The organism is Kaistella rhinocerotis (assembly GCF_030243905.1).
Lineage (GTDB): Bacteria > Bacteroidota > Bacteroidia > Flavobacteriales > Weeksellaceae > Kaistella > Kaistella rhinocerotis.
Window position 1 is genome coordinate 230,686 of record NZ_JASSYY010000002.1, and the last position, 57,671, is coordinate 288,356.

The 57,671-nt window shown below is 43.5% G+C and carries 56 protein-coding genes (1 of these 56 running past the window's edge); 25 read left to right on the forward strand and 31 right to left on the reverse strand.

All coding sequences use genetic code 11. The features are described 5' to 3' along the window. The first annotated feature begins 12 nt into the window (after nucleotides 1-12). On the forward strand, nucleotides 13-570 hold the full coding sequence (locus tag QEP06_RS06260) for a DNA-3-methyladenine glycosylase I (RefSeq protein WP_285269547.1): 558 nt from the start codon (nucleotides 13-15) through the stop codon (nucleotides 568-570). A 27-nt stretch (nucleotides 571-597) separates the two neighbouring features. On the opposite strand, the gene QEP06_RS06265 is transcribed toward QEP06_RS06260, so the two are convergent. From QEP06_RS06265 to QEP06_RS06275, 3 genes are all read right to left on the reverse strand, one after another. Further along, nucleotides 598-1,059 carry a hypothetical protein gene (locus QEP06_RS06265; protein ID WP_285269548.1) on the reverse strand — a complete coding sequence of 154 codons (462 nt, stop codon included), beginning with the start codon at nucleotides 1,057-1,059 and terminating at the stop codon, nucleotides 598-600. A gap of 216 nt (nucleotides 1,060-1,275) precedes the next feature. Then, the gene (locus QEP06_RS06270; protein ID WP_285269549.1) at nucleotides 1,276-2,130 is read right to left on the reverse strand and encodes a nucleoside phosphorylase; all 855 of its coding nucleotides are present in this window, start codon (nucleotides 2,128-2,130) and stop codon (nucleotides 1,276-1,278) included. 88 nt (nucleotides 2,131-2,218) lie between these two features. Next, nucleotides 2,219-2,548: a translation initiation factor gene (locus QEP06_RS06275; protein WP_285270070.1), complete on the reverse strand. Its 330-nt coding sequence runs from the start codon at nucleotides 2,546-2,548 to the stop codon at nucleotides 2,219-2,221. Between the two features lie 114 nt (nucleotides 2,549-2,662). On the opposite strand from QEP06_RS06275, the gene QEP06_RS06280 reads away from it, so the two are divergent. The 4 genes from QEP06_RS06280 to QEP06_RS06295 are packed head-to-tail and all read left to right on the forward strand — an operon-like array spanning nucleotide 2,663 to nucleotide 8,950. Further along, the gene (locus QEP06_RS06280) at nucleotides 2,663-3,118 is read left to right on the forward strand and encodes a transcriptional regulator (RefSeq protein ID WP_251832710.1); all 456 of its coding nucleotides are present in this window, start codon (nucleotides 2,663-2,665) and stop codon (nucleotides 3,116-3,118) included. A gap of 2 nt (nucleotides 3,119-3,120) precedes the next feature. Further along, a complete protein-coding gene (locus QEP06_RS06285; RefSeq protein ID WP_251832709.1) occupies nucleotides 3,121-4,350 on the forward strand; it encodes an efflux RND transporter periplasmic adaptor subunit in 1,230 nt (409 codons plus the stop codon). Next, nucleotides 4,350-7,499 (forward strand): efflux RND transporter permease subunit, encoded by a 3,150-nt coding sequence (locus QEP06_RS06290; protein ID WP_285269550.1) that lies wholly within the window; start codon nucleotides 4,350-4,352, stop codon nucleotides 7,497-7,499. Before QEP06_RS06285 ends, QEP06_RS06290 begins: the two co-directional genes overlap by 1 nt. A 35-nt stretch (nucleotides 7,500-7,534) precedes the next feature. Then, nucleotides 7,535-8,950 carry an efflux transporter outer membrane subunit gene (locus tag QEP06_RS06295; RefSeq protein ID WP_285269551.1) on the forward strand — a complete coding sequence of 472 codons (1,416 nt, stop codon included), beginning with the start codon at nucleotides 7,535-7,537 and terminating at the stop codon, nucleotides 8,948-8,950. Between the two features lie 65 nt (nucleotides 8,951-9,015). On the opposite strand, the gene ypfJ is transcribed toward QEP06_RS06295, so the two are convergent. The 13 genes from ypfJ to QEP06_RS06360 all read right to left on the reverse strand — a co-directional run bounded on the left by ypfJ (nucleotide 9,016) and on the right by QEP06_RS06360 (nucleotide 23,785). Continuing rightward, nucleotides 9,016-9,867, reverse strand: coding sequence for a KPN_02809 family neutral zinc metallopeptidase (gene ypfJ / locus QEP06_RS06300; protein ID WP_285269552.1), 852 nt, complete (start codon nucleotides 9,865-9,867; stop codon nucleotides 9,016-9,018). Nucleotides 9,868-9,958: 91 nt separating this feature from the next. Beyond that, on the reverse strand, nucleotides 9,959-11,347 hold the full coding sequence (locus QEP06_RS06305; RefSeq protein WP_285269553.1) for an ArnT family glycosyltransferase: 1,389 nt from the start codon (nucleotides 11,345-11,347) through the stop codon (nucleotides 9,959-9,961). After that, nucleotides 11,334-12,068 (reverse strand): glycosyltransferase, encoded by a 735-nt coding sequence (locus QEP06_RS06310; protein ID WP_285269554.1) that lies wholly within the window; start codon nucleotides 12,066-12,068, stop codon nucleotides 11,334-11,336. The genes QEP06_RS06305 and QEP06_RS06310 overlap by 14 nt, the downstream gene beginning before the upstream one ends. 12 nt (nucleotides 12,069-12,080) lie before the next feature. Continuing rightward, nucleotides 12,081-12,596 (reverse strand): 6,7-dimethyl-8-ribityllumazine synthase, encoded by a 516-nt coding sequence (gene ribH / locus QEP06_RS06315; protein WP_285269555.1) that lies wholly within the window; start codon nucleotides 12,594-12,596, stop codon nucleotides 12,081-12,083. Nucleotides 12,597-12,609: 13 nt separating this feature from the next. Continuing rightward, complete coding sequence (locus tag QEP06_RS06320) at nucleotides 12,610-13,320, reverse strand: YfgM family protein (RefSeq protein WP_285269556.1); 711 nt, start codon at nucleotides 13,318-13,320, stop codon at nucleotides 12,610-12,612. Between the two features lie 123 nt (nucleotides 13,321-13,443). Next, the gene (locus QEP06_RS06325; protein WP_285269557.1) at nucleotides 13,444-13,980 is read right to left on the reverse strand and encodes an adenine phosphoribosyltransferase; all 537 of its coding nucleotides are present in this window, start codon (nucleotides 13,978-13,980) and stop codon (nucleotides 13,444-13,446) included. Between the two features lies 1 nt (nucleotide 13,981). Next, complete coding sequence (locus QEP06_RS06330) at nucleotides 13,982-15,136, reverse strand: hypothetical protein (protein WP_285269558.1); 1,155 nt, start codon at nucleotides 15,134-15,136, stop codon at nucleotides 13,982-13,984. Nucleotides 15,137-15,214: 78 nt separating this feature from the next. After that, nucleotides 15,215-16,546 carry a quinol:cytochrome C oxidoreductase gene (locus tag QEP06_RS06335; protein ID WP_285269559.1) on the reverse strand — a complete coding sequence of 444 codons (1,332 nt, stop codon included), beginning with the start codon at nucleotides 16,544-16,546 and terminating at the stop codon, nucleotides 15,215-15,217. Between the two features lie 11 nt (nucleotides 16,547-16,557). Further along, nucleotides 16,558-17,328: a c-type cytochrome gene (locus QEP06_RS06340; RefSeq protein WP_285269560.1), complete on the reverse strand. Its 771-nt coding sequence runs from the start codon at nucleotides 17,326-17,328 to the stop codon at nucleotides 16,558-16,560. Between the two features lie 50 nt (nucleotides 17,329-17,378). Beyond that, nucleotides 17,379-17,900, reverse strand: coding sequence for a DUF3341 domain-containing protein (locus tag QEP06_RS06345; RefSeq protein WP_285269561.1), 522 nt, complete (start codon nucleotides 17,898-17,900; stop codon nucleotides 17,379-17,381). Beyond that, nucleotides 17,887-19,287 (reverse strand): NrfD/PsrC family molybdoenzyme membrane anchor subunit, encoded by a 1,401-nt coding sequence (gene nrfD, locus QEP06_RS06350; protein WP_251832696.1) that lies wholly within the window; start codon nucleotides 19,285-19,287, stop codon nucleotides 17,887-17,889. Before nrfD ends, QEP06_RS06345 begins: the two co-directional genes overlap by 14 nt. A gap of 19 nt (nucleotides 19,288-19,306) precedes the next feature. Further along, nucleotides 19,307-22,402, reverse strand: a complete 3,096-nt coding sequence (locus QEP06_RS06355; protein ID WP_285269562.1) for a TAT-variant-translocated molybdopterin oxidoreductase — start codon at nucleotides 22,400-22,402, stop codon at nucleotides 19,307-19,309. A 21-nt stretch (nucleotides 22,403-22,423) separates the two neighbouring features. Continuing rightward, a complete protein-coding gene (locus QEP06_RS06360) occupies nucleotides 22,424-23,785 on the reverse strand; it encodes a c-type cytochrome (RefSeq protein WP_285269563.1) in 1,362 nt (453 codons plus the stop codon). Nucleotides 23,786-23,969: 184 nt separating this feature from the next. On the opposite strand from QEP06_RS06360, the gene QEP06_RS06365 reads away from it, so the two are divergent. Beyond that, nucleotides 23,970-24,491: an SPOR domain-containing protein gene (locus QEP06_RS06365; protein ID WP_285269564.1), complete on the forward strand. Its 522-nt coding sequence runs from the start codon at nucleotides 23,970-23,972 to the stop codon at nucleotides 24,489-24,491. 60 nt (nucleotides 24,492-24,551) lie between these two features. Here the strand turns inward: QEP06_RS06365 and QEP06_RS06370 are convergent, their stop codons facing one another. Then, complete coding sequence (locus QEP06_RS06370; protein ID WP_251832692.1) at nucleotides 24,552-25,238, reverse strand: response regulator transcription factor; 687 nt, start codon at nucleotides 25,236-25,238, stop codon at nucleotides 24,552-24,554. A 43-nt stretch (nucleotides 25,239-25,281) separates the two neighbouring features. Beyond that, nucleotides 25,282-26,829, reverse strand: coding sequence for a sensor histidine kinase (locus tag QEP06_RS06375; protein ID WP_285269565.1), 1,548 nt, complete (start codon nucleotides 26,827-26,829; stop codon nucleotides 25,282-25,284). Nucleotides 26,830-27,015: 186 nt separating this feature from the next. Here QEP06_RS06375 and QEP06_RS06380 point away from each other — a divergent pair, with 186 nt between their 5' ends. Continuing rightward, complete coding sequence (locus tag QEP06_RS06380; protein WP_285269566.1) at nucleotides 27,016-27,519, forward strand: SRPBCC family protein; 504 nt, start codon at nucleotides 27,016-27,018, stop codon at nucleotides 27,517-27,519. Here QEP06_RS06380 and QEP06_RS06385 read toward each other — a convergent pair. From QEP06_RS06385 to QEP06_RS06400, 4 genes are all read right to left on the reverse strand, one after another. After that, nucleotides 27,473-27,847 (reverse strand): hypothetical protein, encoded by a 375-nt coding sequence (locus tag QEP06_RS06385; RefSeq protein WP_285269567.1) that lies wholly within the window; start codon nucleotides 27,845-27,847, stop codon nucleotides 27,473-27,475. The two genes, QEP06_RS06380 and QEP06_RS06385, sit on opposite strands and share 47 nt — an antisense overlap. Next, nucleotides 27,837-29,891, reverse strand: a complete 2,055-nt coding sequence (locus QEP06_RS06390; protein WP_285269568.1) for a S9 family peptidase — start codon at nucleotides 29,889-29,891, stop codon at nucleotides 27,837-27,839. Before QEP06_RS06390 ends, QEP06_RS06385 begins: the two co-directional genes overlap by 11 nt. 103 nt (nucleotides 29,892-29,994) lie before the next feature. Next, nucleotides 29,995-30,735 (reverse strand): uroporphyrinogen-III synthase, encoded by a 741-nt coding sequence (locus QEP06_RS06395; RefSeq protein WP_251832915.1) that lies wholly within the window; start codon nucleotides 30,733-30,735, stop codon nucleotides 29,995-29,997. Nucleotides 30,736-30,748: 13 nt separating this feature from the next. Further along, nucleotides 30,749-31,390: a DUF4271 domain-containing protein gene (locus QEP06_RS06400; protein WP_285269569.1), complete on the reverse strand. Its 642-nt coding sequence runs from the start codon at nucleotides 31,388-31,390 to the stop codon at nucleotides 30,749-30,751. 132 nt (nucleotides 31,391-31,522) lie between these two features. On the opposite strand from QEP06_RS06400, the gene QEP06_RS06405 reads away from it, so the two are divergent. Genes QEP06_RS06405 through QEP06_RS06420 form a run of 4 tightly spaced genes read left to right on the forward strand, consistent with a single transcriptional unit; the run spans nucleotide 31,523 to nucleotide 34,847 of the window. Continuing rightward, complete coding sequence (locus QEP06_RS06405; RefSeq protein ID WP_251832686.1) at nucleotides 31,523-32,239, forward strand: polyprenol monophosphomannose synthase; 717 nt, start codon at nucleotides 31,523-31,525, stop codon at nucleotides 32,237-32,239. 2 nt (nucleotides 32,240-32,241) lie between these two features. Then, on the forward strand, nucleotides 32,242-32,604 hold the full coding sequence (locus tag QEP06_RS06410) for a DUF4296 domain-containing protein (RefSeq protein ID WP_285269570.1): 363 nt from the start codon (nucleotides 32,242-32,244) through the stop codon (nucleotides 32,602-32,604). A 1-nt stretch (nucleotide 32,605) separates the two neighbouring features. Next, nucleotides 32,606-33,742: a tRNA guanosine(34) transglycosylase Tgt gene (gene tgt / locus QEP06_RS06415; RefSeq protein ID WP_285269571.1), complete on the forward strand. Its 1,137-nt coding sequence runs from the start codon at nucleotides 32,606-32,608 to the stop codon at nucleotides 33,740-33,742. 10 nt (nucleotides 33,743-33,752) lie between these two features. After that, on the forward strand, nucleotides 33,753-34,847 hold the full coding sequence (locus QEP06_RS06420; RefSeq protein ID WP_251832683.1) for an LptF/LptG family permease: 1,095 nt from the start codon (nucleotides 33,753-33,755) through the stop codon (nucleotides 34,845-34,847). Here QEP06_RS06420 and QEP06_RS06425 read toward each other — a convergent pair. Next, complete coding sequence (locus tag QEP06_RS06425; protein WP_285269572.1) at nucleotides 34,841-35,557, reverse strand: biotin--[acetyl-CoA-carboxylase] ligase; 717 nt, start codon at nucleotides 35,555-35,557, stop codon at nucleotides 34,841-34,843. The two genes, QEP06_RS06420 and QEP06_RS06425, sit on opposite strands and share 7 nt — an antisense overlap. Before the next feature lie 87 nt (nucleotides 35,558-35,644). On the opposite strand from QEP06_RS06425, the gene rsfS reads away from it, so the two are divergent. The 7 genes from rsfS to QEP06_RS06460 all read left to right on the forward strand — a co-directional run bounded on the left by rsfS (nucleotide 35,645) and on the right by QEP06_RS06460 (nucleotide 43,097). Further along, a complete protein-coding gene (rsfS, locus tag QEP06_RS06430; protein ID WP_251832681.1) occupies nucleotides 35,645-36,010 on the forward strand; it encodes a ribosome silencing factor in 366 nt (121 codons plus the stop codon). A gap of 46 nt (nucleotides 36,011-36,056) precedes the next feature. Continuing rightward, nucleotides 36,057-38,051, forward strand: coding sequence for an ATP-dependent zinc metalloprotease FtsH (ftsH, locus tag QEP06_RS06435; RefSeq protein WP_285269573.1), 1,995 nt, complete (start codon nucleotides 36,057-36,059; stop codon nucleotides 38,049-38,051). A gap of 119 nt (nucleotides 38,052-38,170) precedes the next feature. Beyond that, nucleotides 38,171-38,758 (forward strand): LUD domain-containing protein, encoded by a 588-nt coding sequence (locus tag QEP06_RS06440; RefSeq protein WP_285269574.1) that lies wholly within the window; start codon nucleotides 38,171-38,173, stop codon nucleotides 38,756-38,758. 44 nt (nucleotides 38,759-38,802) lie between these two features. Then, entirely contained in the window at nucleotides 38,803-39,672 is an 870-nt protein-coding gene (locus tag QEP06_RS06445; RefSeq protein WP_285269575.1) for a phosphatidate cytidylyltransferase, read from the forward strand. A gap of 7 nt (nucleotides 39,673-39,679) precedes the next feature. Next, nucleotides 39,680-40,333 (forward strand): phosphatidylserine decarboxylase family protein, encoded by a 654-nt coding sequence (locus QEP06_RS06450; RefSeq protein WP_285269576.1) that lies wholly within the window; start codon nucleotides 39,680-39,682, stop codon nucleotides 40,331-40,333. Nucleotides 40,334-40,424: 91 nt separating this feature from the next. Then, the gene (locus tag QEP06_RS06455) at nucleotides 40,425-40,976 is read left to right on the forward strand and encodes a hypothetical protein (protein WP_251832676.1); all 552 of its coding nucleotides are present in this window, start codon (nucleotides 40,425-40,427) and stop codon (nucleotides 40,974-40,976) included. 3 nt (nucleotides 40,977-40,979) lie between these two features. After that, nucleotides 40,980-43,097, forward strand: coding sequence for a cation:proton antiporter (locus QEP06_RS06460; protein ID WP_285269577.1), 2,118 nt, complete (start codon nucleotides 40,980-40,982; stop codon nucleotides 43,095-43,097). 55 nt (nucleotides 43,098-43,152) lie between these two features. Here QEP06_RS06460 and QEP06_RS06465 read toward each other — a convergent pair whose 3' ends face one another. Then, a complete protein-coding gene (locus QEP06_RS06465; protein WP_251832674.1) occupies nucleotides 43,153-43,476 on the reverse strand; it encodes a bacteriophage spanin2 family protein in 324 nt (107 codons plus the stop codon). A gap of 59 nt (nucleotides 43,477-43,535) precedes the next feature. Next, a complete protein-coding gene (locus QEP06_RS06470; protein WP_285270071.1) occupies nucleotides 43,536-44,741 on the reverse strand; it encodes a BaiN/RdsA family NAD(P)/FAD-dependent oxidoreductase in 1,206 nt (401 codons plus the stop codon). 236 nt (nucleotides 44,742-44,977) lie between these two features. Between QEP06_RS06470 and QEP06_RS06475 the strand changes: the two genes are divergently transcribed. Both QEP06_RS06475 and thiL read left to right on the forward strand, forming a co-directional pair. Continuing rightward, nucleotides 44,978-45,505 (forward strand): acyl-CoA thioesterase, encoded by a 528-nt coding sequence (locus QEP06_RS06475; protein WP_251832672.1) that lies wholly within the window; start codon nucleotides 44,978-44,980, stop codon nucleotides 45,503-45,505. Between the two features lie 11 nt (nucleotides 45,506-45,516). Beyond that, entirely contained in the window at nucleotides 45,517-46,569 is a 1,053-nt protein-coding gene (thiL, locus tag QEP06_RS06480) for a thiamine-phosphate kinase (protein ID WP_285269578.1), read from the forward strand. 87 nt (nucleotides 46,570-46,656) lie between these two features. Here thiL and rpmA read toward each other — a convergent pair whose 3' ends face one another. Both rpmA and rplU read right to left on the reverse strand, forming a co-directional pair. Further along, the gene (rpmA, locus tag QEP06_RS06485; RefSeq protein ID WP_251832670.1) at nucleotides 46,657-46,914 is read right to left on the reverse strand and encodes a 50S ribosomal protein L27; all 258 of its coding nucleotides are present in this window, start codon (nucleotides 46,912-46,914) and stop codon (nucleotides 46,657-46,659) included. Nucleotides 46,915-46,941: 27 nt separating this feature from the next. Continuing rightward, a complete protein-coding gene (gene rplU, locus QEP06_RS06490) occupies nucleotides 46,942-47,352 on the reverse strand; it encodes a 50S ribosomal protein L21 (RefSeq protein ID WP_251832669.1) in 411 nt (136 codons plus the stop codon). Nucleotides 47,353-47,532: 180 nt separating this feature from the next. On the opposite strand from rplU, the gene QEP06_RS06495 reads away from it, so the two are divergent. Next, a complete protein-coding gene (locus tag QEP06_RS06495) occupies nucleotides 47,533-48,627 on the forward strand; it encodes an acyltransferase family protein (protein ID WP_285269579.1) in 1,095 nt (364 codons plus the stop codon). Nucleotides 48,628-48,650: 23 nt separating this feature from the next. Here the strand turns inward: QEP06_RS06495 and QEP06_RS06500 are convergent, their stop codons facing one another. Further along, nucleotides 48,651-48,896 carry a hypothetical protein gene (locus QEP06_RS06500; protein ID WP_251832667.1) on the reverse strand — a complete coding sequence of 82 codons (246 nt, stop codon included), beginning with the start codon at nucleotides 48,894-48,896 and terminating at the stop codon, nucleotides 48,651-48,653. Nucleotides 48,897-49,046: 150 nt separating this feature from the next. On the opposite strand from QEP06_RS06500, the gene QEP06_RS06505 reads away from it, so the two are divergent. The 4 genes from QEP06_RS06505 (at nucleotide 49,047) to QEP06_RS06520 (ending at nucleotide 52,767) form a co-directional block, all read left to right on the forward strand. After that, on the forward strand, nucleotides 49,047-49,628 hold the full coding sequence (locus QEP06_RS06505; RefSeq protein ID WP_285269580.1) for a MiaE family protein: 582 nt from the start codon (nucleotides 49,047-49,049) through the stop codon (nucleotides 49,626-49,628). A 63-nt stretch (nucleotides 49,629-49,691) separates the two neighbouring features. Further along, the gene (locus tag QEP06_RS06510; RefSeq protein WP_251832665.1) at nucleotides 49,692-50,312 is read left to right on the forward strand and encodes a DUF502 domain-containing protein; all 621 of its coding nucleotides are present in this window, start codon (nucleotides 49,692-49,694) and stop codon (nucleotides 50,310-50,312) included. A gap of 79 nt (nucleotides 50,313-50,391) precedes the next feature. Then, the gene (gene tnaA, locus QEP06_RS06515; protein ID WP_285269581.1) at nucleotides 50,392-51,768 is read left to right on the forward strand and encodes a tryptophanase TnaA; all 1,377 of its coding nucleotides are present in this window, start codon (nucleotides 50,392-50,394) and stop codon (nucleotides 51,766-51,768) included. Between the two features lie 135 nt (nucleotides 51,769-51,903). Next, entirely contained in the window at nucleotides 51,904-52,767 is an 864-nt protein-coding gene (locus QEP06_RS06520; protein WP_285269582.1) for a hypothetical protein, read from the forward strand. A 664-nt stretch (nucleotides 52,768-53,431) separates the two neighbouring features. On the opposite strand, the gene QEP06_RS06525 is transcribed toward QEP06_RS06520, so the two are convergent. The 3 genes from QEP06_RS06525 to QEP06_RS06535 form a co-directional block, all read right to left on the reverse strand. Then, nucleotides 53,432-55,555, reverse strand: a complete 2,124-nt coding sequence (locus tag QEP06_RS06525) for an elongation factor G (protein WP_285269583.1) — start codon at nucleotides 55,553-55,555, stop codon at nucleotides 53,432-53,434. Nucleotides 55,556-55,929: 374 nt separating this feature from the next. Then, nucleotides 55,930-56,892: a YpdA family putative bacillithiol disulfide reductase gene (locus QEP06_RS06530; protein ID WP_285269584.1), complete on the reverse strand. Its 963-nt coding sequence runs from the start codon at nucleotides 56,890-56,892 to the stop codon at nucleotides 55,930-55,932. A 94-nt stretch (nucleotides 56,893-56,986) separates the two neighbouring features. Continuing rightward, nucleotides 56,987-57,671: the 3' portion of an isopenicillin N synthase family dioxygenase gene (locus tag QEP06_RS06535; protein ID WP_251832658.1), read on the reverse strand. Its footprint extends 263 nt past the window's final position; only the last 685 of its 948 coding nucleotides appear in the window; its start codon lies off the right edge, out of view — the gene reads right to left on this strand; the stop codon is at nucleotides 56,987-56,989.

Below are 57,671 nucleotides of genomic sequence, written 5' to 3' on the forward strand. Positions count from 1 at the left end.
GAATAAAAAAGAATGGAAAAAATTCGCTGCGCGTGGTGCGAAAAAGATGATCTCTACAGAAAATATCATGACGAGGAATGGGGCGTACCCGTCTTTAATGATCAGACAATTTTTGAATTTTTGGTGCTCGAAAGCTTTCAGGCCGGACTTTCATGGCACACGATACTCAAAAAACGTGAAAATTTTAGAAGTGTATTTGATGATTTTAACTATAAAAAGATCGCGCACTATTCTGAGGAAAAAGTTGAAGAACTGATGCAGGATGCCGGCATCATCCGGAACCGCCTGAAAATTTTAGCAGCAATAAATAATGCGCAGCGCTTCGTGGAAGTACAGCAGGAATTCGGTACTTTTTCTAAATACATCTGGAATTTTGTGGACGGAAAACCCGTAATTAACCATCCTCAGATTTTAAAAGATGTGCCTGCAACAAGTACGATTTCCGACAGATTAGCCAAAGACCTGAAAAAACGCGGCTTTAAATTTCTAGGCTCGACGGTGATGTACGCGCACATGCAGGCGACGGGAATGGTGAACGATCATGTGGCGGATTGCCATTGCCGAAACTGACATTTGAACAGTCGGCAGCTTTCCCAATCAGTATCTATCCTTTAAGACTCTCTCCGAGTATTCTTTGCCAATTATTTTAGCGTCCACCAATTTTATTACGTAAAGCAGAAATGACGGAGTTTGCTTTAGCGGCCTGGGTACTTTATGAAGAGAGTGACTGTAAATATTTATCTTGCCATCAAGCAGTAATGCGGCAAACTGTTCATTTAATTTCTTTAAATCAATCTCAGAAAGTATTTGGAATTCAAAATTGAAAGTTCGGCTGTCGATACATTTAATGCGTACAAAATTATTTTTCCCGATATAGTTCCATGGGCCAAAAAAACTGGAAGCGCCCGGATATCGCTGTTGACCCTTGAAAAAATTAGTCTCAATCATCATCGAGCGTATTTCCGGGTATAAAATTTTCACTACACCTATCTGTACCTGATCTTTTTCGAGAGAAAATACGCCGGCTATTTCTGCATTCAACTTTTCATAGTCAAACATCGAATAAATTATCAAAGCAAAAAGAGAAACGCAGAAAAGAAGCATTGTGATTTCAACCAGTTTGCCTGTAGCGAACTGTATGGCGGAGAATAAAGCAATAAAAAGAAGAAGACTAATAAACTGGGCATTTGTAATTGACCCTAATATATTCTTCTTCCTCTTGATTATACTAAATTTCATCATAAAAATGCCGAAGGAAATCTTCAGCAATTAGGTTCATTTAATGATTCGCTCCAGCACCCACTCGATCATATTTTTCTCCGAAGCCTGATGATCTGCCGAAAACTCGCCGCGGCGACGATTGGCTATAACCGCATTTACAGTCAAAGCTTTATGTCCCAACAATTTAGAAAGTCCGTAAATTGCTGAAGTTTCCATCTCGAAATTTGTAATTCCCAGATCATTCAAAGTTTCCAGGAACTTATCGTCGAGTGCTTTCAGACGGAGCTGTCGGCCCTGCGGCGCGTAAAAACCTGGAAATGTAGCGGTGTTTCCATGGTATTTCGCGTCTTTATAATAATCTGAAATATCTTCAGCCCAATCAGCAAAATAAAGCATTGGTTTTATTTTTTCGTAGGGGAATTTGTCAAGAAAATTCCGTGAAAACTCATTTTCAAACTGGTAATCCTGATAAAAATGCAGCAAACCGTCAAGACCGACCACATTTTTAGTGACCAGCATATTGTCAACTTCTACATCTGGATTTACACTTCCGCATGTGCCTAACCTAAACAGCTGCAATGCTTTATGTTCAGATTTGAACTCTTTTTCCTTAAGGTCGATATTTACCAAAGCATCGAGTTCGTTCATCACGATATCGATATTTTCGGTCCCGATTCCGGTTGACATCACAGTGATTCTTTCACCACGCAAGGTGCCGGTATGCGTATAAAATTCACGTTTGTTTTTTTTGATTTCTACCTTGTCAAAATATTTCGAAACCTTCGGAACGCGGTCAGGATCTCCAACCAGGATTATTTTATCTGCGATATCTTCGGGTAGAAGGTTAAGGTGATACACACTGCCATCCGGATTCAAGACAAGTTCGGAGGCGGCCAGTTTGTTAAGCATAATTTGTTGATTTAATTAAAAAAATCCTTTCAGAAAAAAGGATAATAAAGGTAAGAAATATTTCGGTGAAAAAGTGTGCTTCCCGCGTCTATCCGCCTACCCGTTTGGTTTTATAACCCATGTCATTGAGTATTTTCATGATCTTGTCGCGGTTATCACCCTGAATTACAATCACTCCGTCTTTCGCGGATCCACCGATGCCGAGCGTGGTTTTTATTTTCTTTGAAATATGTTTTAAATCATCATCAGAACCTTCGAAACCTTCGATGAGGGTTACCGGTTTTCCGTGGCGGCCTTTTTTCTCGAATTTGCAGATGAGCGGTTCCTTCTGCACGGAGATTTCTTTCTCTTCCTCAAGTTCGAAATCTTGCTCTTCATGCGTCGGAAAGAGCTTTTTCAGTTGATCACGTAAATCCATAGGCAAATTTAGTAAAATAAGATTTCCGCCAAATCTTAAAGTTTTCATAAACACAAATTATGGTTCGCTTGGTTCCGAACTAAACATTTATATTTGCGGGTTATTTAATTAAAAATGCCATCAACGCTACATATTGACGAAGAAATTTTCCAGGATATGGTGAGATTTTATGGTGAGACATTCAATCTTCCACCGCTTTCTGCCAAGATTTATTCGTATCTCATTTTCGATTTTGAGCGCAAAGGAATTTGTTTCGATGACTTCATCCAAATATTTTCCGCGAGTAAAAGTTCGGTTTCGGCAAATCTGAATTTATTGCTGAATGCAGAACTTATCCGCGATTTCAACACGATCAACGGTCGGAAACGGCTTTTCATGATCAACGATAATTATATCAACATCCGCTTTTCCGCGATTATAAATAAAATGAAGCAGGAATTACTAATTTTGGATAACCTGCAGAAATTCCGTGGCTGCGCGAATGAGACTGACGTCAACCGCTTCCTCATTTACAGACAGTTACTGAATAAAAACATTGAAACCATAGAAGAAACCCTCGATAAAATCTAAATATGAAAAATACAATATTTATACTTTCCTTTTCGCTGCTCAGCGTCCTTTCCTGTAAAAAGACCGACGAAAAACCACCGGAAGGACCGAAAGAGTTGCCTGTGGTTCAGGTACAGGTAAGAAATGTCACCGGCTATCAGTCGTTCCCGGCATCTATTCAGGGTCGCGTAAACAACGATGTGCGTGCTAAGATCCAGGGCTATATCACTCAGGTTTTGGTCGATGAAGGACAATATGTTACGAAAGGGCAACCTCTTTTCCGTCTGGAAACCAATACACTTACGCAGTCTGCCGGCGCGGCCAGAGCAGGTGTAGGTGCGGCGCGATCGGGTGTTTCTGCAGCAAGAGCCAACATCAATGCTGCGCAGGCAGAAGTAAACGCTTCGCAAGTGGAGGTTAACAAACTCATTCCATTGGTGCAAAAAAATATCATCAGCAACGTTCAGCTTGAAACAGCGAAAGCAAATCTGGCAAGTTCACAGGCAAAACTGGCGCAAGCGCGCGCGGCAGAACAGCAGGCAGCTGCAGGCGTTTCTGAAGCTACCGCCAATTATCAGGGTGTACAGGCCAATATCGATTATTCTGTAATCCGTGCGCCGATTTCCGGCGTCATTGGGAAACTGCCGTTACGCGTTGGAAGCCTTGTAGGTCCGAATGACCCTACACCTCTGACCACGGTTTCAGACACGAGCGGTATTTACGCATACTTTTCAATGAACGAGCGAGAATATCTGGACTTTCTCGAAGATTCAGTGGGAGCCACAGTTCCTGAAAAACTAAAAAATTTACCTATGGTTGAATTGGTATTGGCGAACGGCAGTACTTATTCCGAAAAAGGAAAAATTGAGGCGGTGACGGGTCAGATAGATCCGCAAACCGGTACTATTCAGTTCAGAGTTTCATTTAAAAATGCCGATAAATTGCTGACCAACGGCAACAGCGGCACCATCCGCGTTCCAAAACTTTATGATCAGGCCCTCGTGGTTCCTGAAAGTGCCACATTCGAGCAGCAGGGTCTCGTTTACGTTTACCGGGTTGAAAAAGATACCGCGAAAAACATCCTCATTGGCGTCACAGACCGTGTAAACAATATGGTTGTAGTGAAAGACGGCGTGAAAAAAGGCGATCCAATCGTAGCGCAGGGTGTTGGGACTTTGAAACCCGGCACGGCAGTGAAATCCAAGCCCGCCGATTTTGATGAAATAGTAAACGCTATAAAACCAATATTCTAATGGTAAAGCAGTTTATAAACAGGCCGGTTGCGGCCAGTGTAGTTTCGATATTGATAATCATTCTCGGAGTTTTGGGCTTGCAGGCACTTCCTGTCACCCAATATCCGGATATTGCGCCACCAACCGTCAGTATTAATGCAAATTATACCGGTGCGAGTGCCGAAACGGTGATGAATAGCGTAATTATTCCGATTGAGGAGCAGGTAAATGGTGTTGAAGGCATGGATTATATTACCTCCTCGGCTAGTAATAATGGTTCGGCAAACATCCAGGTGTTTTTTAAACAAGGCGTTAATCCCGATATTGCAGCTGTAGAAGTTCAGAATAAAGTTCAGCGTGCTTTACCACTTGTGCCTGCTGATGTAACACGATCGGGTGTTACTGTGCAGAAACAGCGTACAAGTGCGCTGATGTTCCTCTCATTTTATACTGACAATAAGGACCTTGACGAAGTTTGGCTTCAGAATTATTTGAATATCAACATCATACCGGAACTTAAAAGGGTAAACGGTGTGGGTGATGCGCAGGCATTTGGCGGGAAGAACTTTTCAATGCGTGTTTGGCTTGATCCTGCCAAGATGGCGGCTTATTCACTTGAACCTTCCGATGTTACCGCAGCAATCAACGAACAGTCACGCGAAGCGGCTGCCGGACAGCTCGGGCAGAACAGCGGAAATGCGTTCGAGTACGTGATTACCTACAAAGGTAAATTCGATGAATCGAAAGAATACGGTGATATCATATTAAAATCCCTCGGAAATGGCCAGTTTCTGACGCTTAAAGATGTCGCGGAAATCAAACTTGATGCGCAGTCTTACAGCTCAATCGGTGAAAACAACGGGCGCCGCTCCGTGAGTATGGGTATTTTCCAGACGCCGGGTTCCAATGCACAGGATATCATTAAAGACATAAAAGTTTTCCTCGAAGAAAACCAGAAAACAATGCCTGAAGGCGTTGGTTATACCATCAACTTTGATACAAACGACTTCCTGGAAGCATCGATTGGTAAGGTTGTAACCACGCTACTTGAAGCTTTCCTTCTCGTATTTTTGGTGGTATATATTTTCCTTCAGGATTTACGTTCCACACTTATTCCGGCGATCGCAGTACCTGTTTCCATTGTAGGTTCATTCTTCTTCCTGAACCTTTTGGGATATTCATTAAATCTGCTCACGCTTTTCGCGCTGGTTTTGGCCATCGGTATCGTTGTAGATGACGCCATCGTAGTTGTAGAAGCCGTTCACGCCAAGATGGAAAACGGTTTTGCCGATGCAAAGAAAGCCACTGTGAGCGCGATGGACGAAATTACCGGCGCTATTATTTCCATTACACTGGTAATGGCTGCGGTTTTCATTCCGGTAACCTTTATCACAGGACCTACCGGTGTATTTTATCAGCAGTTTGGTATTACATTGATTGTTGCGATCCTTATTTCCGCGGTGAATGCATTGACTTTAAGTCCGATGCTTTGTGCCCTGTTCTTAAAACCGAATGCCGCACATCATAAGGAATATTCTCAAATGAACTGGCTGCAGAAATTCTTCTTTAAATTTAATGTGGCCTTTAAATCAGCCACAGACAGATACGGACGCTCATTTGTATTTCTCCTTCGACACAAGTGGGCTACACTGGTGATCTTTGCGGTTGGCGGACTCTTTTTCTGGTGGGCGAATGCGAATATGCCGTCAGGATTTGTACCGAAAGAAGACCGGGGAATTATTTTCACAGATGTTTCACTACCGCCAGGAGCCTCGATGGAAAGGACATATAACGTACTGAAAGATCTTCAGGATGAAGCAAGAAAGATTCCGGGCGTGGCAAACGTTACCTTCACCGCAAGCCGCGGATTCATGTCGGGCAGCGGTTCGAATGCGGGACAGGCTTTCATCAGGCTAAAATCTTTTGATGAGCGTGCAAAAGAAGATGATCAATCTGTAGAGGCCATTACAAAAAGACTTTTCGGTTTGGCCGGGAAATATCCTGATGCGAAAATCGTATTCTTCTCGCCGCCAAGTATTCCGGGTTTTGGTAGCAGTGATGGCTTTTCAGCGGTTCTTTTAGATAAATCAGGCGGAAACCTGAAACAACTTGACGATGCGGCCCGAAACTACTTGGGTGCTTTGATGCAGAGACCTGAGATTCAGTTTGCGCAGACTTCATTCAACACCAACTATCCGCAATATGAAATGGTGATTGATGTGCCAAGGGCTAAGGAAACCGGCGTTTCTGTGTCGGATATCCTAAGCACAATGCAGGGTTATGTGGGAGGCGTATATGCCGCGGATTTTACCAAATATGGAAAGCAGTTCCGGGTAATGGTACAGGCATTCCCCGATGCTAGGAATGAACCTTCTGATCTGAGCAGTATTTTCGTAAAAACCGCTTCGGGCCAGATGGCGCCTATTTCCCAGTTTGTAACGATGGAAAAAACTTTCGGACCGAAATCTGTAGAACGATATAACCTGTTTACGTCCGTATCGATGTCCGGGTCGAACAATCCTGGTTACTCCACCGGTGATGCGATCCGAGCCGTGCAGGAAGTAGCTGCCGAACATTTGCCCGCTGATTATGTAGTGGAATTCACAGGCCTTTCAAAAGAGGAATTAAGCGCCGGATCCCAGACAGCGGTCATATTCCTGCTGAGTTTGGTTTTTGTGTACTTTATTCTGGCGGCACAGTACGAAAGTTTCCTGTTGCCTTTGGCCGTAATCATTTCGCTGCCACTTGGTGTTTTCGGTGCTTATTTCGGACAGAAAGTTGCCGGGCTGGAGAATAACATTTACTTCCAAATCGCTTTGATTATGCTTGTCGGACTTTTAGCTAAAAACGCAATTCTGATTGTTGAATTCGCTGTTCAACGGCGTCATCACGGTGAAAGCCTTTCGATGGCGGCGATAAATGCGGCAAAAGCACGTCTGCGTCCGATTTTGATGACTTCATTCGCGTTTATTTTCGGGATGTTACCACTGGTCTTTGCTTCCGGAATTGGTTCGGTAGGTAACAGATCAATCGGGACTGGTGCTGCGGCGGGACTTCTGATCGGTACTTTCTTCGGATTACTGGCAATTCCGGTGCTGTTTGTGATTTTCCAGTGGTTACAGGAAAAAGTGAAACCCATCAAGGCGAAGGAAATCAATTTAGCTGAATAACCCTAAGACTCGCGTCATTAATTAAAAACAAAAAAATGAAAGATAAGTTGCGTACAAAAAACATACTTTGGCTCGTGGGCGCATTGGTTTTGCTGTCCTCGTGCACAGCGCGGCAAAAGTATGAACGCCCCGCGGACGCAGTGAATGGGGACCTGTTCCGAACTGATAAGCTGATATTGGATTCTTCAAGCCTTGCCACGGTTTCATGGCGCGAAATCTTCACCGATCCGGTACTACAGCGCCATATTCAGCAGGGACTGGAAAACAACCTCGACATACGACTCGCACTGCAGAATATCACGCGTGCCGAGGCCTATTTAAAACAAAGTAAAGCAGCCTACCAACCTACAGTGGCTGTTGGTCCTTCCTATACATTCCAAACACAGTCGCTGAACACGCAGCTAGGCCAATTGGGTGGCGGTACGCGAAGGTACAATGATATATTTGACCTTAGCGGCGACGTCTCATTGGACCTCGATATCTGGGGCAGAATGAAAGCTGAGGAAAGAGCCCGTACGGCAGAATATTTCGGTTCTGTAGCTACACATCAAGCGGTGAAAAGCGATTTGGTGGCGGCTATTGCGTCCGCATATTATCAGCTACTCACATTCGATGAGCAAAAACGGATAATTGGTGAGACCATTTCCCTGCGTCGCAAAAACCTTGAAACCACGCGCGCACTGAAAGAAGCCGGAACGCTGACCGAAGTTGCCGTACAGCAGAGCGAAGCATTGGTTTACAATGCAGAATCTATGCTAATAGACACCAATACCCAAATAGAACTTCTTGAAAACGCGATGAGCTACCTTCTCGCGGTTCCTTCGCAAAGAATTGAAAGAACTACGCTCGCCCAGCAAAAGATGCCGGCAAACTACAAACTTGGCTTCCCTGCAAACTTGCTTGCAAACCGCCCGGACGTTCGTGCGTCAGAGTATAATTTAATGTCAGCCTTTGAACTTACAAATGCGGCAAAAGCACAGTTTTATCCCACACTTCGGATCACGGGAAGCGGCGGCCTTCAAAGCCTGGCGATAGATAACCTATTCAGTGCAAATTCATTGTTTGCGAATGTGATTGGTGGACTTACACAGCCTATTTTGAATAAAAGGCAGATCCGAACGAACTATGAAGTAAGCTTGGCAAACCGTGAAAGTGCTTATCTGAATTTCCGCAAGACTGTATTGCAGGCCGGACGAGAAGTTTCTGATGCTTTAAAAGTTTACGAGGCGCAGGATCAATTTATTGATTTAAAGAGAAAAGAACTCGCGGCTTACCGGAATTCTGTGGAATATTCTCAGGAACTCGTCAATTATGGTATGGCCAATTATCTTGAGGTTTTAAATTCGTCGGTGAATTCACTGAATGCAGAACTGAACATCTCTAATGCTGAGTACAACAAAATGCGCGCTGGCGTAGAACTGTATCAGGCTCTAGGCGGCGGATGGCGCTAAACTGAAAATAATATGAATTAAAAAAGCTGGAAATATTTTCCAGCTTTTTTAATCTAAACTATTTTTTACTTAAGTAATGCGTTAAAAGTATCACCCTGGCGAATATCGCCGGTGTTATAACCTTTCATAAACCATTCTTTTCGCTGAGCCGAACTGCCATGCGTGAAACCTTCCTGGTTTACGTACCCTTGAGAACGCTTCTGAATATTATCATCACCTACGGCTTCTGCTGCAGAAATAGCTGCCTCAAGATCGCCTGGCTCTAAAATTTTCTCGCGGTTGTCTGTGTATTTGGCCCAAAGTCCGGCATAGAAATCTGCCTGAAGTTCAGTAGCAACAGATACACGGTTCATTTCACTTTCAGAATATTGGCCACTGCGACGCAACTGATCGGTTTTCTGTAAGGTGCCGAGCAGATTTTGCACGTGATGCCCCATTTCGTGAGCCATCACATAAGCTACTGAAAACTCGGTAACCTGTGCGCCGAATCGCTGCTGCAGTTCTTTGAAAAAACTCATATCCATATACACCGTTTGGTCTGCCGGACAGTAGAAAGGACCCATCGCCGCCTGCGCGGTGCCACACCCCGACTGCGTCATCTGCTCAAACATCACCACTTTGGCAGGTTCATACTGCATCCCGTTTTCCTGAAAGATTTGATTCCAACTACGTTCGTTTTCAAAGGTGATCATCTGTACAAATTCACGAACTTTAAGTTCATCCGCAGTGAGGTCGCGCTGTTCCGTTTGTGGACCCATACTGCCGCCACCGGATAATATTGCGGATGGATCGCCTCCAAGGAAGAATACGATAGCCGCAATGATCATTGTGCCAAGACCACCACCTACAAGCATTCCGCCACCACCTGAGCCGCGTCTGTCATCTACATTTCCACTCCGGTTATTTGTCCATTTCATAATAGTTTATTTTTTGAATATTAAATGTACAAAAAATATACCCCGAATGTAAAACACGGCGCGTAACGCTAAGTTGAGTTTTAAAAAATGATTAATGAAACCTGTACAGAAGGCTTTTTTTGCTTTCGCCAACTTTCACCAAATCAGGCGAAGCCGGGAGTGAGGCCTTATCGCGTTTACGAACGAGCAGAAGAAAATCCTGGTTATTTGTCTTGAGACTGTCGAGCTTTTCGGCGGGAATGGTTTTCACACGGCCCCGGCTGTAAAACTGGCTAGAATATGTCTTTTCAGAGAGATAAAACAGGTTTTCACCTTTATAATCTCTCAGGATATACTTGTCTGTGTTTGTGTTATTTTCAAACACACCGGGAACAAATGCAAGCAGAATAATTAAAACCGAAAGCGCCGGCAGAACCAATGCCGAATAGATGTAGGTTTTCTTATTTTTAATATTTTCAAAGTATGTTGCCACAAAAAGCGCGAGCGGGAAACAGCACGGAAGGATATAGGTGTGAATGAGGCTTTTGGATGAAGTGAAGAATACAGGTGTCCAGAGGATCCAAAGGGCAAGGAAAAGCAGCCAACGGTCTTTCAGGATCACTTTAGGTTGACGCACTATTTTATTTGCAAAAAACAAGATCCACGGCAGTGCAAGTGAGAAAAGGAAGACCCAAATAATACCAAACGGCTGAATTTTCGGGAAACCATACTTGTCACCTGTCCAGGAAGCATCAAAAAAACGTTTGTAATGTTCGCCGACAAAAAAGTATTCGAGGAAGCCGGGAGTAGTTTTTTCCGCCAGCCAATACCATGGAAATGCAACGGCAAATACTATTAAAATGCCAATAAGCCACGGGAACGAAAAAAGCACTTTTCTAAAAGATTTAAACCAAACTGTCCAGGCAAAGAGCGGTGGACCCGTAAGTAAAAGGATGATGGGTCCTTTCGCCAAGAATCCTAAACCAATAGCCATAAAGAACAGATAGCGCCAGATTCGTTTTCCGTCATTCACCGTTTCCCAGAACGAAACCATCATCAGTGTAATCGACAAAAGCAAAGTCATGTCTGTGGAAACTACACCTACGTGCAGCAGGAATTCAGGAAGGGTAAAAAGCACAAAAGCCGGAAGCAGCAACGGCACGCCCGCACGTTTTGCGAACGGCTTCATGAGCCAAACAAGCAAAAGTGAGATTGCAAATGCCGGAAATCTCACCGCAAATTCATTTACACCAAAAATCTTAATTGAGATTGCTGAAAGCCATGTGGATAAGGGCGGCTTTGCCCAAAACGGCGTGTCATAATCGATCTGTGGCGTGATCCAGTTGCCGGTGTCAGCCATTATTCTTGCAATTTCAGAGTAGCGCGCTTCAGTTTGATCCATCAGCGGGATCAGTGCATTAAGAAGAAGTCGGGCCACGATCATTACGGCCAGGGCTACTTTATAGAAGTTTGGATGATTATAAAATTCAGTTCTGCGCATTGCGGTATTTTTTAGCGATTAGAAAAAGATCGGTCCAAAGCCTAAAAAAGTAGGTGAACTTTACTTTAGATTCAGCAACATCATGCCAGCGCTGAAGCGGAATTTCGCGGCAAACCCGTGACATGTTTGGGCCACCAAATCTGTTTTTAATTCTGAAAAATATCTCCACATCAAACAGCCAGCGTGAAAGAAAACCCTCTGTAAAAACTTCCCGCGCCACATCTGCGCGCAAAACTTTGCAGCCACACTGCGTGTCGTACACTGCGAAACCAAGCGCTTCGGAAATAAATGTCGCGATGACACGCCCCACGTAGTGACGGTATTTTTTGCGCGAAATTTGGTTGTCAATCTTTGAAATTCGGGCGCCAAATGCGAAAACTACATCGCCAGAAATATTTTCGGAGATTGAGATCCATTCCTCGAGTGAAGTAGCGAGATCGGCATCGAGGTAACCGATGCTCTCGTAGTCATGCTCCAAACATTTAAGCACGCCAGCACGCACAGCAGCTGCCTTGCCCACATTCTGAATTAAATCAACAATCTGCACGTTTTCCTGAAACTGTAGCTGCAGATTCTTCAGAACGGCAACCGTATCATCCGTAGAACCATCATTTACAAAAACCAGCACGCACGAAACCTCATTTTGCAGGAAACTGGCATATTCTGCCACAGGCAAACGCGTAGATTCATTGTAACACGGTATTACGACGGCTTTATTCAAAAATTCAAATTTTTAACTGACAAATCCGATGTGACCGGACGTACCCGAAAGTTTTCTTTTAAAATCAATCATCTGCAGTGCAGTAACAGCCGCCTCTACCCCTTTGTTACCAAGATCGCCGCCGCTCCGCGCCACAGATTGCTCTTTTGTATCATCGGTCAGCACACAAAAGATCGTCGGGACATCCGTAAGGATGTTGCAGTCTTTGATGCCCTGCGCCACCGCCGAACACACAAAATCGAAATGCGGCGTTTCTCCGCGAATTACGCAGCCAATAGAAATCACCGCGTCAAAGGTGTTTTCTTTGCAAAGCTGCATCGACGCATAGCTGAGTTCGAATGCGCCGGGAACTTTAAAAACATTGATATTCTGCGCCGGCACACCTTCCTGCTGAAGGATTTGTAGAGCGGCATCACGCAGGTTGTGGGTTACAAAATCATTCCACTCCGAAACAACAATGCCAATTCTGAAAGAACCGGCATCATCAATTTGTAATGGTTTGTAATCGGAAAGATTTACCGTGGCCATTGTTTCATTTTTATTAGTAATATTTCACCATTTCGATATACGCATCAGACATGCCGTTATCGTAATCCTGGTACTTTTCGTCAATCGCTGAGAAATATTTCTTTGCTTCGCTGTTTTTCTTCAAAGCTAAAGCTACGATACCCGCTTTGCGTGTAAAATAATAGGTAGTGTAAGGATCATCCGATGCCGAAGTGGCTTTATCCAGAAGGCTTAATGCGTCTTCATTCTTATTTAAATTCAGTTGAGCATCAGCCATTGCACCGAATTTCAATGCCATCAGCACATCATTTTTCGATGAAAATTTATCGAGCAGATCGTAAGCTTCCTGGTATTTTCCTTCTTTAAATTTAAGCAAGCCGGCGTTGTAAGCAGAAAGCTTCCCAACGTGCGTGTCCGAGAAATCTTTGTAAGTACCCAAATAGCCAGGATTTGCAGCGGTTTTTCCACCCAAAGCCAGATCCTGCTTACCATCGGCAAGGTTTTTCTGCGCTGCCAGATAGCTTAAAGTAGCTTCCTCATTTCTTGGTTCTACATAAAACTGCTCATAGGCAAAATAGCCAAGCACTGCTGCTACAAGGAATACGAAGACCACAGCGAGTTTTTTCGCATGTTTCTCAATGAATCTTTCTGTATCCAGTGCACCTCTGTCCAGATCTTTGAAGACTTCTACGGTTTCTTTACCTTCAAGTTCTTTCTTATCGGTATGCGTTGTATGTTTTGCCATAATAGTTTTAAAAATTGAAGTGCAAATTTAGCGGTTTTCGCAGGATATACAAAATATTGGTTTAAAAAACATTCTGTCTGAAAATCTGCGCGGTTTATTTAAATTATTTTAATGATATCTGAATTAATATTCGATGACGCTGAAAATTTCGGCATTGAAATCTTTAAGCCGGTTTTCACCCTGGAGATCTTTCAAAGCGATCAAAAAGCTGAACTGTGAGACCGTAGCGCCCTGCTTTTCTACAAGTTTTGCGGCGGCTTCAGTGGTTCCGCCAGTCGCGAGCAAGTCATCGTGAATCAATATGCGCTGTCCGGCTTTGATTTGTCCGGTACGCATCTCTATTTCGGCTGAGCCATATTCAAGATCATAACTTTCGGCTACGAATGGCGGCGGTAGCTTGCCGGCTTTACGGATCAGTACAAACGGAACCTTCAGCGCGACAGCGATAGCAATTCCAAAAAGGTAACCACGACTTTCGATTCCGCAGACCGCATCAATCTTACCGCGGCTGAAATTCACAAATTCGCCGATTATATCTTCGTACAGGTCGGGATTTAAGAATATTGGCGTAATGTCTTTAAACAGAATACCCTCTTTTGGAAAGTCCGGAATGGACTCAATGGTTTCTTCTAAACGTTTTACCAGTTGCGGCTCACTCATCTCAGTTGATTTTGTAACTAGAAATCTTCCATTCTCCATTGACATTCTTTAAGCCGAATGTCACTTGCAGCGCTGTGGTTTTACCGCTTTTATCAGTCACATCATACGTGGCATCCACGCTTGCACTGCCGGCGGCAGTATTGGTAGTACTGATATTTTTTACGTTAATACTTTTTACCGCACCAAAACCTGACGTAGGATTAGAGAAACTTTCGTACGATCCCCACGCCGGATTATCGGCAGTATCATAGGCACCCCTAAGATTTTGTGAGCTCAGGCTGTTCAGAAATTTTGTCACACTGGCTTTCGGATCCGCCGTTGGCGCCGCGGGCGAAGTGTCTGTACCGGTTGGCACATCTGTTCCGTCAGTTGTAGGATCAGTTGTAGTTGGCAATTGCGTATCTACAGGAGTTCCTGCCGGCATCAGCAGTGCTTTCTGGTTGACGGGAACACCAATTTTAGACATTTTGAAAGTTTTCTTCGCCGTTTTAGCGGACACTGTGATGTCTATCTTGCCGTCCGTAATTTTACCAACTGGCAAGGATGCAAACCTTAAACTGAAACCTTTGAAATTATTGTCGGTCATCAGGTTTTTCGCAGTCAGAATTCTTGTTCCGGCGCTGAAGACCTCCATTGTAACCTCAAGAGCCGCACCGGAGAACGTTATCGCGTTTCCGCGGTTGTCTAGAAGCCTTGGCACGATCTGCAGTGATTTAGGACCTAAAATACTGTCCTGTGCTGTTGGCATGACCGTAAGGCCGAGCGAACTGGCTGAAATATCGTTTGGATCTGATTCTTTTGCCTCTTCCTCGCCAAAAATATTCATTTCACCTAAAGACGGCGGACCTGTGCTGCTCCAATCGATACCGTTTCGCTGCGCAACCTGATCTGCAAGAGCGAATATCTGTGGAACCTTCATTCCGTTGATAAGCTTTCCCAACGCATTCAATTCGTTTACATCCCCTTCCGCTTCTACGCCGAAAGTCTTGAGAATGTAAAGTGCTTCGTTGAATTTGACCTGCTGCAGGGTATTCAGGCTGCTGGCCATGTCATTAATACTCGACTGAAAAGACCGTGTGGTGGATGCATCCACCGAATCTTTTTTACAGGCAACCATTAAAAATGAAAATATAACCAGGAAAAGTAATCGTTTCATAAACGCGTGATTTATACAAAATTAAAAAAAATCCCGACATAAGCCGGGATATATTGAGTTGCGTATTAGCGCACTAACTTAGAATGGATATTCGTAAATCTTTGATTCTTTCACGAATGGGTTGCCTTCCGGTATCAGTTTCAGTTTTGAAAGGGCCGTAAGTACAACGAATACAAACAATCCTACCCCAAGCAGTACCGAACCAAGGTTGAGAAGCAAGACCTCCGGAGTTCTCCAGAACGGACCTACTGTTCCCGGCATCACCATGTTAAAGTAATCTAGCCAGTGACCTACGAGAACGATAACAGCGACAGTTGTCACAACCGTATAGTTTCTCTTGATGCTTGAACTTACCAAAACCAACAATGGAATAAGGAAGTTTAGGATAAGCATCGGAAGGAAAGTTGGCGAGTAATATTTAAATCTGCCAAAGAAGTAATTCACTTCCTCCGGAATGTTTGCATACCAGTATAACATGAACTGACAGAACCAGGTATATGTCCAAAGCATGCTGCTCGCGAAAAGGTAAACCCCTAAATCGTGCAGGTGATTATCATTGAACTGAGGTAAAACACCTTTTTTCTTTAAATAAACACTGATAAGAATGATTGCGGCAATCGCGGAAGCAAGACAGCTTACCATTGCATACCAAATATACATCGTAGAATACCAGTGCGGATCGATAGACATCAACCAATCCCAAGCCCAGGCAGCAGATGCGAACCCGAAGAATGCGATGTAACCAACACTCCAGTTATAGTAGCTGGCGTATACTTTACGGTCTTTGGTCTCATCTACGCGCTTAGACAAACTTTTCAGTTTCCAGGCGAAGAATGAAGCACCAAGAACATAAATTAAAGTACGGACAGCATAGAACGGAATATTTAGGAAGGTTTGTTTTTCGTACAGAATCGGATCGAAATGTGGATCTCCAGGCGTGGTGAGCTCCGGATCCATCCAGTGGAAGAGGTGCCCGAAATGGGTCACGTTCAGCACCATTAAAATAATTAGGATAGCACCCGCCCAAGGAATGAAAGAAGCGATAGCCTCCATCACTCTGAGGATGATTATAGACCAACCAGCGTGTGCCGCGTTCTGAATACAGTAAAAGAAAAGTGCGCAGCAGCTGAGTGCAAAAAGGAACACGGCTACAATATGGATAGCAGCCAATGGCTGGTTGCCCACCTGAAGTTTAGCATGATCCAGATGTGCCTGATGGTCTTGCGGACCCACAAGCTCGCTGGAATGCGTAGGTGCATGGTTGCCGCCTGCGTGCACAGCTTCCATCATGTGTTCTATACGTGTATCATCAATTCCTTTGTTCAGGAAATAACCCGCACCAAAAAGCACTAATCCAAGCGCGATGAATATGAACGAATATAATCTCAATTTAGGTGAAAAACTATACATTGTAAATCTTTTTATTTTTTAGGATTTGTGGATGCATTTCCTGCGCCTTGCTGCGCGGTAGGTGCTGGTGATCCGGCTCCGGGAGCAGGTGTTTCCGTAAGTGCCGCGGCAGCGCCCGGTGTAGAGGTCGTAGTACCTGCTACTGCTGGAGATGCTGATGCTAAGCCACCTTTAAACTCGTTCATTACATACATTGCAACTCTCCACTGGTCGCCAGGCTTTAGTTGACCTGCATAAGAACCCATAGCGTTTCGGCCATGTTTGATCACATATTGTACGGACGCTACCGTAAGTTCACGGTCCTTATAATTTGGAACACCGCTGTAAGCTCCACTTGCTACGATAGGTCCCTGACCGTCACCACCAGTTCCGTGGCAAGCCGCACAAGCCTGATTGAAGAGTACTTTTCCGCGCTCTATATCTTTCTGCTGGTTTCCGGCCTGTAATGGCGAGGTAGTAATCTGTTTCGAAGCATCGTAGCCGGCATTATACATATCCACTGTCATACCCGAATTGGCTGCAGGTGATACTACTCCGTCAGCATTCTGAGCAACCGTTCCGTCAACCGGACGAAGACCTGTTGCACCACCGTTCTTTACGAACGCGGGATTTTGGTTTTCGCGGTCAGTATAAGCGTCATCAGCTTTCATCAATGGGTCATAAGCTACCGGGAAATACATATCCGGGAAGTATACCAATGGTGGATTTTCCTTGCTGCAAGAGCTAAGTGCCATGGCTGCAAATCCTACGATCGCTGTAATTTTAAATATATTCTTTGTCATGTTCGGACAATTTTATTTTTTTTAAATAATGATACCTGGCAGGCAATCACTTACACATCCTTCATGGTGATTTCTTCAACGCCGGTGTCAACAAGGATTTGCTTTACTGCTTCTACGTTATCACTTACCAGCTCAATCATGAACTTGTCATCCGTTGTTCTTGGGTCCGGGTTCTGTGGCGGACAGCCAGGATACATCTTATTACGGAACAGGAAGGTAAGCGACATAAGGTGAGCCGCGCAGAAAACCATCAGTTCAAACATCGGTACTACGAATGCCGGCATATTTTCTGCCCATGAAAATGCAGGTTTACCCCCAATATTCATTGGCCAGTCATGGTTCATCGTGTAATAAGTGACCAAAGCACCGATCGTAACACCATAAACAGCATAGATAAAGGCAGCATCAGAAATTCTTGTTTTCTTAAGGCCTAAAGCTTTATCAAGACCGTGCACCGGGAAAGGTGTATAAACCTCGCCAATCGCGATACCCTTGTCATTGAAGGCACGTACTCCATTCAGCAGATCATCATCGTCTGCATAGATGCCAAATATTTTTTTAGTGGTGCTCATCTTCTTCTTCTTTTGCTTTATAAGTTTCACCAGAAATCTTCAGAATCGTCTTCAGTTCGGCCTGTGCAATTACCGGGAAGGTCCTTGCATAAAGTAGGAACAGCACGCCAAAGAAACCGATTGTTCCAAGATATACACCTACATCAATGATGGAAGGTTTAAACATCGTCCACGAAGACGGCAGGTAATCTCTTGAAATGTTGATTACGATAATATCAAATCTTTCGAACCACATCCCGATGTTGATTATCAAAGCGATAATGAACGTTGCGATAATGTTTGTTCGCACTTTCTTAAACCAGAACGCAGCAGGAACCACAAGGTTACAGATAATCAGCGCCCAGAATGCCCACCAGTAAGGTCCTGTAGCAGCACCTGGTGAAAGGTATGTGAAATCTTCATAACGTGAACCGGAATACCAAGCGATGAAATATTCAGCAGCATAAGCTACGGTCACCATACCACCAGTTACGATGATTACGATGTTCATGATCTCGATATGGTACATAGTGATATAATCTTCAAGATGCGCAACTTTTCTAGCCACAAGGAGAAGCGTCTGTACCATCGCAAATCCGGAGAAGATTGCGCCTGCAACGAAGTACGGAGGATAAATAGTAGAGTGCCATCCTTTAATCACCGAAGTGGCAAAGTCAAAAGATACCGTGGTATGTACCGAGAATACAAGTGGTGTCGCAAGACCTGCAAGTACGAGGGATAATTCCTCAAACCGCTGCCAGTGTTTTGCTTTACCGCCCCATCCAAATGAAAGGAAAGTGTAGATTCTCTTGGTCCAAGGCGTTTTCGCACGGTCACGGATCATCGCAAAGTCAGGGATAAGACCCATGAACCAGAATACTGTGGAAACCGAGAAATAGGTAGAAATCGCGAATACGTCCCAAAGAAGTGGTGAGTTGAAGTTCGTCCAAAGTGAACCGAACTGGTTTGGTAATGGAAATACCCAATAACCTACCCAAACTCTACCCATGTGTATCACCGGGAAGATAGCCGCCTGCACTACCGCGAAGATTGTCATCGCTTCGGCAGAACGGTTTACGGACATTCTCCAACGCTGACGGAAGAGTAATAGTACTGCGGAAATAAGTGTTCCGGCGTGACCAATACCTACCCACCAAACGAAGTTAGTAATATCCCAACCCCAGTTATTGGTTCGGTTCAGACCCCACGCACCGATACCGGTACCGATGGTATAAGCAATGCAGCCAAATCCGTAGATGAACAGCACCAGCGCAATCCAAAAAGAAATCCACCAAAGTTTTCCGGCTCTTTCTTCGATAGGTCTTGCGATATCTTCTGTAATATCGTGATAAGTCTTATGACCAATAATTAAAGGTTCCCTTATCGGAGCTTCGTAATGTCCTGACATTTTTTACCTATTTATTATTTTAAACATTTTGTTCTTTTCTGTTTCTCACCTTCGTGTGGTAGAAAACATTTGGTTTGGTACCGATCTCTTCAAGAAGCGTATATCTTCTGTCAGACTTGAACAGTGAACGGATGTTTGAATCCTTGTCATTCATATCACCAAACTTAAGTGCTCCGGTAGAACAGGCATTCACACATGCAGTTGTAAACTCACCGTCTTTCACTCTGCGACCTTCTTTCTTAGCTTCAAGAATAGTTTTCTGAGTCATCTGGATACAAAGTGAGCATTTCTCCATCACACCACGCGTTCTGGTTACCACGTCAGGATTCAGTACCATTCTTCCTAAATCATTATTCTGATTAAAATCAAATTTATCATTCAGGTTATAAGTGAACCAGTTGAAACGACGCACTTTATAAGGACAGTTGTTCGCGCAGTATCTGGTACCGATACATCTGTTATACGCCATTTGGTTCTGGCCCTGCTTACCGTGAGAGGTTGCAGCTACCGGACAAACAGTTTCACATGGTGCATGGTTACAGTGCTGGCACATTACCGGCTGGAAGATCACATCCGGATTGTCCGCCGGGTGATTCAAAATTCCGCTTTCCTTGTCAAGGAAATGTCCATACATTCCAGGTACATTGAGGTCGGCAGAGATCGCTTCTTCTTGAGAAAGTTTGCGGTCTTTGTTCGTATCGTAATCTGCAGGAACATCTGTTGAATAGTAACGGTCAATTCTCAACCAGTACATATCACGCGACATTCGGATCTCTTCCTTACCTACTACAGGCACGTTGTTTTCCGCCTGACAAGCGATGATACACGCGCCACAACCTGTACATGAGTTCAGGTCAACTGACATATTGAAGTGTGGCCCGTCAGTTTCATCGAATGAATCCCAAAGGTCAATTTTTCCGGAAGGAAGTGCACCTCCGATTGTGTGATATTCCAAAGGCTTGTTCCAGCCTAATTTTTCGTCGTCAAATTTTACATTGAGGAAAGTGTCAAGAGAAACTTCTCTCGCAATTTCATAACGGCCCATCAGGGTATTTTGGAGCTGCATACCTGCAAACTCATGCATTCCGCTAACTTTCTCAAGCTTTACATTAGAAAGCGCATAGTTTGATCCGTCAAAAAGTGGGAAAGCATTCACACCTGTCTCGGCAACTTTACCCGTGTCTTTTTTACCATAACCTAAGGCAAGACCTACGGAACCTTCTGCCTGACCAGGCTGAATGAATACCGGAACATCTTTCACAGTAACACCGTTCACAGTCACGTTCACGATAGAACCATTAAGCTGCATACGAGCATTGAGGTCGTTGTCAAGACCAAGACGTTCTGCATCTTTAGGTGAAACTGTCAGGTAATTATCCCATGAAAGTCTGGTGATTGGATCCGGAAGTTCCTGAAGCCAAGGGTTGTTGGCCTGAGTTCCGTCGCCCATTGCTGTCTTTGTGTAAAGAACAAGTTCAAGGTCAGAAGCTTTCATATTACCAAGTTCTGCTGCGGCCTGTGCGGCATTTCCTCCGGCGTAAGCAAGGCCTGCAGTATTTCCGCCAGCCATTACACCATTATAAAGTGCGTTATTGAATGTTGCACCGCCAATCATTGTAGCCGCATTGGCTTTCAGATAGTCATAATAGTTATTTGCCGGATTGTTCTTACCGTTCATCCAAACCAAAAGTGATTCTTCAATCTGTCTTGATTTGTAGATTTTCTGAATCGTAGGCTGCATCAGCGTATAAACACCAGTTTGTGGTGCCATATCGCCCCAGGATTCCAACCAGTTTGCCACCGGAATCACAGCTTTCGCTGCTTTGTACATTTCGTTTTTCTTATCAGCTACGGCAATCACATGCGGAACGCGTGCCAGTGCTTTTCTGAAGTCTTCTGAACGGTTATTTGAGTACAGCGGATTCACGTTGTTCGCAATCAGTACACCTACCTGCCCAGTATTCATCCAGCTAACAAACTCCTGGAAACGTTTAGCATCAAATTCTTTAAGGAAATTTGCCTTACCCGTAAATGCGGTAGAACCCAGTTTTTGGTTGATCAAATGCGCCAACACATGCGCACCTTTAGAACCATCAGCGAAAACAACTGCGTTGCTTCCTTTTGCCTGAAGTTCTTTTACGATTTCGGCGGCTTCTTTGCTGGTAGTACCACCATTCAAACCGTTGTAAACCTCTACCAACACCTTGTTTACAGCGCTTGGTTTCAATTTGATACGGCTGTCGGCGTTAGCACCAGTGAGTGACATGTTAGATTCTATCTGAATGTGTCTTAGCATGTTTGGTCCCGGAACTCTAGCTGCAGCATAAGTGCCTTCCAGTGATCCACCGTTGTATTCTACGAGGAAATCTGCCTGGAAAGAAACCACCAACTGCGTTCTAGAAAGATCGTACACAGGCAGTGCACGCTGACCGAAAACTTCCTCAGCAGCATCCAGTGCGGATGTGCATGGAATGGCATCATAAGTTACAAGCTCGGCGGTTGGGTATTTGGTTTTAAAATCAGCGAAAAGCTTTTTGAATGTTGGCGAAGCGAAAGAATGCGACAGAACAACGATTCTGCGGCCATTGGTCTGTGCTTCGTTCAAACTTTTGATAACATAGTCATCTACTTTATCGAAAGTTTCGTCTTTGCCGTTCAGTTTTGGCTGTTTCACCTTATCATTGTCATAAAGTGAAAGCACGGCTGCCTGAGCGCGGGCATTGGTTTTACCCAGTTCACCTGCTGCAGGATTCGGCTCAATCTTGATAGGTCTTCCTTCTCTTGTTTTTACCAAAACACTCGCAAAATCAAACCCATCAAAATAAGTAGTTGCGTAATAGTTCGGAACCCCCGGAATGATCTCATGCGGTTTTACAACGTACGGAATGGTTTTGATAACCGGCGCCTCACAAGCTGCAAGCGTCACGGCTGCCGTAGAAAAACCTAAAAGCTTCAGGAAGTCTCTACGTGATGAGCCTGAGCCGCCACTTTTTGATCCTCCTAATAAGTCATTCACCGGAATTTCCTCCTGAAATTCTTTTTGAGCCAGCTTTGCCGTTAAACCTGGATCTTTCAGTTCCTGAATACTTCTGAATTGTATTTTATTTGAAGCCATTGATACTTCTAATTTTTGTTATTAATAATGACATTTACCACATTCAAGACCACCAATCGCATCCACAGTAATTTTGGTTTCATTACCGTACTGTTTTTTCAGTTTGTCATGCAGATTTTTGAAGTACTCTTTATTATAGGCGTTGTTCATATCCACTTCGGTTGTTCTGTGGCATTCAACACACCAACCCATCGTGAAATCGTTAGCCATACGTACAACGTTCATTGTATCTACCTGTCCGTGGCAAGCCTTACATACTACATCAATCTTAGCATTCGGATTTTTCTTGTTGTGTGAATTGATGATTGCCTGTTCACCGGCCACAACGTGCTGAGAGTGATCGAAATATACAAAATCAGGCATGTTGTGAATTCTCACCCATTCCACCGGCTGTGTTTTGCCCGTGTACTGCTGTTTTGCCGGATCCCAGCCAGTAGCAGCATAGATTTTCTGGATTTCTCCGTCGTAGAAAGCTTTGTCTTTACCTGGCTCCATATACTTACCGTTATACTCGGAAATTGTACGGTGACAGTTCATACAAACGTTCATTGAAGGTATTTCGGAAACCTTACCATACTTCGCAGAAGAGTGACAAAGCTGACAATCGATTTTGTTTTCACCTACGTGAATTTTGTGGGAGAAATAGATTGGTTGCTCAGGCTTGTAACCTTTATAGACACCAATCCACATCAGGGAATTCCAGATTCCGTATGCTGCTAAAATCCCAAGAACTGCAAGCACACCTTTACCTACATAGTGGTATTTACGGTATAGCTCACCCCATGAAACAGCGCGGTTAACCTGCTGCTCGGCAAGTTCATCGCTCTGCTGAAGCTTTACAAGCTGATTAAGTTTCACTAGAAGCCAAAGCAGCAAAGCGCCAATGGCAACCATCGAAATCAGGATGATCTTGGAGTTTTGAGACTCGGTTTTAGAGGCTTCCAAATCTGCGGCCGATGGCGCTGCAGTAGCTGCATCTGCTGGTGCAGCAGCTTCTGGCGCGGGTGGATTCGTTGTATACTCTAAAATATCGTCAATATCTGTATCCGATAGATTAGGGAAAGGCGTCATTTCCACCTTGTTGAACTTCTCGTAAACCTCTAGAGCGTACTTATCACCGGACTCACGAAGGGATTTGTTATCCTTGATCCACTTGTGCAGCCAGTCTGTATCCAGATTCTGTTCAGTTTTCAATCGGTCTACCACACCACCGAGCGCGGGCCCGATGAGCTGCTTATCCAACGCGTGACATGCCGTACAGTTTGCCTTAAAAAGCTTTTCACCGTTCTTGGCATCGCCCTGAGCGTAAACAGAAGCACTGGTCGCGAGCAATAAACCTATTGCGATAAGACCCTTCTTGTAATGCTTTCTCCAACTAATCATTTATATAATATTGGGTTAGTAAAATATTTGAGTTTACTTTTCAATTGGGCAAAAATAGCACTTTTAACAGAAAATTAACGGGCGCGGCCGCCTGCAAACACGGAAGCGAGGTAATTTGTAATAATTCTAAATAATAAAAATTGGTATAATTTTTAATTGTCCTATTTTTGTCTAAAATTAACGGATGAAACAATTTTTCAAAATAATCCCAATACTTCTGTTTTCGATTTCAAATGTCGCTCATGCGCAACTGGTTACGAAAAACGACACTATTTCCGGCACGCCACTTATTACGAGCATGGACAAAAATGTGGCTGCACTTCTTGAAAATCTGGAGGAAAAATGCGCAACAGGCATTCGGCGGACTGATGAAGATTCTCCTTCGCGACCTGTGCGAGTGGCTACTCCGGAAAAAGAACTTTCCAAAGCGGAAATTTGCCGCAGAAACCCACGAATCATGGGCTATAAGATTCAGCTTGCCGTGGTAAAAAGCAATGAGGAGGCCCGGGAAGTCGGGATGTTCTTCCGTCGTCGGTTCCCGAATATGAAAGTGGAAATCGATGCTTCGCTAAGACCAAATTACAAAGTGATGGCCGGCAGCTATCTCAGCAAGCAGAGCGCCGCGTCAGACCTCTCGAAGATAAAACCACATTTCAAGTCGGCGATAGCCGTGCAGTACCGCGTTTTCTGTGTAGAGGCCAAATAATAAACGAACAAAAGCAAAAAAGCTCCGGATTTTCCGGAGCTTTTTGTTTTTAGGAAGGTTTTAGTTTTTTACCAAAAGCCTGAAACCTTCGCCATGTACGTTGATGATCTCTAATCCCGGATCATCTTTAAGCAGCTTTCTAAGCTTTGCGATGTAAACATCCATACTTCTTGCGGTGAAATAATTCTCCTTTTTCCAGATTTTTCTCAAAGCTAAATCTCTAGGCATGAAGTCATTGCGGTGCAGACAAAGCAGTTTCAACAGCTCATTTTCCTTCGGCGAAAGTTTGTATTCATTGTCACCTACACGCAACTGTCTTAGCATTGAATCAAAGAAGATATTGCTGATCTTGAACTGTTCCTGTTCTTCATCCTCAGAAACGCTGCTGCGCTGAAGGATGGCTTTTATCTTATAGAGCAAAAGTTCTGTATCGAAAGGCTTCGTGATATAATCGTCAGCGCCCAGCTGGTAACCTTTCAGTATATCTTCTCGCATATTTCGTGCGGTGAGGAAAATGATAGGCGTATTCTTATCAATACGTTTTACATCTTCAGCAAGGCTGAAACCATCTTTTTTCGGCATCATCACATCAAAGATGCAGATATCGAATTCATTTTCGGTAAACTCTTTCAGTCCCTGTTCACCATCAGTGGCCAGTGTTACTTCAAAATTATTTATGGTAAGATAATCTTTCAAAACCGCGCCGAAACTCTGGTCATCTTCTACCAACAAAATCCTGTTGTTCATAATAATATTTGTTTTTTGTTCTTAAAAATTTAAAAATAAGCTTCTACACCACCGGCAGTTTGATGGTGAAGGTACTTCCTATACCTTTTTGAGACTCCACCAAAACTTGTCCTTTGTGCAGCTCAATGATCTTCTTTACATAAGAGAGACCGAGGCCCTGACCTTTCACATTGTGGATATTACCGGTCTCTTCACGGAAGAATTTTTCGAAGATCCGCGTTTTGTTACCCATATCCATCCCCATTCCCTGGTCTGAAATCTCTACCACGTACCAGTTTCCTTCGTTGCTGGTCTTCACTTTGATTTGCGGAGCGTCAGGAGAATATTTGTTTGCGTTATCCAAGAGGTTGATTAGCGCGTTCGAAAGGTGGAATTCATCTACTTTGAAAACATAACGCTCTGCACGGAGTTCCTGCGTGAGGGTTCCGTTGCGTTGTGCGACAATCAGACCAAAAGATTCTGAAAGTTCCTTTATTAACGCGCGCACATCTGTTTCTTTAAGGAAGAGATTTACTTCATTACGCTCAAGTTTAGACATATTCAGCACGTTTTCCACCTGCTTTTTCATCCGAAGGTTTTCCTGTTTGATTAGTCCTGAATAATATTTGACTTTTTCGGGATTTGTCGCAATCTTGTCATTAGCCAAAGAATCTGTAGCTACCGAAATGGTTGCCAGCGGCGTCTTGAACTCGTGCGACATGTTGTTGATGAAATCTGTCTTGACTTCCGCAATCTTCTTTTGGCGCATCATGTAATTGATCGAAATAATATAAATTCCGAGAATGGTAAGCAGCGACATGAAGGTTCCAAGCAACATCGGCAGGTTGTTCTTCGCCAGCGAATAATCTTTACGTGGGAAAACCAGTGCCAAGGTGTAAAGTGTGCGGTCTTTACTGTCGGTAAACAGTGGATAGGTATAGTTGCTCTTATCTTTCTGTTCCAAATAGGTATCGTTCACTATTTTGGTCATCGCGCTTCTCTTGTCGATCACTGCGAAACCAAATTTTGTGTTCAATCCGTTCAGCTTTAATTCTTTAGACAATACAGAATCAAGAATTGCAGCATTCACACGTCTTTCAACAGGCAGGTTGCTGGCATTCAGTTTGGCAAACTCGCGCAGCGCGTAGGTATTGTTATTGAAATCCCGGCTCATCTGCGCAGTCAGCGGTTCGGCCGCGTTTTCCTGGGTTTTTATCTTTAAAATTCCTTCGTCGGTGTAAAGTTTGGTCAGCAAAAGACTGTCACCAAGTGGCGAAATGGGAAAATTCTGGTTTTCTACAATGCTTTTCTGAAAGGTGATGGTTCGGCGGTTGGCAGAATCTGACGTTTGCTGAATATAAGTTTGGGTAGGGAGATTACTACTGTCTATGATGTTGTTGGCAAAATTCCGGTTGTCTATATTCAAATACTTCTCCACTTCTAACTGCTGCGTTTTGGTGGCCGCAGACTCCATCGCAGCATAGACTTTGTTCGAAAAGTCCTGGTTCAGTGCGGCGTAAAGTTCTTTGATCCAATATAGCTGCAGCGTGACGAACACTATCATAGAGATCGTCATCAGTACCGAAATGAATGGAATAAATCTGTTGTTCATCCTTAGCTTTTAATCTTCAAATGTTAAAATTAGTCATTTTAAGAATATATAAACGTCTAAATGATTAAAATAGTATGGAAAAATTCTTAAAACCAGTGTTTTTAACTATTTCCATTTAAATTAAAGATTAATGACATACCGATATCATTAACGATTATTCACCTAAATTTGTTTAAAAATAACATAATGACAAACGAATTGGTTTTTAACAGAGATTACGATGCGGCGCAGGTTTTTGTAATGAAGGTTTTTCCACAGGATGTGACGACCGTCTGGAAATTTTTCACGCGTGCAGAACTTTTGGATCAATGGTGGGCACCAAGACCCTGGAAATGTGAAACCTCAAATTTAGATTTCACTGAAGGCGGAAAATGGATCTATGCAATGGTAGGTCCGGAAGGAGAAAAGCATTTTGCCGGCGCCAACTACCACGAAATCAACTGGCACAGAAGTTTCGACTGGACAGATTACTTTATGGACCAAAACGGTGAGATCGATCACAATCTGCCGGAAGTGAAATGGCTTTTCGGGTTTACAGGCGTAGAAGAAGGCACAAAACTTACCATCAATATTCATTTTGCGGACTCATCTGAGATGACTCAGCTATTGGAAATGGGATTTGAGCAAGGTTTCACAGCCGGGCTTAATCAGCTTGAGGAACTTCTGAATCAAACAGATTCTCGTCAATAAAATACTGGATAATCGCTTTTTTCATCAGGATTTGCTGCTCGTTCGGTTTCAGTTCGGGCAGTTTTTCGAGTTCTGTAAAATGTGGGTAGCCATCATCGTCGTAGTGTGAGAATGCATAATACCCAAATGGTTGCAATAGCCTACACACCGCGATATGCAGAATATTCAGCTTATCATCTTTAGTATATTTCTGCTGACCGCTGCCAAGTTCCTGAACACCGATCAGGAAAAGTATCGTGTCGATCTGCGGATGCTTTTCAGTATCGAAATTTCGCTGGAAAAACGATTCTACCTCTGCCCAAAGTTCGCTGTCTGATTTATTTTCCATGAATTCTGTTTTCTAATTTGAGGATGAACGCATATTCCAGCGCATCTTCTTTAAGTGATTCAAATCTGCCGGAAGCCCCGCCGTGCCCCGCGCTCATATCGGTTTTTAAAAGGAGTAGATTGTCATCGGTCTTCATTTCACGCAGTTTGGCGGTCCATTTTGCAGGTTCCCAATACTGGACTTGAGAATCGTGCAAACCTGTCGTAATAAGCATATTCGGATAATCTGTCGCTTTGATGTTATCATACGGCGAGTAAGACTTCATATAATGGTAATATTCTTCCTCGTGCGGATTTCCCCATTCATCATATTCGCCCGTCGTAAGCGGAATGGAATCATCGAGCATCGTAGTGACCACATCCACAAACGGAACCTGCGCTACCACACCATTGAAAAGCTGAGGCTCTTCATTTACTACCGCACCTACAAGCAGACCGCCGGCGCTGCCACCCATTGCATAAAGATGTTTTTCGGAGGTGTAATTTTCTGAAATCAAAAATTTAGCAGCGTCTATGAAATCGTAGAATGTATTCTTTTTGCTTAGCATTTTGCCTTCCTCGTACCACTCGCGGCCAAGATATTCACCGCCGCGAACGTGCGCGATCGCGTAGGTAAATCCGCGGTCGAGCAAAGACAGCCTGACATTAGAAAAAGCCGCATCTACCGTGTGCCCATAACTTCCATAACCATAAAGCAATAGCGGTGTATCGGCTGATTTTTGTGTGGTTTTATGATACACGAGCGAAATCGGTATTTCGTTTTCACCATCGCGGGACGGCGCCCAAATCCTTTCCGAAATATAATTTTCCTTTGAAAAATTTCCGCCTAGTACTTCATGCACTTTCAATATTTCGGTGGTGCGGTTGCGCATATCATATTGCAGCACGGCATTCGGATGCGTCAATGAAGTATAGCCATATACCAGTTTTTCGGTCTTGAACTCTAAATTCAAGCCGATGTACGCCGTGTAGGTTGGTTCACTAAATTCAATGTAATGTGAATTTCCCGTTTCATTCTCGATGATCTTGATGTACAGCAAACCTTCGGTTCTCTCTTCCAGCACGAAAAAATCACGGAAAATCTCAAAACCTTCAAGTAACGTTTCCGGTCTGTGCGGCACGATATCTTCCCAAAACTCAATTCCGGGTTCAGAAACCTTGGTTTTTACTATTTTAAAATTGGTGGCATCATCGGCATTGGTAATGATGTAGAATTCATCTTTGTAATGTTCTACGGAATATTCCAAATCCTCCGTTCGCGGCTGTATGATCTGCCAGTCTGCAAAGACATCGCCGGACGGAATAAAACGCATCTCATCTGAAACCGAACTTGAACTGGAAATAAAAATATATTCTAAAGACTTCGTTTTGAATACATTGACATCGAACGTTTCATCTTCCTCATGAAAGATCAACACATCTTCGGCAGGATCCGTCCCAAGGCGGTGGCGGAAAACCTGGAACGCGCGCAGGCTTTCATCTTTCCGGATATAAAAAACATGTTCGTTATCATCGGCCCAAACAGCTTTTCCGGTAGTATTTTCGATTCTGTCTTCAAAATTCTCTCCGGTTTCCAAATTTTTGAAACAGATTGTATAGATTCGGCGGCCAAGGTCGTCGAAGGAATAGCTCATCAACCTGTTGTTGGGCGAAACTGCGAGACTTGCCACCTCCATATACTGCTGCCCGTTGGCTAAAACATTCACATCAAGCAAGATTTCTTCCTCGTTGTCGAGCGTTTGAAACTTTCGGCTGAAGATTGGATATTCTTTTCCAATCTCGTACCGTACGATATACCAGTATTCATTGAAAAAGTAAGGCAGACTTTGGTCATCTTCCTTATATCTTGCTTTCATCTCTTCAAAGAGAAGTTCCTGCAAATCCTCGGTATCGCGCATCTGGTAGTCACAGTACGCATTTTCTTCCTCAAGATATTTTATCACCTCCGCATTCTCGCGTTCATTAAGCCAGTAGTACGGGTCATTCCGCTCATGGCCATGGGTTGTGAGTATTTTATCTATTTTCTTTGCTTTTGGAGCATTCATCGTATGTAAATCTGGCAGTTGGTATGCTGCATCTTTTTAATTAAAAACAAAAAGCTGCCTTAATCCATTGAAAAAGACAGCCTGTATATCATGTCGATGCAATCTATTTGTTGCTCGCCCTTATGAATTTCTCAATGGCCATCGTCATAGACGGGCTTTCTTTGGTTGGCGCCATCACGTCTACACGTAAACCGGCGTCTTTTGCAGTCTGCTCAGTTGCATTACCGAAAACAGCGATTTTGGTATCGCCCTGTTCAAAATTCGGGAAGTTCGAGCGCAGCGAACGGATACCTTGCGGCGTAAAAAACACCAACATGTCATATTCGTCAATCGAGATATCGCTCAGGTCACTGCTTACCGTGCGGTACATTGTGGCAGGAGACCACTCTATCCCGGCTGCTTCCAAAACTTTCAGCGTGTCCGGACTCACCGTTTCACCCGAAGGCAAAAGATATTTCTCAGACGGAAACTTCTTGAAGAGCGGCAACAGATCGGCAAAAGTTCTTTCACCAAAAGAAATTCTGCGCTTGCGGTAAACGATATGTTTCTGAAGATAGTTGGCAATCGCCTCAGAAAGGCATATATAACGCATAGAATCCGGCACGGCAAAGCGCATTTCTTCAGCCAGACGGAAATAATGATCAATCGCGTTCTTGCTGGTGAAAATAATTCCGGTGAAATGAGAAAGATCAATCTTCTGCGTTCTTAACTCTTTCGCATCCACGCCTTCAACATGTATGAAGTGCCTGAAATCAATCCTGATTTTTTCCTTTTTAGCCATCTCTAGATACGGAGAAGATTCATTCGGAGCAGGCTGTGAAACAAGTATAGATTTTATTTTCATCATCAATAATTTGTTAAACAAATAAGACTTTCCACAGTACCAAAACAGGTACAATTTGGAGGGTGCAAATATACAAAAATTTATAATACCATTTTTGAGGCAGTATAGCTTCAGGCTGCATCAGATAAAATATATTTTTAATTATGAACATCGCCAGAAACAGGATTATAGAAAACATAAAGAAGGAATCCCGGTCTGTAATCACGTAAAACTGAGCCACATTTAAGATGATAAGCAAAACCGAAAAGACAAAATAGAACTTACCCGCTATAAAATAAAACCGCTCCCACCTGCGCGATGCGCCTGTTCCGGCGAAAAGCAGAAAACCGAGTCCTGCTCGGATCAGGTAAAAAAGTGAAACAATGATGAGGGTAAAACCGAATTTATTGAGCTCATAGCCAAAAAGCGGAAATTGCCGTACAAATTTCGGCACTATAGGTATGAATTGAGACAGCGCCGTCGCAAACATCAGTGAATAGACGACGCTGATGGTTGCCCAACTGAGAAAGCTATTGGTAGCATCGGGAAATTTCTGCAGCAAAAACTCGGGTAACGAAGACTCGCGCTGAAGAGACCGCAGCATGAACAGGAGCAGGAAAATGCAGCCTGTAATAAGAAGTATAACCCAATCGTTATCCTGCGCGAGGCGTATCAATTTGTATTTTTTTGCAAAAGTAAGCATTCGCGGGCAAACCGCAGCCCTTCGTTTGGTCTTAGATAAATGGCAAGCTTCAGTGGCAACATCAGCAAAGCGGGAAAAGATTATCTTTGCAAATTATTTACACGGATGAAGAAACTGGTTATAATCCCGACCTACAACGAAAAAGAAAACATCGCGCAGATTATTTCGGCCGTTTTTTCGCTGGAAATGGAATTTGATATTTTAGTGGTAGACGATTCTTCTCCGGATGGCACCGCAAAGATCGTACAGGAACTGCAGGCGGTTTATCCCGAAAGGCTTCACCTCAGTGTACGCCAGGTAAAGGACGGGCTCGGTAAAGCGTATCTGCACGGATTCCGTTGGGCATTAGAACACGGTTTCGACTATGTTTTTGAGATGGATGCCGATTTTTCGCATAACCCAAAGGATCTTCCGCGGTTGTTTGAAGCTTGCCTGAATGCCGATATGAGCGTCGGTTCCCGGTATTCAAAAGGGGTAAATGTAGTGAACTGGCCGATGGGTCGCGTACTGCTGTCTTATTTTGCGTCGAAATATGTGCGGTTTATCCTCGGTATTCCTGTACATGACACTACGGCGGGTTTCGTGTGTTTCTCCAGACGTGTATTGGAAAATATCGGTTTGGATGATATTAAACTTAAAGGTTACGGTTTTCAGATTGAAATGAAATACCGCGCGTACAAAAAAGGTTTTCAGATCGTCGAAGTCCCGATCATCTTTACAAACCGCGAACTCGGCGCGAGCAAAATGCATGGCGGAATCATTCACGAAGCGGTTTTTGGCGTTTTAAACCTTAAACTTAAATCATGGCTGGGCAAATTATGAAGATGTTTCATTATTTATTCTTAATGTTTTTTATGATGAGCTGTTCCGAATTAGTTCAGCCTCCAAAAAAGCTATTGCCTAAAGACCAGATGGCTGAGATCATCGCCGAACTGGCGCTGACAGACCAACTTAACAACTACATTCCCGGAACAAATACCGAAAACGCGGCCCGTTTCGTACTGAAAGAGCAAAAAATAAAGGCCGCCGACTTCAATGAAAGTTATGAATATTACCTCGCCACCGGCGAACTCGATAAAATATTAGATGATGCGCAGGAGATAATTTTGGACAAAGACCCAAAAGCCGCCGAATACATCAGAAAAAAAATTAAAGAAAACAACACGACTACTGTACTCGAAAAATAATATGACAGACCCATTCTTCAAAATAGATAAAACCACCACCGGCAAGGCGCGCGCCGGCCTCATCACTACCGATCACGGTACCATTCAGACCCCGATCTTCATGCCTGTGGGCACCGTAGCTTCTGTAAAAACAGTTCATCAACGCGAATTGCGCGATGACATCAAAGCACAGATCATACTTGGAAATACCTATCACCTGAATCTTAGACCTAAAATGGATGTAATGCAGGCGGCAGGCGGCTTGCACAAGTTCATGAACTGGGATTTACCGATCCTTACTGATTCCGGCGGTTACCAGGTTTTTTCACTTTCAAAATCGAGGAAACTGAACGAAGAAGGTGTGAAATTCAAATCACATATTGACGGCAGCACGCATTTTATTTCACCCGAAAAATCGATGGAGATCCAGAGACAGATCGGAGCAGATATTTTTATGGCTTTTGATGAATGTACGCCATACCCCTGCGAGTACAATTTAGCCAAAACTTCGATGGAAATGACGCATCGCTGGCTCAGACGCTGCATTGAATGGACTGAAGAAAACCCGGAAATCTACGGACACAAGCAACGGCTTTTTCCGATCGTGCAGGGTTCTACGTATTCTGACCTGCGTAAAATCTCAGCCGAATTCATTTCAGAACAAAATGCAGAAGGCAACGCAATCGGTGGACTTTCCGTGGGAGAACCTGAGGAAGAAATGTACCGCATCACAGATGAAGTGACAGACATCCTGCCAAAAGACAAGCCGCGCTATCTGATGGGCGTAGGAACTCCATGGAATATTTTGGAATCAATAGGTCTCGGAATTGATATGATGGATTGTGTAATGCCAACCCGAAACGCCAGAAACGCGATGCTTTTCACGTGGAAGGGCGTCATGAACATGAAAAATGAAAAGTGGAAAGACGATTTTTCGCCGCTCGACGAGTTCGGCACCAGTTATGTGGATTCTGGATATTCAAAAGCGTACGTTCGGCATCTGTTCGTTTCGAAAGAATATCTCTCAAAGCAAATCGCGTCGGTTCACAACCTCGCTTTTTACCTTGATTTGGTTCGCGTGGCGCGTCAGCATATCATAGCCGGAGATTTTTACGAATGGAAAGATTCTGTAGTTCCGGTACTTAAACAGCGACTCTAAGTTTTTTTGAATGAAAATCATTGATTTACATATCATCAAGAAATACCTCGGCACTTTTGCATTTATGCTCGGGTTGCTGACGTTGATCGTACTTATCATTGATGTTCAGGCCAAAGCTCCGCGAATAGAATCGAATGGTTTCTCTGTGACTGAGTTTTTGATTGAATTCTATCCATATTGGATTGTGAATCTGATCATTACCTTCATGTCGATCCTGGTCTTTATATCCGTAATTTTCTTTACCTCGCGGATGGCCAATAACACGGAGATTGTGGCCATCATCAGTTCAGGCGCGAGTTTTCACCGTTTTGCGCGTCCTTATCTGATCACGTCCACTTTCATAGCCGGTGTTGCGCTGCTTTTGAACCATTTCGTGCTTCCGCGCGCCAATGTGAAGAAAAACGAACTCGAACCTTATACCTATTCAGCCAAGTCCCGTGAGGAATATATTGGAAATGTGGAAGTTGCGGCACAGCTTTCGAAAACTGAATACATCTTCATCAAAAGCTACAACCAAAAAGAAAGGCGCGGATCCGGCTTCATGTATCAGAAATTCGATAAAAACCGGAAACTGACCTACCAAATTATCGCCAATGAATTCAATTGGGATGATAAAAAGCAACATTTCGTACTGAATAATTATCTGGAGAAGACCGTACGCACAAACGATACTGAAAAACTGGGTAACGGTGACGTAATGACGAAAGCTTTCGGCCATCCGCCGGAGGAGCTTTTCCCAGGCGTCTTATTGGGTCAGAACAAAACAACGCCAGAACTCATTAGCTTTATCGATCGTGAAAAGGAAAAAGGAAATGCAAATCTCGGAAATTACCTGAATGAGTTGCACCAAAGAACGTCGATGCCTGTTTCGGTGATCATACTTACGTTTTTGGGTCTTTCACTCGCCTCGCAGAAAAAGCGCGGCGGACTCGGCGCTAACTTAGCAATCGGGATTTCGCTCGCGTTTCTGTTTGTGTTTTCGTTTGAAGCTCTAAAAGTGGTTTCAAAGAACCAAACCATTCCACCACTGCTGGCGATGTGGCTGCCGAATCTCGTTTTCGGGCCGGTGGCACTTTATCTTTATTTCAAAAGAGCCAATCAGTAGAGCAACTCTATTTCTTTGTGAAAGAAGCGCTGTAAACCGTCGTTTTCAAGTTCCACCCAAAGAAATCCGTCTGCATCCACATTCCGGATTATGCCATTTTGTCTCGTACCGCCGGTTGCAAATACCGACACCTCGTTTTTTCTGAAAAGGTTTAAATTCAAACTGTTCATTAAATTTTCAACTGAAAAACTACCGCGCAAATTCTGGTTCAACTCCGCATATAATGCTTCTGCAAATACATGTGGATCAAGCTTTTGGTCTGTTTGCGTAAGTATTGAACCGGCTTTTCCCAACCCTGGAAATTCATCCTGAAGAATATTTACGCCAATCCCGATGATAAAATATTCCTCGGAATCTACTTTAATCTTTTCGGTAAGCAGGCCGGCAATCTTTTTACTTTTGATAATCAAGTCATTCGGCCACTTTATTTCAACGTGTGCAGCGGTCATTTTGGCTATTAAATCCCGTGTGAGCAGTGCGGTACGGAAATTGACGGACTGCTGCAGATTCGGAAAGTATCTTGTAGATACAGCAATCGAGAACGCGAGGTTTTGGTCCCGCGGCATATACCAGGTATTGCCAAATTGCCCGCGACCTGCTGTTTGATAGAGTGTATAAACTGCGCAGACATCATTTTGCGATGCCAAAATCAATTTTATGATTTCGTCGTTAGTAGATTTGCATTCTTTAAGAAAAATAGGCCTTGGCATTATGAAAACTTTAAGACGTAGTGTGCCGCAAAGGTGACTCAAATTAAATAAAAAAACAATAAATTTGCAGACTATATTAAATTTTTAATGAATAAAAACATTGACAAACAACAGCTTACCAATAAAATTGTAGAAGCAATACAAGATACCAAAGGAGAAGACATCATGATCTTCGATCTTTCAAAAATTGAAAACTCCGTAGCACAAACTTTCATCATCTGTACGGGAAACTCTAATACTCAGGTTTCTGCCATCTCAGGAAATATTGAAAAAAAGGTTCGAAATGAACTGCAGGATCGGCCCTGGCATGTAGAAGGTACCGAAAATTCTCTGTGGGTCCTGCTCGATTACGTTTCAGTAGTGGTGCACGTCTTCCAAAGGCAAACCAGGGAATATTATGACATCGAGGAGCTTTGGGGCGACGCGGTGATCACAAAAATTGAAAATAATTAATTGCATTTGACGGAATCCTTTTTCGTCAAAATTTTTATAGAAAAATATGAATAAAAATAAAGGCTTTAACTGGTTTTTCCCGATTATAATAACGGCAATACTGCTCATTTTCTTTACGAACATGAACAGCGATTCCGGCGCGAACACGCTGGATGAAGAAGGTTTCTACACCTTGCTTCAGCAGGGAAAAATCGAGGATGTACTGATCTATAAAGACACCGAAAAAGCTGACGTTTTCCTTACAAAAGCTGCCAAAGCCGAAAAAGCCAGCAAGCAGCCAGCGACGGAGCGCAGCCCGTTTTCATCTTTTGATTTTGCACCGAAACCCGATTATACGCTGAGTTTTGGTGACCTTCAGCTTTTCCTCGAAAAATTTGACAAGATAAAAGCAGATAATCCTGCGATCGCTACCAAGAAAGATTATGGAATCGGTAAAAACCCGATGACAGAACTGCTTTTCACCGCCTTGTTCTGGATCGGTATCATGGCACTTTTCTATTTCGTGATCTTTCGCCGAATGATGGGCGGTGGTGGCAACAGCCCGGGCGGACAGATTTTCTCAATTGGGAAATCGCGCGCGAAACTGTTTGACGAAAAAGATAAGATCCAAATTACATTTAAAGATGTAGCCGGTCTTGAAGGTGCGAAAGAAGAAGTGCAGGAAGTAGTTGATTTCCTTAAAAATTCCGATAAATACACGAAACTTGGTGGTAAGATCCCGAAGGGTGTTCTACTTGTTGGCCCTCCGGGTACCGGTAAAACCCTGCTTGCAAAAGCTGTAGCCGGCGAAGCGAAAGTACCTTTCTTCTCGCTGTCAGGTTCAGATTTCGTGGAAATGTTCGTAGGTGTAGGAGCATCACGGGTGCGTGACCTTTTTGCACAGGCAAAACTTAAATCTCCTGCGATTATATTCATTGATGAAATTGACGCTATCGGTCGTGCCAGAGGTAAAGGAAATTTCACCGGTGGCAATGATGAGCGTGAGAACACACTTAACCAGCTTCTTACGGAAATGGATGGTTTCGGAACCGATACCAACGTTATCGTGATGGCCGCGACCAACCGTGCAGATATCCTAGACAAAGCCTTGATGCGTGCGGGAAGATTTGACCGTTCGATCTATGTGGATTTACCCGAACTGCATGAACGTAAAGAAATATTTGATGTTCACCTGGCTAAAATTAAGCTGGATGATAACATTGACCGCGAATTTTTGGCTAAGCAAACGCCAGGGTTCAGCGGCGCTGATATCGCGAATGTCTGTAATGAAGCTGCACTTATCGCAGCCCGAAACGGACATGAATCTGTGACTAAGCAAGACTTCCTCGATGCCGTAGACCGAATAATCGGCGGGCTCGAGAAGAAGAATAAAGCCATCAAACCATCAGAAAAACGCAGAGTTGCTTATCACGAAGCCGGCCACGCCACTATATCATGGTTGGTAGAGCACGCAGCACCTTTGCTGAAGGTAACTATCGTTCCGCGCGGCCGTTCACTTGGTGCGGCATGGTACTTACCGGAGGAGCGTCAGCTTACGACTACCGAACAGATGTACGATGAACTTTGTGCTACTTTAGGCGGTAGAGCAGCCGAGCAGGTAACTTTTGGTAACATCTCCACGGGAGCGCTTTCAGACCTTGAAAGAGTGACGAAACAGGCGCAGGCAATGGTTACGATCTACGGTCTTAACGATAAATTGGGGAACATTTCATATTACGACAGTTCAGGCCAGTCTGAATACAGTTTTGGGAAACCTTATTCTGACCAGACGGCGAAGATGATTGACGAAGAGATTTCAAAGATCATCGAAACCCAATATCAGCGTGCCATCAACATTCTCGCGGAAAACCGGGACAAACTGGATGCATTAGCCGCAAAATTGCTCGAGAAAGAAGTGATATTCCGGGAAGACCTGGAAGAAATTTTCGGTCAGCGCGCCTGGGATCCGGAACTTACGGAAAGACCGGTTTCAAATACACAAGTAATTGAGAACGAAGCGCCTGACGTAGTGCAGGCTCCGGAATCTGGAACACAGATTTAACAATTAAATAAAATATCCTGGTAGCAGTTTTCAGATTGTTATCAGGATATTTCTCTTCTTATTAAATTTAATGCAATAATTTTCTATTTTTGTAATAATAACAGCAAACCAGCAGGAAATTGAGTCTCTTTAATTTTAAAAAAATTGTCGGAAAAATTCTGAATCAACCCGCTGAGGATGAGGAACAGGATTTGGTAAAACTGGGAGACCAATTGAAAAACGCTGATTTGGATTACAAATTCGCTCAGCTTTTCACCCACTCCGGCGGAATTTTTAATTATTGTGCGGACGAAGCCGAGGCGCTGCAGACATTAAACAAAATACTTAAGATCGAGGATGTAAAATCTGTATTCTGCTGGGATCACGATTTAAAGAACTTCCTTGATGTGGTGAATGTTCCTTACACCACAGAACTCGAGCTCTTCAATGACTGTGCACTGATCACCTGCGAATATCTAATTGCTTTTGACGGACGCATCATGCTCTCGCATCACAATATTCTGCATTATCATTCTTCACGCCTTCCTTCTAAGATTATTATTATGGCCAATGTCTCGCAGATTGTCACCAATCTGAATGATGCGATGAGCAAGATAAAACGTGACGGAAACATCCGGAATCTTACCTCAATCAGCGGCAGCAATTCCAAACTTGACACGCCGAATAAGGACAATACAAAACTTTTCTTACTTTTGCTCGAAGATTAAGGCTTTCTGAAGTCTGACTTGCAAAATTCTAACCCAGAATACTTTTGGATAAAAATCTACTACAACGGCTGTTTGGCGGTGCCATCTATGGTTTGCTCGTGATACTGTGCACCACTCCGCTTGGCGCAAAACTCATCAATGGGCTCTCACCAGGTCTCGTGCAGCAACAGCATCTCTATTACGGACTCATCACCTTTTTTCTCTTTGCCGGCGCGTGGGAATGTGTGAAAATAATGCAGTTTGACCCAAAAAGCTGGGAAAAATGGGTTGTTTTCCCAATAATCGTATTTGTATTTTACCGCTTCTCCAACCGCTTTTTTAATCAGGGTTTTTATTATAATTATAGCCTCTCCGAATTTCTCGCTCTGTCATTAATCGTGATTGCCGTTGTCACTTTATTCAGGTTCTCAAAAGAACTTTATTATGACAATGGCAAACTCATTTTCACCATCATATACACAGCAATTCCTTTCAGTTTTGCGCTGGCTTTACCGCAGTTTACTTCTACTGATTTTTCGCTCGAAGTATTCTTTCTGTTTGTACTGATCTGGAGCAGTGACAGTTTTGCATTTTTTACCGGAAAATTTTTCGGAAAACATAAAATGGCGCCCAAAATTTCGCCCAAAAAAACTTGGGAAGGATTTGCCGGCGGTGTGATATTAACCATGGTTGCTGGATTCTTTATCGAACTGTACCATCCGGACCTGCGTGGAAACTGGATGATTGTTGGGCTTTTGGTAGCTGTATTTGCGCCGCTGGGAGATTTGGTTGAAAGTCAGCTGAAGCGCACTTTTGGCGTGAAAGATTCCGGGAAGATTATTCCGGGTCATGGCGGCATCCTGGATCGGCTCGACAGTTTTATTATCTGTGTGCCTGTCGTATATTTGTATTTTGTTTTAGAAAATCTTATTTAGCATACAGATGAAATTACACAAAGAGTCCACTGGAACAATCGTCGTGGCGAGCATCGTATTCGCAATCGTCGCCTTTCTGTCGGTCTATTACCTTGAACAGTGGTCGCTTTTGATTATTGTACCTATCCTTATTCTGTACGGACTTGTCTTCTGGTTTTTCCGCGTTCCAAACCGTGATATTCTCGATCACAAAGAAAATGTCATCGCGCCTGTAGATGGTAAAGTGGTGATGATAAAAGAAGTTTTTGAAGGCGAGTTTCTGAATGATAAAGCCATCCAGATTTCTATTTTCATGTCACCGCTTAATGTGCATATCTGCCGTTATCCGGTGTCGGGACAGGTTATCTATAAAAAGTATCATCCCGGAAAATATCTCGTAGCTTGGCATGAAAAATCTTCTACTGATAACGAACGCACCACTGTGGCTGTAGAAAGCAAGACCAATCATAAAGTAGTCTTTCGCCAAATCGCAGGTTACGTAGCGCGACGCATCGTTTTTTACTGTAACGAGGGCGATCAGGCCAAAGCAGGACACGAGTTCGGATTCATCAAGTTCGGCTCCCGGATGGATGTCTTCCTTCCGGTTGATACCGAAATTTTGTGCAAGATTGGCGACAAAACCAAGGGCGGAATCAATGTAATCGCGCGTATGAACGAATAAATTACTCCTTCCTTGTTAGTGATTCAAACAAGTCCAGGTTTTCCAGTCTGGGCTTTTTTTGTTATTTTTAAATGCATCTAACCGATCGGACATGAAAAATTTAATTATCTACATACTGACAGCCGCGGCGTTTGCCAGCTGTACAGATACAAATAAAGAAGATAACTTGGCCCAAAGAGAGCAGGCACTTTCGCTGAAAGAGCAGGAATTTCTGGCAAAAGAAGCAGATTATCAGCAATTGCTCTCACTGCGCGACAGCCTCGAACATACTGCCGAAAAAATGCCCGCGGAAGCCGTTTGGCCGGAAGAAATCATGGGTAAATGGAGCGGAAAGATGATCTGTACAGAATCTTCGTGTAGCGAACATGTGGTGGGTGACACAAGAAACGACATCTGGGAATTTTCACCTAATGGTTTAAAAATCACCAATAAAACCGGCGGCGAACGCCATTTCACCGGAAACATCAGCGGCACAGATCTTACACTTTCCTCCACCGACAGTGCCACAGCCGCGTCGCGCTCAAAGATAACGCTCGCCTTAGTGGATCTTGCCTCATCGCGCCTCAAAGGCAGCCGCGAGCTGACCGGTAAAGACAATTGTGTTGCAAAATTCTCGGTAGAACTCGAAAAAGCCAAAAATTAATCTATGGATTTTTCACATTTCACATTGCCGTTTGAAGATCCCGTACTCAAATTCCTGGTAGTTCTAATTATCATTCTGTTTGCGCCGCTGCTTTTAAACAAGATTAAAGTTCCACACCTACTCGGGCTTATCATCGCCGGTGCCGCGGTAGGACCTTTCGGCTTCAACATCCTTACTCGGGACGCCAGCATCGTGGTGACGGGAACCACTGGTTTACTTTACATCATGTTTCTGGCCGGTCTCGAAATCGATCTGGCAGAATTTAAAAAGAATAAGTGGAAAAGTTTAGGTTTCGGTGCCTTCACTTTCCTCTTTCCGTTTGCCTTCGGAATTCTTGCCGGACATTATATACTAGGGTTCAACTGGCTTACTACATTTCTATTTTCAAGTCTTTTTTCCTCACATACACTTATTTCATACCCGATTGTAAGTAAACTCGGCATTACACGGAACGCCGCTGTGACATCTACGGTTGGCGGAACCATGATTACCGATGTGCTCGCACTTTTGGTTCTCGCGATAGTTGTCGGGATGACGACTGGCGAAGTGAACTCGGCTTTTTGGACCAGGATGTCTGTTGGAATTGTGGCATTTGCATTAATCGTACTTTTCGGATTTCCGATTGTAGGACGGTGGTTTTTCAAGAAAGTAGATGACCGGATCTCACAATATATTTTCGTATTGGTAATGATTTATCTTGCCTCATTACTCGCCGAACTTGCCGGTGTAGAAGCTATCATTGGTGCATTTCTGGCTGGTTTGGCTTTAAATGGGCTCATCCCGAGGTCTTCATCGCTGATGAACAGGATTGATTTTGTGGGAAACGCGATTTTCATCCCCTTTTTCCTAATCAGTGTCGGTATGCTCATCGATGTGAAAGTTTTCTTTAATGATTTAGAAACGTTAAAGGTGGCCGCAGTAATGATTTCTGTTTCCATCGGTGGGAAATATCTCGCCGCAAAAGCCACAGCGCGCGCTTTTAAATTCACAAAAGCAGAAAGCGGGATTATTTTTGGACTAAGTTCCGCGTCCGCTGCGGCCACGCTCGCAGCCGTGCTTGTAGGTTATAACATCATTATCGGAGAGACCGACGCTGGCGAACCCATCCGACTTTTAAATGAAAGCATTCTGAACGGAAGCATCTTGCTGATCCTGGTTTCGTGCACCGTTTCGTCCTTTGTCACCCAGAAAAACGCACAGGCAATTCTGGAAACTGACAATGAAAATACGATGGCTGCCACAGATTCGCACAACGAACGGCTGTTGCTGGCGCTAAATTACAGCGCTACCGTGGAACCTATTACAAACTTATCGTTGCTGCTGAAATCCAAGAACAACACGAAAGACCTGTTCGCGATCAATGTCATCGACGATGAAACCGATGAATCCTTAGAGAAGAATGCGGTGAAACTGCTGGAAGAATCGTCGAAGATAGGTGCTTCCGCAGATGTAGAGATCACGCCGCTAAAAAGATTCGACAGTGACGTGCAGCGCGGTATCAGCAATGCCATTAAAGAACATAAAATTTCGGATCTCATCCTCGCTGTAGACGCTGATAAAGGCTTTTCTACAAGCTTAGTTTATAACCTCTACAATGGGTATCTGCGGAACACTAGCGTAAATACGCTGGTGTATCATGCCGTGCAACCAATCGCCACGGTCCGACGATATATGGTGGTTTTTCCAGATAATGCACATCTCGAAGCTGGTTTCTTTCATTCATTACTAAAAATTTGGAATATTTCCCGCAGCACCGGTGCAAAAATCGAGTTCTTCGGCGAAGACAAGACGATAAAAGTGCTCGAACGGATTCAAAAGAAAGTCAATATCGATGCGGCATTTTATGTTTTTAGCAATTGGGCAGAGATGCCAAAAGTCTTCAAGAAAATGAAAGATGATGACGCTTTTGTGCTCTTCATGGCGCGTCGCGGCATGGTTTCTTATCTCCCCCAGATGCAGAATGTGCCCGCTTACCTGAACACGCACTTTTCGAGCCGAAATTACCTGCTGGTTTTCCCATCGCGCAATGCCAAGGAAGAGTACGGCAAACTCTCGAGGGACATCAGCAATGCCGATGACTTCATGGAAATCGGTAATATCGTGGGTAAAATATTTAAATAAAAAAAGGAACCTTCTCTGAGAGTTGGTTCCTTTTTTTATATTAATTAAGTAAAGACTATATCGGCACGAAAATCACCGCGGCCACGGCGGCCAGAGCAACAGCAACCGATGAAAAAAGGTCGGTTTTCTTCACCTCGCGGATTTCCGAGGCATTGATGACAATCTGCTCGTCATCATTATTTTTTCCGTACACGTTTTCCGCATCTACGCGAAGGACCTGCATCCTGATATTACTTGCATCCTGCAACTGAAAACTGTAGCGTTTGTAGAGCTCAAGCGAATTCTTGTTGAATGGCTTCTGCACGCTTACCACGCGGCTTTGGCACGACACCATCAGCAGCACCAGGGAAACAATAAATATGGAATATAGATTTTTCATTTTTAATATTTACTCAAATTTAGGAAATAGACCTAAATGAAAAATACTTTTTTCAGTTATTATGCATTCAAATCCTGCGCCATTAGCCACGCCTCACTCCAGCATGCCTGGAAATTGAAACCGCCCGTAACTGCGTCAATATTAAGAACTTCTCCAGCCACATACAGACCATCTACAACTTTGGAAGACATGTTTCTGAAGTTGATTTCCTTTAGATTTACACCCCCGGCAGTCACGAATTCGTCCTTATAAGTAGACTTACCGCTGACCTTCATGCCATTTTCGCAGAGGTTTGTGATAATACTTTCGACTTCTTTTGTCGTTAATGTGGAAATGTTTTTATCTAAATTCACCATCGATAACCACAGAATTCGATGCCAGAATCTAGTGGTGATATTGAATATTTTCGAAGCGCCGATTGTTTTCTTTGGATTTTGTAAACGGTAGTCTTTTAACATATATAAAGCTTCGACTCGGGAAATGCCCAGGAAATTGACAAAGATCTCAAACTGATATTTCACCGCAGCCAACTCGCGGGCTTTCCAGGCCGAAATCTTCAAAATAGCCGGCCCCGAAAGTCCCCAATGCGTGATCAGCATCGGCCCGGATTCCTCTGCCTTTAAGGCTGGAATTGAAACTTCAGCATGCGGAAAACTGGTTCCCATCAAATCCTTCAAAGTTTCATTTTTAATGTTAAATGTGAATAATGACGGAACAGGCTCGACAATTTTATGGCCTAAAGTCTGAATGAGTTTTAAAGATTTCGGCGAACTTCCCGTGCAGTAAATGAGATAATCGGCAGTGAAATCGCCAGCTCCGGATTTTACCATAAATTTTTCACCCGTCTTTTCAATAGCAGAAACCACGGCTTGCGTCTTTACTTCAAATTTTTTGCGGCTTACTTCCTTTGTCATCGCGTCGATGATCGTTTGCGAGGAATTGCTTTCGGGGAAAATACGACTGTCATCTTCTATTTTTAAAGCTACTCCACGCGTCTCAAACCAATCCATCGTGTCACCCGGCTGGAATTTGTGGAATACACTCAGCAGTTCCTTATTGCCGCGCGGATAAAAGCCGACAAGTTCCCGAGGATCAAAGCATGCGTGTGAAACATTGCAGCGTCCGCCACCCGAAATCTTCACTTTCTGCAAAACATCAGAATTCTGCTCAAGAATGAGCACGTCGTATTTGCTTTCATCGAGGTTCGCTGCGCAGAAAAAACCTGCCGCGCCGCCACCGATGATTATAATTTTCTTCTTTGCCATACTTAAAAAACCGCGCCGGATCACCTTTGCTGAGTGCAAAAATACAGTTTTTCTACCCCATCATTAATGCTTAATTTTGTGCCGTAATTGTGGGATTATAACCGAACCCGCAATAGGGATTGCAGTGGAAATCCTGCGGGCGGCGCCAGCCGCCCGCAGATTGAAACGGAAAGCCCGACCGCGGCGGCAGCGCCAGCTGCCGCCGCGGGATTGCCCAAACCTAAAAAAATATTAAAATGTCAATATATCATCATAAATTCGAAGTGCGCTGGAGCGACATCGACGCGAACAAACATCTGGCGAACTCATCGTACGTGGCCTATTGCGCGCAGACGCGCATGGCTTTCATGAACACCCATCACATGGGGCTTAAAGAACTGAGCCGCTGGGGAATTGGCCCGGTTATCCTGCATGAAAGGTATTCGTTTTTCAAGGAAATCTACGCGGATCAAACCGTTTTTGTGTCAGCTGAAATCTCCGGGATGAGTGAAGATGCGAGCATCTACCGCTTTCTTCATAAATTTTATCTGCCCGACGGTACGCACTGCGCAACCAGCGAAGCAACCGGCGTTTGGATTGATATGATGCTTAGAAAATCTACTTCGCCGCCGGATGATATCCAGGAAGTGATGAACGAATTCAGAAGTGAAAATACGAAGGTGCTGACGCGTGAAGACCTGCGTGAACTGCCTTTTAAAGCTGAAAATGTGGAAGCGTTCCACAAACAGGGAACTTTCGCGTGGCGCAAAAACGCAGATCAATAAACTATAAAAGTATGCTCCAAGATAAAAATACCGAACTCACTCCCATTTCGAAATACGGTGAATTCGGACTCATTAAACATTTAACCGAAAACTTTGGTTTTGCGAATGCTTCTACGGAACTTTCGATCGGTGACGACTGCGCGGTGATTGATCCCCAGGGGAAAAAACTGGTCGTAACTACTGACTTGCTTGCAGAAGGTGTTCATTTTAACCTGGGTTATGTGCCGTTGAAACATTTGGGTTACAAAGCAGTGGTGGTGAATCTCAGTGATGTAGCTGCAATGAATGCTACACCAACGCAAATCCTGGTTTCGCTGGCAGTTTCAAACCGTTTTCCAGTAGAAGCTTTGGAGGAGATTTATGAAGGTATCGCTTTGGCCTGCAAACGTTATAATGTGGATCTTGTAGGTGGCGACACCACGAGTTCGACATCCGGTTTGGTGATGAGCATCACCGCAATGGGCCTGGAAGATTCAGATAAAATCGTGAAAAGAAGTACCGCGAAGGTCAATGATTTACTTGTTGTAACGGGAGATTTGGGCGGCGCCTATTTAGGTTTGCAGATTCTGGAGCGTGAGCACTCTGTATATTTAGCCAATCCAAATATGCAGCCTGAAATGGAAGGTTATGATTATATCCTGGAACGCCAGCTTAAACCTGAAGCCCGCACGGATATCAAGAAAACTTTGGAGGAACTCGGTGTAAAGCCAACTTCTATGATTGATATTTCGGATGGTCTTTCTTCGGAGATTCTGCATTTGTCTGACCAAAGCAAAGTGGGTTTCCGATTGTACGAAGATAAAATCCCAATGGATTCGCTGACGATTTCTACGGCGGAGGAACTGAATTTAAATCCTGTGATGTGCGCATTGAATGGTGGTGAAGATTTCGAGCTGCTGTTTACAATCTCGCCGGAAGATTTTGAAAAAATCAGAAATCATCCGGATTTCAGCATTATCGGTCACACCGTAGATTTGGAGCAGGGAAACTTCCTGGTAGCGCGTGGCAGCAATGAACTGATTGCGCTGAATGCTCAGGGTTGGGATGCCTTCCTGAACAAATAAAGAAAACATTTAAATATGAAAATCCCCGTTTCATCTGAAACGGGGATTTTAGTTTATGATCCGATGTTACTCGGGACGCAGTAATAATTATGCGTTTGGTTCAATAGATACGAAAGATCTGTTGTTTGCTTTCTTTCTGAAAACTACTTTTCCGTCTACCAAAGCGTGAAGTGTGTGGTCTTTACCCATACCCACGTTTTCACCCGGGTGGTGTTGCGTACCTCTTTGTCTCACGATGATGTTGCCGGCAATAGCGTCCTGACCTCCGAAAATCTTTACACCAAGTCTCTTGGAATGCGATTCTCTACCGTTTTTGGAACTACCAACTCCTTTTTTGTGTGCCATTTTATTTTAAGGTTTTTTGGTTTAAAATTATTCAGCGCTTTCGCTGTTTTGAGTTTCTGTTGCTGCAGGCTCAGTAGCCGCTGCTTTTTTAGCTTTCGGAGCTGCTGCTTTTTTCTCTTTCTTGTTATCGAAACCAGTGATACCGGTGATAACGATCTGAGTTAAAGACTGTCTGTGGCCGTTTTTCTTCTCGTAACCTTTTCTTCTTTTTTTCTTGAAGATGATTACTTTGTCCGCTTTTACGTGGTCAAGGATTTCGGCATCTACAGTGATACCGCTTACAGCTGGGGCGCCGATTGTTGTAGAACCGTTTACAGTAAGAAGAACTTTATCGAAAGAAACTTTTCCTCCTTTATCTCCTTTCAAACGGTTTACAAACAACTTTTGGTCTTGCTCAACTTTGTATTGAAGCCCTGCTATTTCTACAATTGCAAACATTGTTTATAAGTTTTGTTAGTTAATTCGAGGTGCAAAAATAAGAAATATTTCTGATTTACAAATCATTGCAAATAGATTATGCGGTAAATTCTTCAAAATAACGTCTTTACCCCCTAAATTTAAGTTCGCTACATCGCCGCTAAGACCAATTTTTAATTAAATTTGATCAATTCAATTTACATGAAAAGAGATCTCTATATTGATTTTGCCAAAGGCTTCGCCACGCTTTCAATCATCTTTATACATACCGTGTTCTGGTCCGGACAGTTTTATGTGCCGACAGAATTGCGCGTGCTCTCACTTTTAATCGATGTGCCGCTGTTTTACGCGCTGAGCGGGCTGACCTCCGGCGGAAATGTCGAAAAAACCCTCTACCGCTTGTTGAAGCTGCAAATCACTTTCATGATTTTCGTGACGCTGCTTTTCTTTTTGGATTACCTCTTTAAAGTTTTGGGGCTCAACGTCTTCGGACTCGCCTGGATGCAGGATTTCTATTCCACGTTTGGTTCTAAGTACGTCCCGCAAAGCATTTCAGATGTTCCCCAGTGGCAGAATCTTGGCAACTGGTATCTGCATCAATACACAAACGCAGACACTTTCCCTGTAGTTATGGGAAGTTTCTGGTACCTCAAAGTGTATTTTATCCTGACAGTTTTCGGCGTTTTGATCATCCGCTTTTTCCCAAAACATATCAATTGGTTCATCACGCTGTGTTTCGGCCTCACATTTTTATTTAATGTGTTCCCCCATTATTACCCGACTGGTCAGGTAGGTTATGTTGCTTTTTATTTGGGAATTTTCCTGATGGCGAATAAACTGAAAGGAAAGAAGATTCCGAATAAGATAATTCCTGTTCTCTACGGAACCCTGATTTTAATTCTTGCATTTATATTTTTGACTGAAGGCAAAGAGCTTTTAATGCGCATGAACAAAGCGAAATTTCCGCCGAAATTGCTTTACGTCTTTTGGTCATCTTTCTCGCTGGTTACACTTTTCGTTTTGTACAACCGATTGAAAATCAGCAAAGAATCCATTGTCACATTTATCGGTAAGAATGCGATATTCTTTTATTTTGCGCAGGGAATTTCTTCGTCCTTGGTTTATTTTATCGCAGTTCCGTTGCAGGATTCAATGCCGTGGTGGGTTTTGATGATTTTAATTTACCTCATCAATGTAGCTTTGGCTTTCGCAATCGCGGTCGCGCTCAAAAAATTCGATGCGTGGAGCTGGAAAATCCTTGCGTTTTTACGCAAAAAAACCGCCTCAGTTTCCTGAGACGGTTCTAATCTTTGCAGCAATTATACGTCTGCTCTGCGGTTACCGCGTGCTACCACTGCGATAAGGATGATAAGCAACAGGGCTCCAATCACCCAGTAAATCGGGTTCGTAAACCATTCCTCAGTTGTCGTAGTTTTAGTAGTGGTAACATCTACGTTCAGATCTGGGTTTGTACCGGTTTGGGCGAAAGCCATTACACTAAAGAAAAATGTAAGAACAAAAATTCCAAATTTTTCGAGCTTTGCTGATAATAATTGCGTGTTCATAATTTATTTATTTAATGTTTGTAGAATCTTTGTTTCAATATTTATGCCACGGCAGCACTTTGGTTACGAAATCCGCAACAGGCAAACCAACTTGTCTACAAATGCGGCGTTAATATTATCTTTAAATTTGTGCCTAAAACCTGACTTAAAATGTTTAAACTGAAATTATTGACCGACCCGCGCTGGGCTAACATCGCAGAAGGAAATCTCGAAGAAATACTTACAGATCACGCCTGGTGCGAACAAAAAGCAACAACCAATGCAATCACGCTCATCACAATGCTTCCGGAATATCCTGAAATCATCACAGAACTCATCAAGATCGCGCAGGAAGAACTCGAACATTTCCAGATGGTGCATGAAATCATTAAAAAACGGGGTTACGAATTCGGCCGGGAACGCAAAGACGATTATGTGGGTGAACTCATTAAATTTATCCGTCACGGCGGTACACGCGACGAAAGAATTATAGACCGCATGCTTTTTGCCGCCATGATCGAAGCCCGCAGCTGCGAACGTTTTAAAGTTCTGACAGAAAACATTAAAGATGAGGAACTGAAGGTGTTTTACAGAGAGCTGATGATCTCTGAAGCCAATCATTATACCGCTTTCATCGGTTTTGCAAGGCAGCTCGGCAATCCTGAAGCCGTGAATTCAAGGTGGGAAGAATGGCTGGATTACGAAGCCGAAATCATCAAATCTTACGGTAAGAAAGAATCGATTCACGGCTAAAATTTTTAATATGCCCGTACACTGAAAAACAGTATTTTTACCCATCTAAATTATTCCTTCTACATGAACCGCGAACGCGCCGAACAGTTTCTTAACACCCTTGCAAAGTCGTTTTTTCAGGGTTTGCTCATCATCGGTCCGTTTGCCGTAACCATCTGGATTATCTGGTATATCGTCTCAAGTATCGATAACATTATTCCGGCGGTTTCCGAAAGGCTTTATCCGGGCATTACCTTCATGATCGTCGTTCTCGGCACCGCGCTGATCGGTTATCTCGGCAACAAATTCATCATCGGACGTGTAGTGGTAGACAGTTTTGATTATCTTCTTGAACATACTCCCGGCATTAAATTTATCTACACTTCATTAAAGGATGTAATGACGTCTTTTGTGGGCGATAAGAAGAAATTCAACCAACCGGTTCTTATTAAAACCACCGATGAGCCCGAAGTTTGGCGCATCGGCTTCCTTACCCAAAGCGACCTTTCATCCGTTGGTTTCCCCGAATATGTATCGGTTTACCTGCCGCATTCTTATGCGGTGTCTGGGTGGGTAGTGTTTGTACGCGCAGAAAATCTTGTTGTTCTCGAAAACGTAACGGCGGCGCAGGCGATGAAGTTTGCTGTGAGCGGCGGCGTGGCTGGTTTCCATTCGGATGACAATGTTTTCAAAGCACCAGAATGAATCTGAGTTTAAGTTTGAGATTAAGATTTTGATCTCAAGAAATCTTCGCCGCTAAACCTCAACCTTAAACTTAAACGTAATGAAACTCCCATACGCAGAACCTTACCGTATAAAAATGGTGGAAGAAATCCGCCAATCCACTCCCGAAGAAAGAGAGCAATGGCTGAAAGACGCCAACTTTAATTTATTCAATCTTAAATCCTCACAGGTTTATATCGACCTTCTAACCGATTCCGGAACCGGGGCAATGAGCGACCAGCAGTGGAGCGCGCTGATGACTGGTGACGAAAGTTACGCTGGATCGAAAAGTTTCGATGAGCTTCATACAACCGTTCAGCAGCTCACCGGTTATAAATATTTGCTGCCCACCCATCAGGGACGTGCCGCCGAAAACATTCTGTTTTCCGTCTTGGTTAAAGAAGGAGATATCGTTCCTGGAAACTCGCATTTCGATACTACCAAAGGCCACATCGAATTCCGTAAAGCCCATGCCATCGACTGTACCATCGATGAAGCTTTCGATATTGAAAACCTGTACCCGTTCAAAGGAAACATCGACCTTGAAAAACTTGAAGAGGTTTACAAAACCTATCCGAAAGAAAAAATTCCGTTCTGTTTGATTACGATTACGTGTAATTCTTCGGGCGGGCAACCTGTTTCGCTCGAGAACGTGAAGGCAGTGAAAGAACTTTCAGACCGTTACGGTATCCCGATCTACTTTGATTCCGCACGATTTGCGGAAAATGCCTACTTCATTAAACAGAGAGAAGCCGGGCAAGAAAACCGAACCATCAAAGAAATCGCGAAAGAAGTTTTCTCTTACGGCGTGGGCATGACGATGAGTTCGAAGAAAGACGGACTTGTAAACATCGGCGGATTTATCGCCCTGAATGACGAAAATGTATTCAACACCGCTTCTAATTTTACCATTATTTACGAAGGTTTCATCACTTATGGCGGAATGGCGGGCCGCGATATGGCGGCGCTTGCGGTAGGTTTGAACGAAGCTACCGAATTTGAATACCTCGAAAGCCGCATTTCTCAGGTGGAATATCTTGGCAATAAACTGATTGAGTTCGGCATCCCGATCCAGAAACCAATCGGTGGACATGCCGTGTTTGTAGATTCACTGAAGTTTTTGCCCAACATTCCGCGTGAAGAATACCCGGCGCAGACTTTGGCCAACGAGATTTACAAGGAAGCCGGTATCCGCACTGTGGAAATCGGGACTTTGCTTGCCGACCGCGATCCGCAAACCCGTGAAAACCGTTACCCGAAACTCGAGCTTGTGAGGCTCGCCATCCCGCGCCGAACCTACACCAACAACCACATGGATTATATCGCCGTCGCCATCAAAAACGTGTACGACCGCCGCGCAGAAATCGAAAAAGGCTACAACATCACCTGGGAATCTGATATTTTGAGACACTTTACGGTGAAGCTGGAAGAGGCTTAAAATAACAAAATCCGTTCGGCATTGACAAAGGGGATTTTTTTCTAAATCACTATGGCGTAATAAATTATGCTTGGTGGGTTGAGGGAATTGTTGCATATTTGAACGATTCTACACAGGTTTAATTTAGCGTCTCTGATGAAAAAAACAATTATTAGTCATTTCGAACTTAAATTAGAGTTTGATAAAAATACGGAAAATCCTAGTCGTCTTTTCAGATCATTTGCAGATATAATAGAGGATATCAGAAATCTTGATGTTGTACTTGCAAAATCCATTAATTCCAGTATTTCAACAAAAATTTTTCTAAACGATATAGAGAAAGGCTCGTTAATTGGAAAATTATGGGATGAATTAGTTTTAAATGAAGATGGAAAATTAGATAATTTAGAAGAGCCGCAAAAAGTTTCAAATTTTATTGAAAATTCACGAAGTAAAGCACTAGAATTTATACAAGACAGAAAGAGTAGTGTTGATGATTTAGAAAAATTATCGGAGGCTATCGAGGAAATCGCTCGAGAAGAGGATCTAGATAAAACTTTTAATTATGCTAAACCAGATATTTTACAATTGGCCAAAACCTTAAATCAGATTTCTGAGACAACGGAAAAATTATCTGATAATGAAAAACTTACTATAACAAATTCAACTGAGAAATCGGAGGAACTTACAAATAAGGTAACGAAAATTGACATTGAAGCCGTCGAAAAAGCATTAACGGTCGAAGAGATCAATAATCAATCTATCGCATTTTACAAGATTAAAAAGCCTGACTTCCTTGGGGATTCACAGTGGGAATTTAAACATGGCAGTAAATCTCTCAAAATTAAAATTGCTGATGAAGAATGGCTTGAAAGATTTAAGAATGGAAAAGAAATTGTTGTTCCAGGTGATTCTTTAAAAGTAAGAATTAAGCAGAACTTTCGGTATAATAGGAATGGATATTTAATCTCTGAAAAGACTGAAATTATCGAAGTTTTGGGGATAATAAAAAATCAATGAAACTAGAAAGAAACATATTTTACGTTCTGGTTTCAGAAATAATTTTTACAATTTTACCCTTAGTGGTAATTGCAATTATTCGATCCTATCAAGATCAGGCCGAGCAAATTTTCTACAACACAGAATGGATAATGATGGCTATTATATTATTCGGCCAATCCATAGTTAAGTTTTCTTCTGGAATTTCTAACTCAAAAAGAACATTCAGGTGGCAATTAGTTGCCCTTATTATAACTGTTATCATTTCATTCGGATTAATACCTTCTATAATAATCTTGATTATAAATCTATTAGCTAAAGAATTAAATTTCTTCCTATATCTATTTCAGATAATCTTGCTATTAATTTCAATAATAACATTTTTAATCATTGGTTACTTAGGACAGAAACTAATGGAGGAGAAGTAAAAAGAGGGTACTCATAAACCTAAAATTTTGGCTCTCTAACCTAAACGGACCTCAAAACAACCGAAATACATCTGTAAAATAACATAAAACAGCCCGCGGAAACCGCAGGCTGTCTTTTAATCGTCAACGTCATTGCGAGAAGCGACCGAAGGAAGCGACGAAGCAACCTCATAATTTAAAAGTGTTTTCTAGAAGTTAGGGATTGCTTCGCTTCAATGCGTTCCACTCGCAATGACGAACGCAATAAGATGTTATACTTAAGCTTCCTGCAGATGCGCGTGCGATTTCACCAGCTCCTGCTGAACATTTGGGGGAACCAACTGGTACTCCGAAAACTTCATCATGAATTTCGCGCGCCCGCCCGTAATGGAACGCAGTGTAGAACCGTAATCGTGAAGTTCTGCAAGCGGAACCTCAGCCAGAATTTTCTGGTAATGTCCTTCAGAATCCATACCCGAAATCATCGCGCGGCGTGTCTGCAGATCGCCCATCACATCCCCGGTATCTTCATCCGGACATAGGATTTCCACGGAATAAACCGGTTCGAGCAATTGCGGTTTGGCTTTATGGAAACCTTCGCGGAAAGCACCCGAAGCTGCCAGTTGGAATGAAATATCGTTTGAATCCACACTGTGCATTTTGCCGTCGTACACGGTTACGCGCACGTTCTGGCAATGCGAACCGGTGAGCGGACCTTCCTTCATCTGCTGCATAATGCCCTTCTTAATGGCACCGATGTAGCGGTTGTCTATTGCACCGCCCACTATGCACCAGTAAAAAGCGAGTTTGCCGCCCCACGGCAGATCTTCGATGTCTTTCTGGCGGATGTTCACGCCGGTAGGTTCGGGCATATCGTCGTAGAAATTCTCCACCCGCATATGGATTTCACCGAACTGGCCTGATCCGCCTGACTGTTTTTTGTGGCGGTAATCGGCTTCCGCGTAGCCGGTGATGGTTTCGCGGTAAGGGATTTTAGGATTATCGAAATTCATCTTCACGCCAAATTCTTTCTGTATGCGCTGCTTCACGAGATCCAGATGCAGCTGTCCCTGCCCGTGAAGAATGGTCTGCTTGAGTTCGGCAGACTGCTCCACTTTCAGCGTAGGGTCTTCTTCTTCGATTTTATGGAGTGCAGTGACGAGTTTCTCCATATCAGCGGTAGAATCTGCTGAAACCGCTTTGCGGATACGGCTTTCCGGGAATTCCATCGGGCGGATCTTCCGGTTAACGCCTTTAGAATTTAAGGTATTGTTTGAATGGCCATATTTAAGTTTCACGGTAACGCCCAGGTCACCGGCTACCAGCTCATCCACAGGAATCCGGTCTTTACCTTCCGCCACGAAGATCTGGGATATGCGTTCGGTTTCGCCGTTGTTGGCGTTCACCAATTCATCGCCTGGTTTTAGTTTCCCGCTTAATACTTTAAAGTAAGAAACCATCCCGACCTGCGGTTCAGAAAGTGTTTTATAAATGAACAGGGTAGTTTTATCATTCGGGTCGTAAGAAATCTCTTCGCCGTTTTCGAGTCTGCGGGCCGGTCTGTCGGCTGGTGACGGCGCAATGTCATCAATGAAACCCATCAGCCTGCCGCTGCCCATATCTTTCAGTCCGCTCGTTACAAACACCGGGAAGAACTGCTGTTTTGCCAATGCGATGGTAATTCCTTTTGCAAGTTCTTCTTCCGAAAGATTGCCTTCCTCGAAATATTTTTCCATTAAACCTTCCTCGTTTTCTGCAGCGATTTCCACCAAGGCGTTGTGCATTTCGTTGGCGCGCGCCATTTCGCTTTCGGGAATCGGTTTTTTCTCAGGTTTGCCGCCATTTGCGGGGAATTCATACATCACCATTCTGAGAGCATCAATAATTGCATTGAAATTAGCGCCTGAATTGTAAGGATACTGTAGCGGAACGAGTTTATTTCCGAATCTTTCCTTTGCCTGTTCCAGCGTGCGTTCGAAGTCTGCTTTCGGATGATCCATCTGGTTGATGACGAAGATGGCGGGCGTCTGGTATTTTTCAACATATTCCCAGACCAACTCAGTCCCTACTTCTACTCCGTTGGCGGCATTGAGCACGATGATCGCGGTATCGGCCACCTTTAACGAAGAAACGACTTCGCCAACGAAATCGTCAAATCCGGGGGTATCGATAATGTTAATTTTGTTGTTTTTCCAGTTCACGAACATCTGGTGGGAGAAGATGGTTTTGCCTTTTTCGTGTTCCAGGTCTGTATGGTCGCTCACCGTGTTCTGTCCTTCGACGGAGCCACGGCGTTTGATCGCCCCGCCTTCGTAAAGCATTGTTTCAATCAGCGTAGTTTTGCCACTGTCGGAATGTCCGAGCAAGACTACATTTCTCAGATCTTTTGTATTAGCACTCATAATATATAGTTTTAATTATTTAATGATATGCTAAAAAGGAAATGACCGGCATTTGATTTTTAGGTAGTTAAAGTTACGAAAGATTTGAAAGGACTCCGAAATTTTCTTAAACTGAATAGATGATATTTCACAGCAATGCTTAAGCCAGCAACAAATACACTCGGACAACAGCATCCCTACCGGGGCCGTGCCTTTGATATGGCTTTGACATGACTTTGGTACAGTTCAACTACGGTTCAACCTTCTGTAACAATTTTCAGTAAAGGGTTTAGTGAGAATTAACAGGCGAACAAATGCAATTTCAGGAAAATCATCTTCCCTTCTTACAATGCCTCAAAATGCGTTATAAAAATACAAAAATAAACTGAAAATATCTATTTGAGGTTAGCCACATGGTTCATAATAATTTCCGCGTGAATCCGCGAATTTTCGATGAACCAAAGGTGCGTGTCTTTACCGCCACAGACAACGCCGGCCAGGTACAGGCTCTCAACATTAGTTTCCATGGTTTGCGGGTTGTAGGCCGGGATGAGTTTGTCACCTTTTAATTCGATGCCAGAATTTTGAAGAAATTCGAAATCGGGAAGATAGCCCGTCATTGCCAAAACAAAATCGTTTTCAATCTCGTGGATATTGCCCAATTTATCTTTGAAAATGACCGTTGATTCTTTGATCTCAGTTACTTCTGAATTAAAATATGCATTGATGCTTCCTTCTGCGATGCGGTTTTCGATATCGGGCTTCACCCAGTATTTAACCGACTTTGAAATTTCCGAATTCTTAATGATCATGGTGACCTCCGCTCCCTTTCGATACGTTTCCAGCGCAGCATCCACAGCGGAATTGCTCGCGCCGATGACCACAATTTTCTGGTTAGCGTAAGGATAAGGCTCGGTGTAATAGTGTTTTACTTTGTGTAAATTTTCGCCGGGAATATTCAGCAGATTCGGGATGTCATAAAATCCGGTGGCGATAATGACGTGTTTTGCAAGATATTTTGCTTTTGAGGTTTCAATTTCGAAGACCTGATTTTTTGAAACTTTTAAAACTTTCTCGTAAAGGTTGATTTTAAGTTCTTTTTGTCGCGCAATTCCCTGGTAATATTCCAATGCATCCTGTCTGCCTGGCTTTGGTGAAGTGGTGATAAAAGGAATTTCAGCAATTTCGAGTTTTTCGGCCGTGGAGAAAAACCGCATGTAAAGCGGATAATGGTAGAGTGAATTGACGATGGTGCCTTTTTCAATAATGATATATGTTAAACCGTTTTTTTCTGCTTCCAGAGCGCAGTTCAAACCAATTGGACCTGCGCCGATAATCATTACATCTAAAATTTCCATCCGACAAATTTACAAATGAAATGCTAAACTGAATATTTAGCACAAAAACACGGACAGAAAAATCTGCCCGCTTTAATTTAATATTTAATAGAATTTATTTGATCAATCCAAGTTCCACCAATCTTTCGTGAAGGAATTCACCTGCTGTGGTATCGGGATACAATTTCGGATTGTTTTCGTCATAGGTTCCTTCCAAAGCGTTCAGCGGCATTTCGCTCACCGGATGCATAAAGAAGGGAATGGAATAACGTGAAGTTCCCCACAGTTCTCTTGGTGGATTCACCACCTGATGGATGGTAGATTTCAGTTTATTGTTGGTGTGTCGGGAGAGCATATCCCCAACGTTAATCATCAGTTCATCGGGCTCTGCAATTGCATCAATCCATTCACCGTCGTGGTTCATAACCTGAAGCCCTCGTCCCTGTGCGCCCATAAGAAGCGTAATCAGGTTGATATCGCCATGTGCAGCTGCACGAACCGCATTATCAGGCTCTTCGGTAATTGGTGGATAATGGATCGGTCTTAAAATAGAATTACCTTCGCCCACATATTTGTCGAAGTAAAATTCATCCAAACCAAGGTGCAAGGCCAAAGCCCGTAACACGTAAACACCGGTTTTCTCGAGCATTTTATAGGCCTGTCTTCCAACGTCGTTGAATTTAGGAACTTCCGCAACCTCTACGTTATCAGGATACACCGAGGCGTATTTAGAACCGTCTTCGAGGTATTGACCAAAATGCCAAAACTCCTTCAAATCACCTTTTTTAAAGCCTTTTGCG

Coding starts and splice junctions, on each gene's coding strand:
- QEP06_RS06260 (WP_285269547.1), top strand. CDS start 13: ATGGAAAAAATTCGCTGCGCGTGGTGCGAAAAAGATGATCTCTACAGA.
- QEP06_RS06265 (WP_285269548.1), bottom strand. CDS start 1,059: ATGTTTGACTATGAAAAGTTGAATGCAGAAATAGCCGGCGTATTTTCT.
- QEP06_RS06270 (WP_285269549.1), bottom strand. CDS start 2,130: ATGCTTAACAAACTGGCCGCCTCCGAACTTGTCTTGAATCCGGATGGC.
- QEP06_RS06275 (WP_285270070.1), bottom strand. CDS start 2,548: ATGGATTTACGTGATCAACTGAAAAAGCTCTTTCCGACGCATGAAGAG.
- QEP06_RS06280 (WP_251832710.1), top strand. CDS start 2,663: ATGCCATCAACGCTACATATTGACGAAGAAATTTTCCAGGATATGGTG.
- QEP06_RS06285 (WP_251832709.1), top strand. CDS start 3,121: ATGAAAAATACAATATTTATACTTTCCTTTTCGCTGCTCAGCGTCCTT.
- QEP06_RS06290 (WP_285269550.1), top strand. CDS start 4,350: ATGGTAAAGCAGTTTATAAACAGGCCGGTTGCGGCCAGTGTAGTTTCG.
- QEP06_RS06295 (WP_285269551.1), top strand. CDS start 7,535: ATGAAAGATAAGTTGCGTACAAAAAACATACTTTGGCTCGTGGGCGCA.
- ypfJ (WP_285269552.1), bottom strand. CDS start 9,867: ATGAAATGGACAAATAACCGGAGTGGAAATGTAGATGACAGACGCGGC.
- QEP06_RS06305 (WP_285269553.1), bottom strand. CDS start 11,347: ATGCGCAGAACTGAATTTTATAATCATCCAAACTTCTATAAAGTAGCC.
- ribH (WP_285269555.1), bottom strand. CDS start 12,596: ATGGCCACGGTAAATCTTTCCGATTACAAACCATTACAAATTGATGAT.
- QEP06_RS06320 (WP_285269556.1), bottom strand. CDS start 13,320: ATGGCAAAACATACAACGCATACCGATAAGAAAGAACTTGAAGGTAAA.
- QEP06_RS06325 (WP_285269557.1), bottom strand. CDS start 13,980: ATGAGTGAGCCGCAACTGGTAAAACGTTTAGAAGAAACCATTGAGTCC.
- QEP06_RS06330 (WP_285269558.1), bottom strand. CDS start 15,136: ATGAAACGATTACTTTTCCTGGTTATATTTTCATTTTTAATGGTTGCC.
- QEP06_RS06335 (WP_285269559.1), bottom strand. CDS start 16,546: ATGTATAGTTTTTCACCTAAATTGAGATTATATTCGTTCATATTCATC.
- QEP06_RS06340 (WP_285269560.1), bottom strand. CDS start 17,328: ATGACAAAGAATATATTTAAAATTACAGCGATCGTAGGATTTGCAGCC.
- QEP06_RS06345 (WP_285269561.1), bottom strand. CDS start 17,900: ATGAGCACCACTAAAAAAATATTTGGCATCTATGCAGACGATGATGAT.
- nrfD (WP_251832696.1), bottom strand. CDS start 19,287: ATGTCAGGACATTACGAAGCTCCGATAAGGGAACCTTTAATTATTGGT.
- QEP06_RS06355 (WP_285269562.1), bottom strand. CDS start 22,402: ATGGCTTCAAATAAAATACAATTCAGAAGTATTCAGGAACTGAAAGAT.
- QEP06_RS06360 (WP_285269563.1), bottom strand. CDS start 23,785: ATGATTAGTTGGAGAAAGCATTACAAGAAGGGTCTTATCGCAATAGGT.
- QEP06_RS06365 (WP_285269564.1), top strand. CDS start 23,970: ATGAAACAATTTTTCAAAATAATCCCAATACTTCTGTTTTCGATTTCA.
- QEP06_RS06370 (WP_251832692.1), bottom strand. CDS start 25,238: ATGAACAACAGGATTTTGTTGGTAGAAGATGACCAGAGTTTCGGCGCG.
- QEP06_RS06375 (WP_285269565.1), bottom strand. CDS start 26,829: ATGAACAACAGATTTATTCCATTCATTTCGGTACTGATGACGATCTCT.
- QEP06_RS06380 (WP_285269566.1), top strand. CDS start 27,016: ATGACAAACGAATTGGTTTTTAACAGAGATTACGATGCGGCGCAGGTT.
- QEP06_RS06385 (WP_285269567.1), bottom strand. CDS start 27,847: ATGGAAAATAAATCAGACAGCGAACTTTGGGCAGAGGTAGAATCGTTT.
- QEP06_RS06390 (WP_285269568.1), bottom strand. CDS start 29,891: ATGAATGCTCCAAAAGCAAAGAAAATAGATAAAATACTCACAACCCAT.
- QEP06_RS06395 (WP_251832915.1), bottom strand. CDS start 30,735: ATGAAAATAAAATCTATACTTGTTTCACAGCCTGCTCCGAATGAATCT.
- QEP06_RS06405 (WP_251832686.1), top strand. CDS start 31,523: ATGAAGAAACTGGTTATAATCCCGACCTACAACGAAAAAGAAAACATC.
- QEP06_RS06410 (WP_285269570.1), top strand. CDS start 32,242: ATGTTTCATTATTTATTCTTAATGTTTTTTATGATGAGCTGTTCCGAA.
- tgt (WP_285269571.1), top strand. CDS start 32,606: ATGACAGACCCATTCTTCAAAATAGATAAAACCACCACCGGCAAGGCG.
- QEP06_RS06420 (WP_251832683.1), top strand. CDS start 33,753: ATGAAAATCATTGATTTACATATCATCAAGAAATACCTCGGCACTTTT.
- QEP06_RS06425 (WP_285269572.1), bottom strand. CDS start 35,557: ATGCCAAGGCCTATTTTTCTTAAAGAATGCAAATCTACTAACGACGAA.
- rsfS (WP_251832681.1), top strand. CDS start 35,645: ATGAATAAAAACATTGACAAACAACAGCTTACCAATAAAATTGTAGAA.
- ftsH (WP_285269573.1), top strand. CDS start 36,057: ATGAATAAAAATAAAGGCTTTAACTGGTTTTTCCCGATTATAATAACG.
- QEP06_RS06450 (WP_285269576.1), top strand. CDS start 39,680: ATGAAATTACACAAAGAGTCCACTGGAACAATCGTCGTGGCGAGCATC.
- QEP06_RS06455 (WP_251832676.1), top strand. CDS start 40,425: ATGAAAAATTTAATTATCTACATACTGACAGCCGCGGCGTTTGCCAGC.
- QEP06_RS06460 (WP_285269577.1), top strand. CDS start 40,980: ATGGATTTTTCACATTTCACATTGCCGTTTGAAGATCCCGTACTCAAA.
- QEP06_RS06465 (WP_251832674.1), bottom strand. CDS start 43,476: ATGAAAAATCTATATTCCATATTTATTGTTTCCCTGGTGCTGCTGATG.
- QEP06_RS06470 (WP_285270071.1), bottom strand. CDS start 44,741: ATGGCAAAGAAGAAAATTATAATCATCGGTGGCGGCGCGGCAGGTTTT.
- QEP06_RS06475 (WP_251832672.1), top strand. CDS start 44,978: ATGTCAATATATCATCATAAATTCGAAGTGCGCTGGAGCGACATCGAC.
- thiL (WP_285269578.1), top strand. CDS start 45,517: ATGCTCCAAGATAAAAATACCGAACTCACTCCCATTTCGAAATACGGT.
- rpmA (WP_251832670.1), bottom strand. CDS start 46,914: ATGGCACACAAAAAAGGAGTTGGTAGTTCCAAAAACGGTAGAGAATCG.
- rplU (WP_251832669.1), bottom strand. CDS start 47,352: ATGTTTGCAATTGTAGAAATAGCAGGGCTTCAATACAAAGTTGAGCAA.
- QEP06_RS06495 (WP_285269579.1), top strand. CDS start 47,533: ATGAAAAGAGATCTCTATATTGATTTTGCCAAAGGCTTCGCCACGCTT.
- QEP06_RS06500 (WP_251832667.1), bottom strand. CDS start 48,896: ATGAACACGCAATTATTATCAGCAAAGCTCGAAAAATTTGGAATTTTT.
- QEP06_RS06505 (WP_285269580.1), top strand. CDS start 49,047: ATGTTTAAACTGAAATTATTGACCGACCCGCGCTGGGCTAACATCGCA.
- QEP06_RS06510 (WP_251832665.1), top strand. CDS start 49,692: ATGAACCGCGAACGCGCCGAACAGTTTCTTAACACCCTTGCAAAGTCG.
- tnaA (WP_285269581.1), top strand. CDS start 50,392: ATGAAACTCCCATACGCAGAACCTTACCGTATAAAAATGGTGGAAGAA.
- QEP06_RS06520 (WP_285269582.1), top strand. CDS start 51,904: ATGAAAAAAACAATTATTAGTCATTTCGAACTTAAATTAGAGTTTGAT.
- QEP06_RS06525 (WP_285269583.1), bottom strand. CDS start 55,555: ATGAGTGCTAATACAAAAGATCTGAGAAATGTAGTCTTGCTCGGACAT.
- QEP06_RS06530 (WP_285269584.1), bottom strand. CDS start 56,892: ATGGAAATTTTAGATGTAATGATTATCGGCGCAGGTCCAATTGGTTTG.